This window comes from Micromonospora sp. NPDC047644, assembly GCF_040704315.1.
Taxonomy (GTDB): domain Bacteria; phylum Actinomycetota; class Actinomycetes; order Mycobacteriales; family Micromonosporaceae; genus Micromonospora.
Genome location: NZ_JBEYSY010000005.1, coordinates 312,658 through 370,328, shown reverse-complemented (window position 1 = coordinate 370,328; position 57,671 = coordinate 312,658). Strand labels below are relative to the sequence as shown.

The following is a 57,671-nucleotide window of genomic DNA, read 5'->3' as shown; positions in this document are numbered from 1 at the left end:
GCGACGGAAGGCAGGATGTCGGGGTGGACGAACACGACATGCTGCTCTCCCCCGCCGGTGTCGACGCGCTGCGCACCGCGCTGACCCGGACCGGTTTCACCAGCCACGGCATCGCCGAGCGGCTGGGCGCGCAGGCGACCGCAGCGGTCGCCCGCAACGACTACCGGGCCGCGCTGCGCGCCACCGAGGACGGCGACCCGCTCGGCACCCTGATCCGGGTGTTCATCTGCGACCAGACCGAGCCGGAGGGAGCGGTTGCCGCCGCGCTGACACCGCTGAGCCTGGCGGAGGCCCTCGCTGGCGGGCTGGTCGAGCGGTACGGCGACGGCCTGCATGCCGGCGTCGACCTGGAGCCGTACGGCGAGGACTGGTGGGTGCTCGCCGACGTGCCGGCCAGCGCCCGCCCGGGTCGCCCGTTGCACGCCGAGCACGTCCTCGGGATCGGGGGGGCCACCCACACGCTGATCGGCGCGACCGTGCGCCGACCGGTCGGCACCGCGCTGGACCTGGGCACCGGCTCCGGCGTCCAGGCCCTGCACCTGGGCACGCACGCCGACTCGGTGACCGCCACCGACCTGTCCGAGCGGGCGCTGCGCTTCGCCGCGACCACCGCCGCCCTCAACGGTCAGGACTGGGAGCTGCTCCGCGGCGACCTGGTCGCCCCGGTGGCCGGTCGGCGGTTCGACCTGGTGGTGAGCAACCCACCGTTCGTGGTCGGCCCGGGCACCACCACCCACGTGTACCGCGACTCCGGCCGGGTCGGTGACGCGATCGGCGCCGAGCTGGCCGCCGCCGCCCCGGGCCTGCTCACCGACGGCGGCACCATGCAGTACCTGGCCAACTGGGTGCACGTGGCCGGCGAGGAGTGGGACGAGCGGGTGGCCGGCTGGTTCGCCGGGACCGGCCTGGACGCCTGGGTGATCCAACGCGAGGTGGCCGACCCGATGGCATACGTCGACCTGTGGCTCACCGACGCCGCCGAGAGCGCCGACCCGCAGCGGATGGCCGCCTGGCTGGACTGGTTCGACGCGCACAAGGTGGAGGGCATCGGCTTCGGCATCGTGTCGCTGCGTCGTGGCGGGCATGCCGACCCGGTGGTCCGGGTGGAGGATCTGCGCCAGCAGGTGCAGCCGCCGCTGGGCGACCAGGTCGCCGCCTGGTTCGACCGCCAGGACTTCCTCCGGGTACGCGACACCGAAGCGTTGCTCGCCGAGCGCTACCGGGCCGCCGAGGGCCTCCAACTGCGGCAGGAGGCCACCATGGGCGACGAGGGCTGGGGGGTGGACCGCCAGGTCCTCGCGATGCCGCACGGCCTGCGCTGGACCGAGGAGATCGACCCGCTGGTCCTGGCGCTGGTCGGTGGCGCCGACGGCCGGCTGCCGCTGCGGGACCAGCTCGCCCTGCTCGCCGCCGCGCACGACGTCGAGCCCGACGAGATGGCCGAGGCCGCCGGCCCGATCGTGGCGCACCTGGTGGAGCGCGGCTTCATCGAGCCGGTGACCGCCTGATGCGGGCGGTGGTGCAGACCGTCGGGCGGGCCAGCGTGACGGTGGACGGCGAAGTGGTCGGTGCGATCGAGAACGGCCTGCTGGTGCTGCTCGGCGTGACCCACACCGACACCGCGGAGACGGTTCAGACGATGGCCCGCAAGGTGCACGAGGTACGCATCCTGGACGGGGAGCGGTCCGCCGCGGACACCGGCGCGCCGATCCTGGTGGTCAGCCAGTTCACCCTCTACGGCGACGCCCGCAAGGGCCGCCGACCGAGCTGGTCCGCCGCCGCCCCCGCCGAGGTCGCCGAGCCACTGGTGACAGCGGTGGTCGACGCCCTGCGGGAACGAGGAGCGAAGGTGGAGACCGGCCGCTTCCGCACCCACATGGTGGTGGAAAGCACCAACATAGGCCCCCAAACCCTCCTCCTGGACCTCTAACCCCACCCCACCCCACCTCACCCCACCCCGCCTCCGTTGATCATGAAGTTATTGCCCTTCACGTCGGCGTGTCGTGGCAATAACTTCATGATCAACGCGCAAAGAGGGGTAGTTCGGGTCAGGAAAAGAGGCCTCGGCGGGTCAGGGACTGGCGGAGCCAGTTGTCGAGTTCGGCGGTCCAGTCGGTGCGGTCGGCGGTGGCGTGGTCGACAGTGAACCGACCGAAGGCGTCCCGGCCCTCGGCGAAGACGCCGCCGCGCTTGTCGACCTCCAGCACCACCTGCATCTGCTGGGCGTCGGCGATGAAGGTGACCTCCAACTGGTTGATCGAGCGGGCGTACTGCGGCGCCGGGCTGAACTCGATCTCCTGGTAGAACGGCAATGTCTGGCGTACGCCGTAGATGTGCCCGCGTTCCACATCGGCGCGCGCGAACCGGAAGCCCAGCCGCAGCAGCGCGTCCAGCAGTCGCTCCTGCGCCGGCAGTGGGTGCACCGACACGGTGTCCAGGTCTCCCTTGTCGACCGCGCGGGCGACCTCCAGCTCGGTACGCAGGCCCATGGTCATCCCGTGCAGGTGCTGCCCGCACAGCTCGGTGACCGGTGTCTCCCACGGCACGTCGAAACGGAACGGGAGGTCGTAGCGCTGGCCCGGCTCCAGCCGGAACGCGCCGGTGACCTGCTGGCGGTGGAACTCCTGAGTGGTGTCGTAGTCGTTGTCGCCGCTCTCCACCTCCACCCGGGTGACCAGGCCGAGGGTGACGTGGTCGATGTCGACCTGGTGGTCACCGCCCAGCACCTGGATCCGGCCCTCCAACTGGCCGCCCGGGCGGCAGTTCGGGTCGGCCAGCACCGTCTGGACCGACGGACCACCGACGCCCATCGCCTTCATGAGCCGCTTGAAGACCACACCGTCCTCCAACTGTCTTTTCCGGCTGGCCGGAGGTGGCCGGCCGTCCGCAACGTAGCCGGGGCGGGCAACCACACACTCCGACGACACACCGCACCAGCGATCTGACGCGATTCCTGTCGGGTGCCCGATCGCCTCACTCCCGTTTTACGCCCCGCCCGCCAAGCTGTTGTCACACCGGCACCACTGGGCCGGGAACACGGCACCGACGTGGAAACGGGGAGAGACAGAGATGGTTCTGCAGATGACGGAACACCGGACGCGCCCGGCCACCACGACCGACACGGACGGGGCCCCCGAGGCCCTCGTCGACCTGGACGCCACCGACGAGCGCGGCATCTCGACCGACCTGGTCCGGGCCTACCTCAACGGAATCGGCCGGACGAAGCTGCTGACCGCCGCGCAGGAGGTCGACCTGGCCCGGCGCATCGAGGCCGGCCTGTTCGCCGACGAGAAGCTGGCCACCTGTACCCCGGTCTCCGCGGAGCTGCGAGCCGACCTGGAGCTGATCGTCGCCGAGGGTCGGGCGGCCAAGGACCACCTGCTGGAGGCCAACCTGCGGCTGGTGGTCAGCATCGCCAAGCGCTACACGGGGCGTGGCATGGCGTTTCTCGACCTGATCCAGGAGGGCAACCTCGGTCTTATCCGGGCCGTGGAGAAGTTCGACTACGCCAAGGGCTACAAGTTCTCCACGTACGCCACCTGGTGGATCCGACAGGCCATCACCCGCGCGATGGCCGACCAGGCCCGCACCATCCGCATCCCCGTGCACATGGTCGAGCAGGTCAACCGGATGGTCCGGGCCCGCCGCGAACTGGCGGTGACGCTGGGCCGCGAACCGACCGTCGCCGAGGTGGCCCGCGCACTGGAGGTCCCCGAGATCCAGGTCATCGAGCTGATCTCCTACGACCGTGAGCCGGTCAGCCTGGACCAGGCTGTCGGCGACGACGGTGAGAGCGCGCTCGGCGACTTCGTGGCCTCGGTGGACCCCCGCACCGAGCCAGGCGACGCCGCCGCCCAGGGCGAGCTGCGCAACGAGGTCAGCATCGTGCTCTCCACCCTGTCCCAGCGGGAACAGGCCGTCATCCGCCTCCGGTTCGGCCTGGACGACGGCCGTCAGCGCACCCTGGACGAGGTCGGTAGGGAGTTCGGCCTGTCCCGGGAGCGGATCCGGCAGATCGAGAAGGTGACGCTGCTGAAGCTGCGCGCCCCGGAGCGGGCCCAGCGCCTGGAGGCGTACGCCTGCTGACGCACCCGGTTCCCACGCAAGGCCCCGGCGGTTCGCCGGGGCCTTGCGTGCTGTCGGGGTGATTGACTGGGGATTCTGTCCGCCGGCCGACGATGCGGGGATAACGACGATGAACTGGACGCTGGAAGTGGTGATCGTGCCGGTCTCGGACGTGGACCGGGCGAAGAAGTTCTACGCCGAGCAGCTCGGCTTCACTGTGGACCACGACACCGTGATCAGCGACGACGCGCGCATCGTCCAGCTGACGCCGCCCGGCTCGGGCTGCTCGGTCGTGATCGGTAAGGGCGTCGTCCCGGAGATGCCGCCCGGCTCACTCAAGGGCCTGCAACTGGTGGTGCCCGACCTGAAACGGGCCCACGAGGAGCTGGTCGAGCGGGGTGTGGACGTCAGCGAGATCCAGGTGATCGGTCAGAACCCCCGGCCGGTGCCCGATCCACTGGACAATGTGGGTTTCGTCTTCTTCGCCGACCCGGACGGCAACACCTGGGGCGTCCAACAGATCTCCAGCCGCGCCTGACCGGGCACGCTCACAGGCGGCGAGGGCCGGTGTCCGGGCGGGCGACCACGCCACCCACCCCCACCTGCGCGTGCAGGATCGAGATGCCGTCCGGGCGGGCGAGCACCGGGTTGAGGGTCAGCGAGCGCACCCGGGGTTGTTCGTCGGCGAGCTGACCCACCCGGAGCAGCAGATCGGCCAGGGCCGCCCGGTCGACCGGCGCGGCCCCCCGGTGCCCGCGCAGCAGCGGTGCCGCCCGAGGCTCGTCGACCAGCTCGGCCGCGTCGGTGTCGGTCAGCGGCACCGCCCGCCAAGCCCGATCGCCGAGCAGCTCGGTGGCGACCCCGCCCAGGCCGAAGCCGACCACCGGCCCGAACGCGGGGTCTTCCACCACCTCCACCACGCAGGCCACGCCGGGCGCGACCATCGGCTGGACCAGCGCGTCCGCGCCGAAGCTCGCGGCCAGGTCGGTGTACGCCCGGCGCAGGGTCGGCTCGTCGGGCAGGTCCAGCCGGACGGCGCCGAGGTCGAGTCGGTGCCGCAGCCCGGGATCGGCCGCCTTGAGCGCAACCGGGAAGCCCAGCCGCGCCGCCGCGTCGACGGCAGCCTCGACCGAGTCGACGGACACCGAGGCCACCACGTCGATGCCGTACGCGGCCAGCAACGCACCCGGGTCGGTGCCGTCGGCGCGGAGCGCGGCCTGCGCGGCGGCGCGATCGACGTCGGGCAGTTCCGGGGCGACCCCGGGCGGGCGGCGGAGCCACTCGGCGTACCGGTGGGCGCGGGCGAGCGCGCGGACCGCCTCCTCCACGCCGCCGTACGCCGGCACCCCCGGTGGCAGCCGCCCGACCAGGAAGGTCGCCACCGTCGGCTTGCCCAACGCGAGGGCGGCCGGCAGCGCGGCGGTCACGTCGGCGTCCACCTCGGTCAGCTGGCCGGGAAGCGGCGGGGCGAAGACCACCACCAGGGAATCCACCCGTTCGTCGGCGGCCGTCTCGGCGAGCGCGGCGGCGAACTCGGCGGCACCGGCGCTCGGCCCGACGTCGCGGGGATAACCGTCGGCCACGCTCAGGCCGTGCCCGACGCAGGCGGTCGCGGCGAGACCGGTGAGGGCCGAGGAGTTGCCGACCACACCGACCCGGCCGCCGGCCGGCAACGGCTGGTTGGCCAGCAGCACACCTACGTCGAGCAGCTCCGGCACGGTGTCCACCCGAATCACCCCGGACTGGGCGAAGAGCGCCGCCACCGCCACCTCGTCCGGCCCGGCGGCGTCACCGACCCCGGGCGGACGGGCCGGCGAGGCGAGCGCGACCACCGGTTTGGCGCGGCCGATCCGCCGGGCCAGCCGGGCGAACTTACGCGGGTTCCCGAAGGTCTCCAGATAGAGCATGATCACGTCGGTGCCCGGGTCGTCCTGCCAGTACTGCAGGAGGTCGTTGCCGGAGACGTCGGCCCGGTTGCCGGCCGAGACGAAGCTGGACAGCCCGAGGCCCCGCCGGTCCGCCTCGGCGAGCAACGCCACCCCGAACGCACCGGACTGGCTGAAGATGCCGACCCGACCGGCCGGCGGCAACGACGGGGCGAGGGTGGCATTGAGGCGTACCGTCGGGTCGGTGTTGGCCACGCCCAGGCAGTTCGGGCCGACGACCCGCATCCCGGCCGCGTGCGCCGCGCGGACCAGCGCCCGCTGGGTGGCCGCGCCCTCGCCGCCGGCCTCGGCGAAGCCGGCCGAGATGACCACCAGGCCGTGCACCCCCGCGGCGGCGGCGTCGGCGACCACGGCGGTCGCCGCCTCCGGTGCGACCGCCACCACCGCCAGGTCCACCGGCGCTCCGGCGGCAACAGCCGACGGGTACGCGGGGAGGCCCGCCACTGTGGACGCGCTCGGATGCACCGGCACCACCGCACCGGTGAACCCGCCGTCGCGCAGGTGCCCGAGCACCGCCGCGCCGACGCCCTGGCCGGTGGCGCTGGCACCGTAGACGACGATGCCGCGCGGGGCGAGCAGCCGGGCGATCGAACGGGCCTCGGTACGGTGCTCCCGGCCGCGCTGCACCTCCAGGCTGGCCTCGGTGGGCGCGATGGGGAAGCTCAGGTGGACCACGCCGTCGGCGTACTCGCGCTGGACCTGGTAGCCGAAGTCGGCGAAGACCCGCAGCATCGTCCCGTTGGCCGGCAGCACCTCCGCGACGAAGCTCATGATGTCGTTGCGGCGGGCCGCGTCGGCCAGGTGCTCCATCAGCACCGAGCCGATCCCCCGGCCCTGGTAGGCGTCCTCCACGACGAAGGCCACCTCCGCCTCGGGGGCCTGTGGGCCGAGCCGCTCGTACCGGCCGACCGCGACGATCTGATCGGCGGCCAGCACCACGAACGCCTCCCGGTCGTGGTGGTCGACCGTGACGAAACGGATCAGGTCCCGTTCCGGGATGCGTGGGTACGGCGAGAAGTACCGCAGGTAACGGGTGCGCTCGGAGAACCGGCTGTGCATCGCCACGATGCCCGGCGCGTCGGCCGGGTCGATCGGTCGCAACTGGACCGTGCTGCCGTCGCTGAGCAGCACGTCGACCGGTTGGTCCAGACTCGTCACCGAACGGCCCGGCTCAGTCCCGTGGATCGTGCGGATCGAGCCCGAGCAGCGGGAAGACCGTCTTGCGGGTGGCCGCGATCGCCCGGTCCACCGCGTTCGGCTCGCCGGTCGGCTGCCACGGCTCGTACGACGGGTCGGCGTCGTCGGTCATCCGCAGCGGCACCTCCCGGCCCAGACGTCGGGAGGCGACCAGGTCCCGCCACGCGGGCGGGGTGAGCGTGGCCGGGTCGATCGGGTCACCGGTGGCCACCGCCAGCAGGTGACTCCACGCCCGGGGCACCACCTCGACGAGCGCGTACCCGCCGCCGCCGGTGGCCACCCACCGGCCGTCGCACAGCTCGTCGGCGAGCGCCCGCATCGCCAGGTAGGTGGCCCGCTGCCCGTCCACCGTCAGGTTGAGGTCGGCGAGCGGGTCGAGTCGGTGGCCGTCGGCGCCGCACTGGCTGACCAGCACCTGCGGCTTGAACGCGCGCAGCACCGACGGCACTGTCGCGTGGAACGCGCGCTGCCAGCCGCTGTCGTCCACACCGGGCGGCAACGGCATGTTGACGGCGGTGCCCTGCGCGCCCGGCCCACCCGTCTCGTCCGGGAAACCGGTTCCCGGGAAGAGCGCCAGCGGGGTCTCGTGCAGGCTGACCGTCAGCACCCGCGGGTCGTTCCAGAAGATGTCCTGCACACCGTCGCCGTGGTGCACGTCGACGTCCACGTACGCGATCCGCTGGGCGCCCAGGTCGAGCAGACGGGCGATGGCCACCGCGGGGTCGTTGTAGACGCAGAAGCCGGAGGCTCGGGCGGACATCGCGTGGTGCAGCCCACCGGCCACGTTCACCGCCCGCCGGGCGTCGCCGCGCCAGACCGCCTCGGCGGCGGCGACCGTCGCGCCGGCGATAAGCGCGCTGGACTCGTGCATACCGTCGAAGACCGGGTTGTCGGAGGTACCCAGCCCGTACCCGGCGAAGAGCGGGTCGCGCGGCGCGTTGCGCACCGCGGCGAGGTAGCCCGGCGCGTGCACCCGGGTGAGCAGGGCGTCGTCGGCGGGCTCCGGCTTGACCATCCGCACCCCGGGCCGATCCAGGATGCCCAGCTCGCGGGCGAGCGCGATGGTCAGCTCCACCCGGACCGGGTCGAGTGGATGGTCACCCATGTCGTAGGCGAGCAGCGACTCGTCCCACACCACCACAGTGTCGTCGGACATGAGCCCATCGTCGCACGAGGATCGGCGCGGGCCCACCGCACGCGCTGGTCAGCGGCCGGGTGTCGACCCGGAGGCGACCGGTCGGGCCGGGTCCGCCACCCAGTTGCTCCACGATCCAACGTAGAGCGCGGCGTCCGTGCGGCCGGCCAGGTGCAGCGCCAGCACCGCCTGGGCGGCGGTCACCCCCGAGCCGCAGTACGCCCCGACGGCCCGCCCTTCGGTCACCCCGGCGGCGGCGAACCGCTCACTCAGCACGTCGGCGGCCAGGAAACGGCCGTCCGGCCCGACGTACTCCCCGGCGGGCAGGTTCGCCGCTCCCGGCACGTGCCCGGCCACCGGGTCGATCGGCTCGACCTCGCCCCGGTAGCGAGGCGCCGCCCGTACGTCGAGGAGCACGGCGTCGTCCGCGGCGGCCAACGCGGCGGCCTGCCCGGCGTCGAGCACCGGAAGATCGCCGGGGCGCACCACGATGTCACCGGGAGGTGGGGCGGGCGCGTCGGTGGAGACGGGTCGGCCGGCGGCGACCCAGGCCGGGTAACCGCCGTGCAGCAGGCGCACCGGCCGGTGGCCGGCCCAGCGCAGCGTCCACCAGGCCCGCGCGGCGGCCATGCCGTCGCCACCGTCGTACACCACCACGGGGTGACCGGTGCGGACGCCGGCGGCCCGCAGCGCCGCCTGCAACGCTGCCCGGTCGGGCAACGGGTGCCGGCCGCCGACGCCCGGCACCCCACAGAGCGCGGTGTCCAGGTCGACGAAGACGGCCCCCGGCAGGTGACCGGCGCGGTAGTCGTCGTGGCCGGGCGGGCCGATGAGCCGCCAGCGGACGTCGAGCAGGGTGGGCGGGTCGACCTGGTCGAACTCGGCGGCGAGGCGGTCGACCTCGACCAACGGCTCGTGGGTACCGGACATGGCGACATCCAACACCATTCGGCGCGACGGCACGCGGTTCGGCGACGGTCGTCGGCCGTTCACCCGAGGTACCATCGTGCATCGGAGGGCCGCTGACCTTATGAAGTCTCACGACCTGGTCGACACGACCGAAATGTACCTGCGCACCATCCTCGAACTCGAAGAGGAGGGGGTGCCACCGCTGCGTGCCAGAATCGCCGAGCGGCTACGACAGAGCGGCCCCACAGTGAGCCAAACCGTCGCCCGGATGGAGCGCGACGGCCTGCTCACCGTCGAGGGTGACCGACACCTCACGCTCACCGCGCTGGGTCGCGGCACGGCCGTTTCCGTGATGCGCAAGCACCGCCTCGCCGAGCTGCTGCTGGTCAACGTCATCGGGATGCCCTACGAGGAGGCCCACGAGGAGGCCTGCCGCTGGGAGCACGTGATGAGCGACGCGGTGGAGAAGCGGGTCTACGACCTGCTCAACCGGCCGACCCGCTCCCCGTACGGCAACCCGATCCCGGGTCTGGAGGAGCTGGGCTCCCCCGAGGCGGAAGCGACCGAGGTCGCCGAGGGTGAGCGCAACCTGGCCTTCCCCGGCCTCTCCGGGCCGGTGGTGGTCCGCCGGATCTGCGAGAGCGTGCAGACCGACGGCGACGTGCTGCGTCAGCTGCACGCCGCCGGTGTCGACCCGGGCGCCACCGTGACAGTGGCTCAGGAGCGCGACGGGGTGTCGATCGACCGCTCCGGTGACCGGGTGCGGCTGCCCCGCGAGGTCGCCTCCCGGGTCTTCGTCGCCGCCAACTGACCACCCGGCCACCCGGGCGTCACAACGCCCGGGTGTCCACCTTCTTCGCCAACGCGGTCAGGCCACCGGTCAACTTCTCCGCCGCCGAGCGCTCACTGCCACGGGCCGTGGTCCAACTCACCGTGGCCAGCCTTCCGTCGCCGGCCAGCCAGCCCACCTCGGCGACCGGCCCGTGCCCGCTCGCCGCTGCGGTGGTCCGCTTGTACGCCTGCTGACCCAGCCCGGTGACCTTCGCCGCCTTGTCCGGCACCACGTCCGCGCCGAAGGTGGTCTTGTCGATCGTGGTCTCGGTCACGCTGAGCGTCAACTCCGGCAGGGTGGCACCCGCAGCCCGGACCACACAGGTGTGGGTGTCGCCCTGTGCGCTGGCCGCCGCCACGTCGAAGCGGACCTTCACCGCCTGCTCGATCACCGCGAAGTCCAGCAGACGGCAGGCGCCGCCCGAGGAGGCCGCCGCCACGTCCACCGCGATCGGCACCGGCGGCGGCACCGCCACCGGCTCCGCCTCGTCGGCGCACCCGCTCACCAGCAGCCCGGCCAGCCCGGCGACCATGATCCGCCCGCGCACGTTCCACCCTCTCGCCGACCGACGGCGGAAGGCGCCCGCCAGGTGTCCGTCGGACACCGTACGGGGTGGTCGGTGTCGGGCGAAAGCCCCCGCTGACGCCTATTCCGACGGTGGATCGTCCACGTACGGACAGTGCCGGCAGCCGCGCCCGCAGCACGTGCCACGACGGGCCAGGAAGCCGGCGCTGAGCACGAACAGCCCGCTCGTCGGGTCGAGGTAGCCAGCCTCACCGGCGGCCAACGCGGCGGTGTGCGCGGCGAGGATCCGGGCCCGGTCGGGGTGCTCCGGCGACAGCCGGGAGGGGTGCGGCTCGGTGAGCGGCCGGTCGGCCAGGGGTTTCCGCTCTTCGCTCACCGCAGCAGTCTAGGGACGGCGCGTTGTCGTCCTTCCGCTGGCCGGAATCCGGCGACATGCCCCCGGCGTGGTCGCGTTTCGTCGTACGGTCCGACGACGATCGGGGTCGACAACCATCGAATCCTACGGAGGAGACGCGATGCGGAAGATCGTTGTGCAGATGAGCCTGTCATTGGACGGGTTCTTCGAAGGCCCGGGTGGCGACATCAGTTGGCACCAGGTCGACGAGGAGTTGCACCAGCACTTCAACGACGTGATCGCCCCGATGGGCGGGTTCCTCAACGGCCGGGTCAGCTACGAGCTGATGGCCGCCTACTGGCCGACCGCCGATCAGGACCCGGCCGCCAGCGGCCCGGAGCGCGAGTTCGCCCGCATCTGGCGGGACATGCCGAAGGTCGTCTATTCGCGCACCCTCGACCACGCCGACTGGAACTCCACCATCGTGCGCGAGGTCGACGTCGAGCAGGTCCGCAAACTCACCGCCGAACCGGGCGGCGACCTGGCGCTCGGTGGGGCCGACCTGGCCGCGACGTTCGCCCGGCACGACCTGATCGACGAGTACCGGATCTACGTCAACCCGGTGCTCGTCGGTCGGGGTCGCCGACTCTTCCCCGACGCCGAGACTCCGACCGGTCTGCGGCTGGTGGAGAGCCGCGTCTTCGGCAACGGCGTGGTCCTGCTCCGCCACCAGCGGGTCCGCTGACCGATGATCAGCACCTTCGCCGGGATCGACGGGACCACCCTCGCGTACCGGACGATCGGGGTTGGAAACCCGCTCGTCTGCCTGCCGGGTGGGCCGATGCGCGACTCCGCGTACCTCGGTGACCTCGGCGGTCTGGGCGCACACCGGACGCTTGTTCTCCCCGATCCGCGGGGCACCGGCCGCTCGGAGGCCCCAGCGGACGTCTCGACCTACCGCTGCGACCGCATGGTCGACGATGTGGAGGCGCTACGCGCACACCTGGGCCTCGACCGGTTGGATCTGCTCGGGCACTCCGCCGGTGCCAACCTGGCTCTGGCATACCTGACCCGGCACCCCGACCGGGTGGGCCGACTCGCGCTCATCAACCCGAGCATCCGAGCGGTCGGGCTGGAGACGACGGCCGCGCAACGCCAGGAGGTCATCCAGACCCGGGCCGACGAGCCGTGGTTTCCAGCGGCGGCAGCGGCGTTGGAGTCGGTCCTCTCAGGTCAGGCCGACCCGGGCGCCCGGCAGGCAATCGCGCCGTTCTTCTACGGCCGGTGGGACGAGACGGCACGGGCGCATCAGGCGGCCGAGGATGGTCAGCGCAACGACGAGGCGGCGCGGGTCTTCAGCTCCGAAGGCGCCTTCGATCCGCCGGCCAGCCGTACGGCGCTCGCCGCACATCGAGGCCCGGTGCTACTGCTGGCCGGTGCGGTCGACCTGGCCGCGCCGCCGGGACTGGTGGCCCGGTTCGCCGAGCTGAGTCCGCGCGCCACGCTGGTCGTCCAGCCGGGCGCCGGGCACTACCCGTGGCTCGACGACGCCGAGGGGTTCACCGCGACGGTCGCGGCATTCCTCGCCGGCTCGGATGGTGCTTGAGTCTCCACCGGGGGGAGACGCGAGGGTGGGGGCATGAGCGGGGAGACGCGTCACACGATCGGCGAGCTGGCCCGACGGACCGGCCTGAGCGTCAAGACCATCCGGTACTACGCCGACAGCGGGATCGTGCCGCCGACCGATCGGAGCCCGGCCGGCTACCGGCGGTACGGCCCGGCGGCCGTGGCCCGGTTGGAACTGGTCCGGACGTTGCGTGACCTGGACCTGGACCTGGCCACCATCCGGCGGGTGGTGAACGAGGAGGTGCCCCTGCACGAGGTGGCCGCCGCGCACGCCGAGGCGTTGGCCGTGCAGATCCGGGTGCTGCGGCTGCGCCAGGCGGTGCTCACCGTCGCGGCGCGGCGCGGGTCGGGACCGGTCGAGGTGGACGAGCTGCACCGGCTGGCTCAGCTCACCACCCGCGAACGCGGGCAGTTGGTGGCGGACTTCCTGAACGGCGTCTTCGCCGGCCTCGGCGACCACACCGCGTACCCGGGTGTGATGGTCTCGTTGACACCGGAGCTTCCCGACGACCCGAGCATCGAACAGGTCGAGGCGTGGCTGGAGCTGGCCGAGTTGTGCCGGGACCGGGATTTCCGGGCCCGGATGCGGCGACTCGCGCGGCAGCACGCCGCCGACCACGACATCCCGGGGCTGCCCCGTCCGGACGCCGTCGCGGTGGTCCGGGACGCGGTGGCCCCCGCCCTCGCGGCCGGTCTCGACCCGACCAGCCCGGACGCCGGTCCGGTGGTCGCAGCCGTCACCAACCGGTACGCGAGCCTGCACGGTCACTCCGACGAGGCCGACCTGCGTCGGCGGTTGCTCGATCGGCTGGTGCCGGCCAACGACCCCCGCCGGGACCGCTACCTCGACCTGGTGGCGGTGCTCAACGGCTGGTCGACAGGCGATGCGACGACACCCGCGGTGGACTGGTTCATCCGGGCCCTGCGCCACCGGATGCCCGAGCCGGCCCGCTGAGCTGACCAGGTCGAACCAGCGGCCTGGCCGCCGGTCGGCGCGGTGCCGTCAGCCGAACCAGGTGAGCGCCTGACCGTGGCCTCTGGCCCAGGCCAGCGGCTTCCCGTCGAGCGCGAGAACGTTGTGCAGCGCGTCGCTCGGCGGGGCGGGCAGCCCGTCGTACCGGAGCACCGTCGGCGCCTCGATCGCCACCCAGTGCCCCGGCAACTCGCGCACCAACCGGACGAACGCGTCCCGGCGCGGGGACGGCACCTGATAGAGCACGGACGTGTGGAAGACCACCAGCGTCGCATCGGCCGGCGCTCGCGCGGCCAGCGCCGGCAGGTCGTCCACCAGGTCACCGCGGACCAACAACGGCGGGTCGGCCGCGGCCACCGCGGCCGCGGCGCGCAGCCGCGCCCGCCGATGAGCGTGTTCCGGCCAGATCAGGGCGTCCAACCAGGACACGTCGTCGGGGTCGGTCACGTCGAGCGGGTTGAGGTCGAGCCCGGCCCGCCACACCACCTGGGGTACGCCGCCCGGCGGCACCAACCCGTCGGCCACGCAGTCGAGCAGCGGCTCACCGGAGCCGACCTGATGGTCGCCGTAGCGGTACGCGTACCGGTCGGGGTAGAGGCCGAGACCGGCCGACGCACCGACCTCCAGCAGGGCGAGGGGCTGCGGTAACGCGGCGAGCACCGGCAGCAGGACCGCGCACCGGCCCGCCTCGTTCGTCTGGGTCGCCCGGGTGAGCACCTGCGTCTCGATGGCCGGCCAGTGCGTCACCACGTAGTCGTGGAACGCGGCCGGGTCGTCGACCGGACCACCGAGCCAGCGGACGACGCCGAACAGCAGATTCGGCTGCCGCTTGGCCGGCGGCAGCCCGTCGAGCAGGGTGAGCAGGTCGCCGTCGCTGGCGACCGCCTGCGACAGGCGCTCATACGTGGGCGACACCCCGCGCGCCTCGCGGCTGCCGAACTCGGCGTACGTCTCAGCGGTCGTCATGGCCTCATCGTCGCAGCCCATTGGTCGGTATTTCAGCCCCCGTTCCCGCACGCCGGCTCACCCGCCTCGTAGAGTGCTGCCGCGGCTGGACCCTTGAGCAGCAGCTCAGCGGGGTCGCGCAGGGGCAACGGGGAGGACTGTGTCGTGCGGGGTGACGGCGTCCGGGTACTGATCGTCGGCGGAGGTGTCGCCGGGCTGGCGACAGTGGCCGCGCTGCGCGGGTGGGGTGCCACTGTCGACGTGGTCGAGCGGGCATCCGGGCCGACCGACTCCGGCACCGGCATCTACCTGACCGGCAACGCCACCCGGATGCTCGACGTACTCGGTCTGCGGGAGCCGGTCGCCGACGTCTCCGTGGAGATCACCCGGCAGCGCAGCGCCAACCAGCGCGGGCGTCGCCTCTTCGACATCGACGTGGCCGCGCTGTGGCGGGGCGTCGGGCCGTGCGTGTCGCTGCCCCGGGCACAACTGCACCGGGCGCTGCTCGCCGGCGTCGGCGACACCCCGGTCCGCTGGGATCGCCAACCGGTCGCGCTCCTCGCGGAGGGCGACCAGGTCGCCGTCGAGTTCGACGACGGTGCCACCGAACGGTACGACCTGGTGCTCGGCGCGGACGGGGTGAACTCGACGGTCCGCCGGCTCGCCTTCGACGGTCAGGCGGCCCGCGACCTCGGCCAGTACGCGTACCGGTGGGTCGCTCCCCGCGTCGACGACGAGCCGGTCTGGTCGGTGCAGTTGGGGCGCGGCAGGCAGTTCCTGACCATTCCGATCAGCGCCGAGCAGACGTACTGCTACTACAACGACGGCCCGGTGGCCGGCCGGCCCGGCTGGCGCGACGAGCTGGCGGAGACGTTCACCGAGCCGGTGGCCACCATGCTCAAGGCCCTCGACTACGACGACAGCAGCCTGCACGCCGGGCCGAACCAGGAGGTCGTGCTCGACTCCTGGTCCCGGGGGCCGGTGCTGCTGATCGGCGACGCCGCCCACGCCACCTCACCGAACATGGCCCAGGGCGCGGCGATGGCGCTGGAGGACGGGGTCGTGCTCGCCTCGTCGTTGGCCACCGCCGGGTCCGTTGCCGAGGCCCTGCGCGGGTACGAGGCGCGGCGTCGCCCGCGTACCGACTGGGTGCTCGGCCAGACCCACCGCCGGGATAGGGCCACCGGGCTCCCGCCCGCGCTGCGCGACGTGGTGATGCGCCGCCTCGGCGAGCAGATGTTCCGCTCGAACTACGGCCCGCTGTTCGCCCAACCCTGACCGGCTCGCTCACGGCTGCTGGCCCGGCCGGTCGACGATGGCGACCCGCAGGAGCGCGGCAGCCGACTCCAGTGACTCCTTGCCGTTGCGAATCACCGAGTTGCGGGTGCCGAGGTAGACGTGGGAGTCCCGATCGAAGATGAGGTCCATGTTTCCACCGATCACCCCAGGCATCCGGATCGCCACCCCGTGCCGGCCGGCGGCGTCCACCACGTCGGCGGAGATGACTGTCGCCCCGGGCTGCCGGGCCAGCACCTCGTAGAGCGCCGCGAGCGCGCGGGGCGGCACGTAGCCGTGGAGCATCGACCAGGCCGTGGTGTACGCCATGCTCTCGTCCCCGTAGACGGCCTCCTCGTCGGCTCCCTCGGGCAGGTGCAGGTCGACCGGGTGCTCCCGAAGGTAGCGAAGCAGCTCGACCGGGTCGGTGGGCAGGTCGCCGTGGTACGCCGGCGACTGGAATGCGTCGAGCTCCTTCTCGGGATCGCCGGGATCGTCGATGCGGAGCTCGGTCAGCTCGCCCCACCCGTTCGGATCGGTCTCCGGTCGGTACCGTCCCTGCGTGTACGCGACTCCACCGGCCGACTGCCACAGTTGGTTGCGGATGGTCCGGTACGGACCGCTGTCCGGTAGGTCGCGGATCGTTGCCAGGGTTTCCGTGAAGACGTACTGGTCGGGTCGGGCGGTGAGCTCCGGCTGTTGCCGGGCCGCGTCGGCCGCCAGGTGGAAGATCTCCGACGCGCTGGCAGTCGGCGGCGGCTGATCGCCCAGCCGCATGGTCTGGACCGCCAACGCACCGGCCGTCAACGTCACCGCCAGCCCGAACGCTCCGGCGATGCGCCAACCGCGCAGGAACCGGGTACGGCGTCCGGCGGGACGGGCCGCCGACGCCTCCTCGGCCCGTTGGGCCACGTGCGCGGTCAGATCCCGGAGAAGCTGCTCCTCGAAACCCTGCGGCGACCGTTCGCTCTCGTTCATCGTCATCTCCGTCTCATCAGGCGAGGGTGGTGACCGGGCGGGCGAGCACGGCGCGGACGATGCGGCGGGCACGGTGCAGGCGCACCCGGGCGGCCACCGGTGACATCCCGAGCACTGCCGCCGCCTCCGCGACGCTGAGGCCGTCCACGGCGACGAGTTCGACAAGCGTCCGGGTGCCCTCGGGCAACTCGCTCAGCGCCCTGTGGGTGCGGCGGGCCGCCGACTCGGCGTCGATCCGCTCCTCGATACGGGCGATGTCGTCGGGGCCGAGGTCCCGCCGTCCGGCCAGCCGGCCGGTCACCCGCAGCCGTTGGGCCGCCCGACGCCGCTCGTCGCCGATGACATTGCGGGCCACCCCGTACAGCCAGCCGATCTGGCTACCCCGCTCCGGCCGGTAACCGGCCGCCGACTCGATCACCGCCAGGAACACGTCGGCGGTGAGGTCGGCGGCGAGATGCGGGTCGTCGACCCGCCGCGCCACGAACCGGCCCACCGCCTCCAGGTGCCGGCGGTAGAAGACCTCGAAGGCCACCGGATCGGCTCCGATGCCGGAAATGTCATCATCGGCTCGGCTCGGCTCAGTCACAGGCCGTCCTCCCTCGTAGCCTTCACACCCCTTCTTCGTCCGGCGGAGCACGAGTGTTACCGGACATCCGGCCGTAGGGTGACGGCGTGGTGCAGTGCACCACCGATCCCGCGCAGATCGAAGCCAACCCGACTGAGCCCGACCGGCTTCGTCGGCAGCGTCGCTTCGGGCGGCGGTGCTGGTCCAACTGGGCAGTTGCCCTGGCGATGGGGCATGATCGAGGCACCGGCGACTGGCGGCACGGGGATGGTCGAACCATCGGGGAGCCTCTCGCGGGCGTCGACCGCCTGGGCGCCTGCGTCGAGGAACAACCATGACCACGACCAGCCCATCCGCCGAGCACCACACCCCGTCGGGCGCGGCGCGGCTCCTGCCGGGTGCACCCGTCGCCGAAGCCGTCCTGGCCGAGACCGCCGCCGCAGCCGCCCAGCTGCGCAGCCGTGGGATCACACCGAGCCTCGCCACCATCCTCGTCGGCGACGACGACGCCAGCGCCGGTTACATCGCCATCAAGCAGCGCCAGGCCGCCGCGCTCGGGTTCGCCTCCCCACACGTGCATCTGCCGGCCACCACCACCCAGACCGAACTGCACCAGGCCATCGCCCGATTCAACACCGATCCGGACGTGCACGGGCTGCTGGTGCAGTACCCCGTGCCGGGGCATCTGGACTACGACGCGGCGTTGCAGACCATCGACCCGGACAAGGACGTCGACGGCATGCACCCACTGAACATGGGGCGTCTCGCCGTCGGCCTGCCCGGTCCCCTGCCGTGCACCCCCGCCGGCATCGAAGCTCTCCTGGCGTACTACGAGATCCCCGTCGCCGGCCGTGAGGTCGTCATCCTCGGCCGGGGTGCCACCCTGGGCCGGCCCCTGGCGATGCTGCTCGCCCAGAAGCGCCCCACCGCCAACGCCGCCGTCACCGTCGTCCACACCGGCGTGCCCGACTGGGACCGCTACACCCGCCGCGCCGACATCCTCGTGGCCGCCGCCGGCGTACCCGGGATCGTGAAGCCTGAGCACGTCAAGCCCGGCGCGGTCGTCATAGGCGCCGGCGTCCGCTACGACGGGCGGCGCCTCCTACCGGACGTGGACGAGGCGTGCGCCGAGGTCGCCGGCGCGATCACCCCCCGGGTCGGCGGCGTCGGCCCGACCACCGTCGCGATGCTGTTCCGCAACGCCGTCCGCGCCGCCGAACGAGCAAACCAGTAGCCCGGTCCGCCCGACTCGAAGATCAAGTGATGAAAAGTAGGTCCCAGGGCCATCTTCAGACCTACTTCTCATCACTTGATCGAGGCGGCCTCCTGCGGTTGGAGATCTCCTCCAGGTGCTGAAGCTGGTGCTGGCGGACCATCTCGTTCCAGACCTCCTGGTCGTAGTCCGGGTTCGGCGGGATCCACTTGTGCGAGTTGTCGCTGTAGTGGAACCGCTCATCGCCCCGCCGGATCAGACTCACCGGACCCAACCCAGGAAACGCCGGTGCAGCAGCCCGGCGGGCACCCAGGTCAGATCCTCGGCCGCCCAGACCAGGTAAGACCCCATGTAGAGGGCCAATGACACGGGAGCGCCCTCGAACTCGGCCCGCAGCTCCGTGCGCCGTGTCCGGCAGGGCCAGGGCGCGGCGCAGCCGCCGCAGGTCCACACCGGAAGGACCGGGCCGTGGGTGGTCACCGCAGGCCATCCAGGAAGCGCCGGGTGGCGACCCGGGCGTGCAGGCGCGTGGCCCACTCCGCCTGATAACAGGGGTACGGGGACAGCCGTGCCCACCACCAGCGGCAGCCCGCGCAGAGGCCATCGACGCCCGCTAAGTGCACGGACAGGATCCGTCCGACCTGATCCTTGATCACTCCTGCTCCTCCCCTGGCCAGTGGCCTCGCCGGATCGGGATGCGGTGCCGGGCACGGCAGGGCAGGTCAGCTCCACAGCGGCAGACCCACCGCCACCGTCGCCACGACCAGACCGGCCGATGCCGCCGAGCCAAGGTCAGCGCCACCGCCAGCAAGTAGTCGTCGTACGGCACCCGAGCCGGCATGAGACCTCCCGACGATCCTCCTTGATGCTCGATTGCCCGCTCATTTTGCGCGCGCATTTTTGGGTGGTCAACGACCACGGGTCATAACGCTTGGGGCGTGTCCGGCGATCCTGGGCGGCAGCGTTGGCGGCACAATGACCGCCATGGAGAGTCCGACCTTCGTTCGCTTCCAGCTCGGTGCACAGCTCCGCCGAGTCCGCGAAGACGCCAGCGTCACCGCCGAACAGGCTGCCGACGTCATCGAGGTCTCGGCGAGCACGCTCCGACGCATCGAGGCCGGGCGCGTTGGTATCAAGGCGCCCGCGCTCAACGCCCTGCTTGATCGATACGGAGTCACCGATGCCGAGCTGCGCGACACGCTCCTGTCGATGGCGAAGACAGGCAAACAGCGCGGCTGGTGGGCCAAGTACGGCGACCTTCCGTCGTCGTACCGGCAGTACATCGGCTTGGAGTCCGCAGCCGAGGAGGTCCAGAACTTCGAGACGTTGGTGGTCCCGGGGCTGCTCCAGACTGCGGATTACGCCCGAGCAATGACCAGCGAGGACGCCTTCGAGCCGTCGCCGGAGGCGGTGGAGCGACGGGTCGCGGTCCGGATGCAGCGTCAAGAGCTGATCGCATCCGGCAAGCTACGACTCGTCGCAGTGCTCGACGAGGCAGTCCTTCACCGTCAGATCGGCGGGGCGGCCATCATGGCCGATCAGCTCACCGCCCTGCTCGATGCCAGCAAGCGGTGGAACGTCACCGTCCAGGTGATCCCGTTCCGCGAGGGCGCGTACGCCTCAATGCTGACGAGCTTCCACATCCTCAACTTCGCGGACGGACCCAGCGTGGTCTACATCGAGGGCCTCACGGGCGACCTCTACGCCGAGGGCGAAGACGTGAGGCGTTGTACGGTGGTGTTCAACAGCCTGCGCGCTGCGGCCATGTCACCTACCGACTCGGCCGCCATGATCGAGGAGATCCGGAGCGCGAGGCGCGAGGCGTAGGAGATGTGCGGTGGACTCGCAGTGGCGCAAGAGCACCCGCAGCGGCAGCAACGGTGCCTGCGTCGAGGCCAGGCTCGTTGACCAAACCGTCGAGATCCGCGACAGCAAGGATCCCGCAGGTCCAAACCTTGGTTTCTCCGGTGAATGCTGGTCGCTCTTCCTTGCATTCCTGAGAGCCACCGGACCGATTGAGTAGTGCGTCCGCCTGCGCGGGCGTTACGAACTGGTACGAGTCAGTGTCAAGGTGCCCTGCCGGCCTCGGAAGTTGTAGTACCGGCCGACCAACGCGCTCGTCTCGGGGTCGAGGACAAGTTCGGCAGTGCCATCGTGGTCGTTCATATCCGACTCGGCCACCCCTGGCCGCGTCTGGTTGCGGTAGGTGTAGGTCAGGCGGGCGCGTCGGTGGCCGTCGGAGGACAACCCGGCGGCCACCGAGTACGACGAGGACGACATTGGTTCTAGCACGTCGAAGCGGATCGCGATCCTGGTCCACGTTTGGTCGATGCAGACGCGTACCGGCATCGTCGTCATGCGGTATGAAGAGACTAAGGTGCCCTCGTAGACGCCCTCAACCACCGGGACCTGGATCAAGCCGAGGCGGTGCAGCCATGACCACCGCCAGCCGACCGTGTCCAGTACTCGATAGAGCAATCCAAACGCCGCGGCGACCGTCGGCGGGCTGAATAGCCACGCCGGACCGATGCTGAGGGCCTGGAACGCTGCGTTCAATCCGATCGCCATCAGCACTGCGCACACAGCGATCATGCCCAGGGCACTTGTGCGGCTATCGCTGCTGCTGTAGACATGCATCACGGAATCTTTACAGCAATTCCCACAGCCGGTCGATGACCTGGACTGCATTGAACCGATCATGCCCGCCCGGGTCGTCAACGAAAAGGTGATGTATCTCGTCGCAGGACTTAAATGTGAGCAGGTCGCTCACTGTCTTCGTCTGCAGCCATGCGAGCACCTTGACCAGCCGCTGACTGTCGTCGGGGATGAACAGCGAGTTCGGCACGTTGTACGTCATACACTCTAAAAGGTACCCAGGCGCCGCGCTCTTGGCGACCAATCCCAGGTCGACCGCTTTGCGTCGAAGCCGCTTTATCTGCCGCACCGTCGGCTTGTAGCGCTCACCAACCACATAGTCCTGGTTCTTGCTCTGCCCGTTCTTCAAGTGCTCCCTGGGGTAGTTCACGATCCGAGGGCCTTCCAAAGGCAGGATCGAGATGCCCTCAATCAAGGACGGCGACCCGTAACTCGGGAACGACGTGTAGCGGCGTACCTGGTTGCACGGCACCACGTCCGCATCGACGTAGCCGTCGCGCCTGTCCACCCGCAGGCACTTATTCTTTGGGTGCACTCGATCGCCGCCGAAGTAGGCGACGAGCGCCTGCTCGACCCGCTTGCGGAGGTCGTGCGGGCCCTCTGACGACGGGCTGCCGCAACGCTGCTCGCGCGCCGCCTCGGCAGCGGTCAACTGGGTCGTGACCGGAAAGTACGTCGACTTGGACATAACCACGACGTCAACGTCGGAGTCCCCCCGCGTATTCGTGTGATTCGCGTACGAGCCCTGAAGAAAAACATCCGTGCTGTTCCGCAGGCCAGGATCGGTGTTGATCGCACGCTTTACCGCGTCGTACGTGCGCTTAGCCGCATCCTGTGCGCCCTGCTGCGTCCACTGCTGCCGCTCAGCATACGTAGTTGACATTGACCACCCCTTGACAATCCGCGAGCGATCCATGTCGTCGCTGTTGATCCAGTCGAATCTCCTGCGCGCTCGAATGGCAGCTTTGAACTCGCGAAGGGCCTTGTTCACTGAGCAACGGCGCGCCAAGATCCGCTACAACTAACCGCATCGATACCTCGAAAAAACTAAACGACCAATACCCGAATCAATTCATACCAGCTCCACGGCAACAACGCCATAAGCAAACGGTGGAAAAGTGGTCGCCGTTTCACGCTATTGGTGAAGAATTAGACCTCGGGATTGCTCACCAGATCTCCGTTCGCTCCCCGCCTTCCAAACCGAAGCGAGCGCGCCAGCCGACAGGTCGACCTGCAGTACCTCCGCAACGCAGGGATCCAAAGATTGACCTCGTTTGCGACCAATACGCCCATACTGCGGCAGCACCCACACCCGACCTTCTTCCGTGTTGCGACGAGCCCAGCATTGCAACCGTGTCATACCGCCTACAACGAATGCCTCCCACACAATAAGAAGTGGGAGGCATTCGTTGAATTGCCGAGTCAGAAATTTGTCAACGAGGCCCTAGCATTGAAGAAGTGCAGGAGACACGATGACTTCGTACGTCAGCTGCAGCCGCTGGTGGAGCCGCAGCCCTCGCAGACGTAGCAGCTACCGGCGGGGCGCATCTTCGTACCGCAGGTGAAGCAGAGCGGCGCGTCGGCGGCCTTGCCGATCACAGCCTCCAGCAGTTCGGTGCTGGAACCCACGCTCGGAGCCGGCTTGGCGGCGGCCACGTCGGCCATCTCCTGGGCCGGCTGGGCGAGCGCCTCCGGCTTTGCCGGGGTCTCCACCGGCGCGGACGACGCCATCGCGGTGAGGTCGGCACCGGTGACGGCGGCGGCGGCCTCCGCGTCGGCCTCGGCCCGCAGCTGGGCGGCCCGCTCCGACGCGGTGAAGATGCCCAGCTCGGCGCGGCGCTCGTAGGGCAGGAAGTCCAGTGCCAGGCGACGGAAGATGTAGTCCATCACCGAGGCTGCCATCCGCACGTCCGGGTCGTCGGTCATGCCGGCCGGCTCGAAGCGCATGTTGGTGAACTTGCTGACGAACGTCTCCAGCGGCACGCCGTACTGGAGGCCGATGCTGATGGCCACCGAGAAGGCGTCCATCACGCCGGCCAGGGTCGAGCCCTGCTTGGACATCTTCAGGAAGACCTCACCGAGGCCGTCGTCCGGGTAGGACGACGCGGTCAGGTAGCCCTCGGCACCACCGACGGAGAAGCTGACCGTCTCGGACGGGCGCTTCTTCGGCAGGCGCTTCCGCACCGGCCGGTACTCGATGACCTTCTCGACCGTGGCCGGCGCGGCGGTTGCGGTCTCGACGGCGGCGGGCTCGGTGGCCTTGTTGGACTTGGCCACCGACAGCGGCTGGCCGACCTTGCAGTTGTCCCGGTAGATCGCCAGCGCCTTGAGGCCGAGCTTCCAGCCCTCGAAGTAGATCTTCTCGACGTCCTCGACGGTGGCCGCCTCCGGCATGTTGACCGTCTTGGAGATCGCGCCGGAGACGAACGGCTGGATGGCCGACATCATCCGCACGTGACCCATCGGGGCGATGGTCCGCTCCCCCATGGCGCAGTCGAAGACCGGGTAGTGCTCCGGCTTGAGGCCGGGGGCGTCCACCACGTGGCCGTGGTCGGCGATGTGCTCGACGATCGCCTCGACCTGCTCCTCGGGGTAGCCGAGGCTGCGCAGGGCGCGCGGCACCGTCTGGTTGACGATCTGCATCGAGCCGCCGCCGACGAGCTTCTTGAACTTGACCAGCGCCAGGTCCGGCTCCACGCCGGTCGTGTCGCAGTCCATCATGAAGCCGATGGTGCCGGTCGGGGCGAGCACGCTGGCCTGCGCGTTGCGCCACCCATTCTTGTCGCCGATCTTGTTGCCCTGGGTCCACTGCTTGGTCGCCTCGCGGACGATCGCGGTGGCCACCGGGCTGGTCGGCTTGATCTCGTCGTTGGCCGCGGCGTGCTTGCGCATGACCCGCTTGTGCGGCTCCGCGTTGCGGGCGTAGCCGTCGTACGGGCCGACGACGCCGGCCAGCTCGGCGGAACGGCGGTAGGCGGTGCCGGTCATCAGCGACGTGATCGACGCGGCGACCGAGCGGCCCTGCTCCGAGTCGTACGGCAGGCCGGAGGCCATCAGCAGGGCGCCCAGGTTGGCGTAGCCGATGCCGAGCTGCCGGTAGGCGCGGGACGTCTCACCGATCTTCTCGGTCGGGAAGTCCGCGAAGCAGATCGAGATGTCCATCGCGGTGATGACGAACTCGACGGACTTGACGAACTTCTCCACCTCGAAGCCACCGTCGGCGCGGAGGAACTTCATCAGGTTGAGCGACGCCAGGTTGCACGAGGAGTTGTCCAGGTGCAGGTACTCCGAGCACGGGTTCGACGCGGTGATCCGCCCGGTCTCCGGGCAGGTGTGCCAGTCGTTGATCGTGTCGTCGTACTGCAGACCGGGGTCGGCGCACTCCCAGGCGGCCTGGGAGATGGAGCGGAACAGGTTCTTGGCGTCGACGGTCTCGATCACCGAGCCGTCCAGCCGGCCGCGCAGGTCGAAGCCCTTGCCGTTCTCGACCGCCGACATGAACTCGTCGGAGACCCGGACCGAGTTGTTGGCGTTCTGGTACTGCACGCTGACGATGTCGGAGCCGCCGAGGTCCATGTCGAACCCGGCGTCCCGCAGCGCGCGGATCTTGTCCTCCTCGCGCGCCTTCGTGACCACGAACTCCTGGATGTCCGGGTGGTCCACGTCGATGATGACCATCTTGGCCGCCCGGCGGGTCGCGCCGCCGGACTTGATGGTGCCGGCGGAGGCGTCCGCGCCGCGCATGAAGCTGACCGGGCCGGAGGCGTTGCCGCCGGAGGAGAGCAGCTCACGGGACGAACGGATGCGCGACAGGTTGACCCCGGAGCCGGAGCCGCCCTTGAAGATCAGCCCCTCCTCCTTGTACCAGTCGAGGATCGAGTCCATCGAGTCGTCGACGGCCAGGATGAAGCAGGCGCTGACCTGCTGCGGCGACGGCGTGCCGACGTTGAACCACACCGGCGAGTTGAAGCTGAACACCTGGTTCAGCAGCATCCAGGTCAGCTCGTGCGCGAAGATCTCGGCGTCGGCCGGGCTCGCGAAGTAGCCGTACTCCTCACCAGCGGTGCGGTAGGTGGTGACCACCCGGTCGATCAGCTGCCGGAGCGACCACTCGCGCTCCGGGGTCCCCACCGCTCCCCGGAAGTACTTGGTGGTGACGATGTTCGCGGCGTTGACGCTCCACGACTCCGGGAACTCCACCCCACGCTGCTCGAAGTTGATCGAGCCGTCCCGCCAGTTCGTCATCACGACGTCACGGCGCTCCCAGGAGAGCTCGTCGTACGGGTGGACCCCCTCGGTCGTCCACACCCGCTCGATCTTCAGCCCCGCGCCTGCCTTGTTTCGTGAACGGCTAGTTGTCACGCCGTCGCCCCCCTCGTCTGCGCGGTGCCCCACCGCGCGTCCCAATCTCTTTTAAAAGCCGTGAAGACTCAGTTGGTACGGCCGGCGGTTTCCACCGCATCGGCCCGGCCCTGCTCCCGGGCTCGCGCCGCGGCCCGCAACGTCTCGATCTCGCGCTCGAAGTCGGCGAGCGAGTCGAACGAGCGGTAGACGCTGGCGAACCGCAGGTAGGCGATCTCGTCCAGGTCGCGGAGCGGACCCAGGATCGCCAGGCCCACGTCGTGGCTGGGGATCTCGGCGGCCCCCTTGGCCCGGACCGACTCCTCCACCCGCTGCGCGAGCAGCGCGAGGGAGTCGTCGTCCACCGGCCGGCCCTGGCACGCCTTACGCACCCCGCCGATGATCTTCGTACGACTGAACGGCTCGGTCACCCCGCTGCGCTTGACGACAGCGAGGACCGCCTCCTCGACGGTGGTGAACCGCTTGCCGCACTCCGGGCAGGACCGCCGCCGTCGGATGAGCTGACCGTCGTCGGCCTCCCGCGAGTCGACCACCCGGGAGTCAGCGTGCCGGCAGTACGGACACCGCATCGCCCACCTCCTAATCGTGATCAACCGCGTCGTACCGGGCACACCCGGGCACGACTCACCACGGCGGTGTGATGCGCTCACAGCACCCGCCGTGGTGAACCTTACGGGAGTGCGGTCGGTAGTCAGACCCAACCTGTAGGCAACTTACGCCCGTGTCACTACTACATCTAGGGGTCGACCGTATGTCGCCGCGGAAGCCCGGTCAAGTTGGTCGGCGTGTCCGGCGCGTCACGGACCATCCGGTCATCAACGCACCGCACAACGCCCGAAGACCCAACGTCACGATGCCGCCCGGGTTACCGGCCAGCCGGCCGGACACCCCCGGAAAATGATGCAGGATCGAACACCAGTGCTACCTGACGTACCATTTATCAGAACATCCGTACGACCGGAGCGCTTTTTCACCCCGACACGCCGGTGAGAGGTCGTACAGATGTTTGAAAATGACTGATCTCACCTATACGGTCATGAACAACGTGGCACCACCGCACGCACCACGAGCCGACGAGGCACCCAGCGCCGACCAGGGAGGACGGACGTGACCGAGGACCGGGCCAGCCGGCCGAAGAGCCCGCAGCAGATCACCGAGGCGGGCCCCCCGGCCACCCGACGCCGCAGCGCCGCGCGCAGCCGGACGGGTCAGCCCGCCGTGCGCCCGGTCACCCCGGTGGTCAGCGCCTTCCCCGACCCGGCGACGGTCGACCTGACCGCCCGCCAACGGCGCATCCTGGAGTTCATCCGCACGTGGGTGGAACGCCACGGCTACCCGCCGAGCGTCCGCGAGATCGGCGAGGCGGTCGGCCTGGTGTCGCCGTCCAGCGTCGCCTACCAGCTCAAGGAGCTGGAGAAGAAGGGCTTCCTGCGCCGCGACCCGAACCGGCCGCGCGCAGTGGACGTACGGGCCCCCAGCGAGGCGATCGACGACGAGCTGTCGAGGGCGCAGCGGCCCACCCCGGCGTACGTGCCCATGCTCGGCCGGATCGCCGCCGGTGGGCCGATCCTCGCCGAGCAGGCCGTGGAGGACATCTTCCCGCTCCCCCGCGAGCTGGTGGGTGAGGGCGAGGTCTTCATGCTCCAGGTCAAGGGCGACTCGATGCTCGACGCGGCGATCTGCGACGGCGACTGGGTGGTGGTCCGGCAGCAGCCGACCGCCGACTCCGGCGAGATCGTGGCCGCCATGCTCGACGGCGAGGCGACAGTGAAGACCTACCGGCGGCGCGACGGGCACGTCTGGCTGATGCCGCAGAACCCCGCCTTCGACCCGATCCCCGGCGATGACGCCACCATCATGGGCCGGGTCGTGGCGGTGCTCCGCCGGATCTGACCGATCGGCGGGTGGGTGCCACCGGCGCTCACCCGCATCGCTCGTCAGGCAAGCCGAGGGCTACAGCGCCCGATCAGTAACGGTCGCCACGGGGGCCGCGACCGCCCCCGGGATACTGCCCGTACGGGTCGACGGGCGCGTCCTCGTCACGCCGCCGGCTGGGCCGCTGGCCCCGGTAGTCGGGCTCCTGCCCACCGCGCCGGGGCGGCTCCGCGCGACCGGGCTGACCGCCGTCACCGCCGCCGTACACGCCACCGCCGCCCTGCGGACGGCCACCGCCGCCACCCTGCGGACGGCCACCGCCGCCACCCTGCGGACGGCCACCGCCACTACCCTGCGGACGGCCGCCACCGCCACCCTGCGGGCGACCACCGCCACCAGCCGGCGGACGACCGCCACTGCCAGCGGGCGGACGACCACCACCGCCGGCCGGGGGCCGACCGCCGCCGCCGTAAACGCCAGCACCGCCGCCGTCCGGTCGGGGCGCACCATAGCCACCGTCAGCCGAGGCCGGCCGGCTACCGCCGTACACCGCGCCACCCGCCGGGGCTGCGCCACCGCGACCGGCGCCACCTGCCGGGGCCGGGCCACCGCGGCCAGCGCCACCGCCGTAGACCGCGCCGCCGGCCGGCGCTCCGCCCCCGTACACACCACCTCTGCGGTCGTCGTCGGCCGGGAACCCGTCGACGGCACGGCCCGCACGCGGGCCGAACGGCTCATCGTCCGGCTCCGACGGGTCGGACGCGTCAGCGGTCGGCGGCCGACGGCGGGCGCGAACGATGCCGAAGATTCCGGCGGCGACCAACACCAGGCCGATCAGCCCGACCGCCCCCACCAGGTACGTGATGTCGTCGAGGCTCAGCCCGTCGGTCCAGGACTTCGAGGCGGCCGGTCTGGCACCGTCCTCGGCGGCCAGTGGCGCGGCCGTCGACGTCGACGGGGTGTAGCCGAGGATGTCGATCGGCTCGTCCTCGCTGAACCGGCCCGCATCGGAGACGGTGACGAACGACTTTCCGTCCGGGGTGTAGCTGATGGCCTCGCCGAACGGGTCGGCCAGCGGCGTCACCCGCGGCTTGCCGGTGGTGAGCGCACCCACGATGTCGCCACCGGTCACGTCGAACTCGAAGGCGTCGGCGTACGTGCGCAGAACCACCCGGGAGCCGTCCGGTGCCCGGGACGCGCCGGTGATGGCGACCCGGCCGAACGTGTTGAGGGTGTTCTCCGTCTGGGTCTTCGGCAGCGTGAGCTCGCCGGCCTTACGCATCGGCACCGGCTCGGTGTCGCCGCTCTTGAGGGCCGCCGACGGCGTGTAGATCTCGGCCTTGCCGCTGGTCACCTTGGTGATGATCAGCGGTTTCCCGTCGTCGCCGATGAGCAGCGCCTCAGCGTCGTGCGGTTTGCCCTCGGGGTAGGAGAGCCGGTGCAGCGTCGGCTGCTTGGCGCCGGTGACCGGCATCGACCAGAGCGCGACGCGACTGCGGCGCTCCTTCGCGTCGGGGTTGTCACCGGTGTCGGCGATCCAGAGGGTCTTGCCGTCCTTGGACAGGGCGAGATCCTCGGTGTCGAACGGACCCTGCCCCGAGTAGCGGACCGGCTCCTTCGAGATCTTGCACTTGCTGTCGAGGAAGAAGACCCGCTTGCGCTCCGCGACCTCGGTGCCGTCGTTGATGACGATGTAGCCACTCTTGGTGGCGACCAGCCCGGACAGCTCCCGTAGGCGCTCGTCGGTGATCGTGCACCGCTTCTGGCCGGCCTTGGCGGCGGGCGGCCCGGACGACCCAGGGGCGGGAGCCGCTGCGGCGACTCCGGCGAGCGCCACGGTTGCCCCGAGCAGGCCGAGGGCAACCGTGACCGAGGAAACAACGCGGCGCATTCGGCCAGTGTCGCATGCCGCGCGTTTCCGGTGGATGACGCCGGGGCCGCTCAGGATCGGCTGCCGGCCGCCTGCCCCTGCCGCTCCACGTCGAAGGCTGTCAGCTCCGCCGCCAGCTCCGCGCCGACGCGGACGTGCAGCAGGGTGCCCTCCGGCAGGTGCGACGTGCTGAGCACCTCACCCGTGCGGTGTGCCCGAGCTACCAGGTCACCCCGGTCGTACGGCAGCACGGCCCGGACCTCGACGGCCGGACTCGGCAGCCGCTCCTCGATCGCCGCGCGCAGCTCGTCCATGCCCCGCCCGGAGTGCGCGGACACGAAGATCGCGTCCGGCCAGAGCCGCTTGAGCCGCAGCAGAGTGTCCTCGTCCGCGGCGTCGGTCTTGTTGACCACCAACAGCTCGGGGAGCCGGTCCGCGCTGACCTCGGCGAGCACCGTGTGGACCGCCCGGACCTGCTCCTCCGGATCCGGGTGGGTGCCGTCCACGACGTGCACCACCAGATCCGCCTCCGCGACCTCCTCCAGCGTCGAGCGGAACGCCTCGACGATCTGGTGCGGAAGGTGTCGGACGAAGCCGACGGTGTCGGAGAGGGTGTAGAGCCGCCCGTCCGAGGCGGTGGCCTTGCGGGTCGTCGGGTCCAGCGTGGCGAACAGCGCGTTCTCCACCAGCACGCCCGCGCCGGTCAACCGGTTGAGCAGGCTGGACTTGCCGGCGTTGGTGTAGCCGGCGATGGCGACCGCGGGAACGGCGTTGCGGGAACGGCGGGAACGCTTGGTCACGCGTACCGTCTTCATGCTCTTGATCTCGCGACGCAGCCGGGAGATGCGGTGCCGGATGCGCCGCCGGTCGGTCTCCAGCTTGGTCTCACCGGGACCACGGACACCCACACCGCCGCCGGCGCCACCACCCCGGCCCGAACCACCGGTCTGCCGGGAGAGCGTCTCACCCCAACCGCGCAGTCGGGGCAGCAGGTATTCGAGCTGGGCCAGCTCGACCTGCGCCTTGCCTTCCTTGCTCTTGGCGTGCTGGGCGAAGATGTCGAGGATCAGCGCGGTGCGGTCGACAACCTTGACCTTGGTGCGCTGCTCCAGGTTGCGCAGCTGCGACGGGGACAGCTCACCGTCACAGATGACCGTGTCGGCGCCGGTGGAGAGCACCACCGCGCCAAGATCGTCGACCTTGCCGCGGCCGATGTACGTGGCCGGGTCGGGTCGGGTACGCCGTTGGATGAGCCCTTCGAGCACCTGCGAACCGGCGGTTTCGGCCAGCGCGGCGAGCTCGGTCAGCGAGTTTTCCGCGTCGGTGACAGTGCCTTCGGTCCAGACGCCAACCAGGACGACCCGCTCCAGCCGCAGCTGGCGGTATTCCACCTCGGTGACGTCGGTGAGCTCGGTTGACAGGCCCGGGACGCGTCGGAGGGACTGCCGCTCCGACAGCTCCATCTCGCCGGTGGTGACGTCGTCGAGCTCGTCCTCGACGGGGACAAAGCTCTCCTGGTCTCGCAAGCGGTTCTCCTGTCCGTTTTGATAAGTAGAATGTAATCCTGACATGACACAACGCCGAACGCACCTGCTATATGCCCATGGTGAAGGTCGCCAAAAGTGGGGGCGAATGCTGGTCGGCCGCGACAACCCGGTAGAAATGCGGGCGGCGGCCGACCGGCCGCACAGCCGTTACGGAGGGATCCCGTGGCCATCACCCGACTGCCCAGCGCCGGATTTTCGATCACGATCCGGATCGCCGTGACCGCGGACGCCTCCTCGATCGGCCGGCTCACCACCTCCGTCGGCGAGGCCGGGGCGATCGTCACGGCGCTGGACGTGGTGGACTCGGACCCGACCCACGTGATCGTCGACCTGACCTGCGACACCGCCGACGCCGGTCACGCCGACCAGGTGGTCGAGGCGCTGACCGCGCTGGACGGCGTGGACGTGCGCAAGGTGTCCGACCGGACCTTCCTGCTGCACCTGGGCGGCAAGATCGAGGTGACCTCCAAGGTCGCGCTGCGCAACCGTGACGAGCTGTCCCGCGCGTACACCCCGGGGGTGGCCCGGGTCTGCATGGCGATCGCCGAGAACCCGGCCGACGCCCGGCGGCTGACCATCAAGCGCAACACCGTCGCGGTGGTCAGCGACGGCTCGGCCGTGCTCGGCCTGGGCAACCTCGGCCCGGCCGCGTCGCTGCCGGTGATGGAGGGCAAGGCCGCGCTGTTCAAGCGCTTCGGCGGGGTGGACGCCTGGCCGGTGGTGCTGGACACCCAGGACACCGACGAGATCGTGCAGATCGTCAAGGCGATCGCGCCGGCCTACGGCGGCATCAACCTGGAGGACATCGCCGCGCCGCGCTGCTTCGAGATCGAGGCCCGGCTGCGCGAGGCGCTGGACATCCCGGTCTTCCACGACGACCAGCACGGCACCGCGATCTGCGTGCTGGCCGCGCTGACCAACGCGCTGCGCGTGGTGGGCAAGCAACTCGCGGACGTCAAGGTGGTCGTCTCCGGAGCCGGCGCGGCCGGCACCGCGATCATGAAGCTGCTGCTGCGCCAGGGCGTCGGCGACATCATCGCGTACGACCGGGAGGGCGCCCTGCACCGCGGGCTGACCGGGCTCAACTCGGCGTGGCAGTGGCTGGCGGAGAACACCAACAAGGAGAACTACTCCGGGGACCTGCCCGGAGCGATCCAGGGCGCCGACGTGTTCATCGGGGTCAGCGCGCCGAACCTGCTCAGCGGCGACGACATCGCCCAGATGGCGAAGGACTCGATCGTCTTCGCGCTGGCCAACCCCGACCCGGAGGTCGACCCGCGGGAGGCGCGCAAGCACGCCGCGGTGGTCGCCACCGGCCGCTCGGACCAGCCGAACCAGATCAACAACGTCCTCGCGTTCCCCGGGGTGTTCCGCGGCATGTTGGACGCGCACGCCGAGGAGTTCACCGAGGAGATGGCCATCGCCGCCGCCCGCGCCATCGCGGACGTGGTCGGCGAAGAGAAGATCAACCCGACGGTGATCGTGCCGAGCGTCTTCGACTCCCGGGTCGCCCCGGCGGTCGCCGCCGCCGTCCGCGCCGCCGCGCACAACCCCAGCCCGCTCCCGGCCGCCGACCCCGGCCCCGCCGACCTCCCCGAGATCGCCGCCAACGCCAGCGCCACCCCGTAACCCCAACCCCGCCCAAACCCCACCCCGCCCGGCCCGCACCCGCCCCCGAACCGTCCGTTGATCATGAAGTTATTGCCCCGACACGCCGAGCCGAGTGGCAATAACTTCATGATCAACGGGGCGACTCCGGGGGGGCGGGGGGGGCGGGGGCGAACCCGGGGGGGGTTAGGTGGGGAGGGTTAGCTTGCCGGTGGCTACCAGGACGGCGGGGCCGGAGAGCCAGCAGGAGGTCTCGGTGACGGTCACCGTCAGGCGGCCGCCGGGCACGTCGACGGCGACCACGCCGGTGTCCCGGCCGGCGTCGCGCAGGGCCACCGCGCCCACCGCGCAGGCGCCGGTGCCGCAGGAGAGGGTCTCGGCGCTGCCGCGCTCGTACACCCGCATCAGGCTGTGCTCGTCGGTGCCGTCGACCGGGTCGCCCGCCACGATGAACTCGACGTTCACCCCGCTCGGGAAGACCGCCGGGTCGAACCCAGGCGCCACGGTCAGGTCCAGCGCCGACAGCTCCACGCCGGCCGGCAGGACGCAGACCAGGTGCGGGTTGCCGACGTCCACCACCGCGCCGGTCAGGGTCAGCCCGCCGAGGGTGGCCGCCGACTCGTCGTACACCTGGGGTCTGCGCATCTCGACGGACACGGCGTCGCCCTCGACCAGCGCGCGCACGACGCCGGCCCGGGTGGCCACCGGCAACGCCGCGCCGGCGGGCGTGGCCAACCCGGTGTCGAGCAGGTAGCGAACGAAGACCCGAGCGCCGTTGCCGCACATCTCGGCGAACGAGCCGTCGGCGTTCCAGTAGTCCATGAACCACTCGGCCTCGCCGGCCAGACCCGCGCCGTCGGGATGCTTGGCCGCGCGAACCACCCGCAGCACACCGTCCGCGCCGATGCCCCGCCGCCGGTCGCAGAGCGCCGCGACCAGCTCCGGGGTCAGGTCGAGCTGACCGTCCGGGTCGGGAAGGAGGACGAAGTCGTTGCCGGTGCCGTGGCCCTTGGTGAACTCCACACCCATCATTATCGCGTCTCAGCCGGCACCAGACGCAGGGCGGCCCCGATCAGGTCCGGTTCCGTCGAGTCCAGCCACTGGATCCGCGGGTCGCGGCGGAACCAGGACCGTTGCCGGCGGACGAAACGCCGGGTCGCCCGGACCGTCTCGTCGTGCGCCTGCGCCTCGGTCAGCTCACCGGCGAGCATCCGCAGCACCTGCTGGTAGCCGAGCGCCCGACTCGCCGTCCGCCCCTCGGGCAGCCCCCGCCCGACCAGCTCACGTGTCTCGGTCACCAGGCCGTCGGCCCACATCCGGTCGACCCGCAGCGCGATCCGCTCGTCCAGCAGACCGGTGTCCAGGTCGACGCCGAGCTGCACCGACGGGTAGTACGGCGTGGGCTGCGGCAGCGAGGCGGTGAACGGCGCGCCGGTCAGCTCGATCACCTCCAGGGCCCGCACGATCCGCCGGCCGTTGGCCGGCAGGATGCTCTCGGCGGCGACCGGGTCGGCGGCGCGCAGCCGCGCGTACAGCGGGGCCGGGCCGACCTCGGCCAACTCGCGTTCCAACCGCTCCCGCAGCGTCGCGTCCGTGCCGGGGAACTCGAAGCGCTCCAGCACCGCCCGCACATACAGCCCGGAGCCACCGACCAGCAGCGGCACCCGCCCCCGCGACAGGATGTTGTCCACCGCCGCGCGGGCCAGCCGCTGGTACTCCGCGACGCTCGCCGGCTCGGTGACCTCCCAGACGTCCAGCAGGTGATGCGGCACCCCGTCCCGCTCGGCGAGGGTCAGCTTCGCCGTGCCGATATCCATGCCCCGGTAGAGCTGCATCGAGTCGGCGTTGACCACCTCCCCGTCCAGGGCATGGGCCAACGCGATGCTCAGCGCGGACTTGCCGGCCGCGGTCGGGCCGACCACAGCGACGACCAGGCCGGTCACGCCCGCTCCCAGGACGCCACGAAGTACGCCACCCCGTAGGGAGCGGCGTCGTGCAGCAACTCGCCACGCCACCCACCACCGGCCGCGCGGGCCGCGCCCGCCAGCACCTGCCAGGGGGCCCGACCGGCGGCCTTCAGCTCCGTCGACACCACCGGGTCCAGGTCGAGCAGGGCGTCCAGGTCCGCGTCGGCCAGCGCTCGGGCAACCCCCTGGTCGTACGGGAGGGCACGCGCGTCGTCGTACCCGGGTGCTTTCTCCCCGCGGCAGGCCGACCCGTCCCCGAGCACCAGCGACGCCACCCGGTCACCGGCGGCACCGACCTGATCAGCGAGCGCGGCCAGCTCGGCCGGACCGGCGTCGGCGGCCACCTGCACGGCCGTCACCGGTGGTCGAGTGTCGTGACGGGCCAGCAACCAGGCGCCGATGGTCAGGCTCAACGGCAGCACCGCGCCCCGGTCCGGTTGGCCCACCACCATCGGCACGTACAGGTCGACACCCCACGGCTGGAGGGAACCGGTCGCCGGGGTGCGGATCGGCCCGGTCACCGGACCGGTGCCGACCAGCACCACAATGTCCGGATCGGTGACCAACAGCCGGCGTACGGCGGTGTCACAGGCCGCCCGCAGAGCGTCCAACTCCGGGGCCGCGGAGCCCGCCACCTCGGGCACGAGCAGGGGCGGATGCGGGCAGACGGCGGCGGCGACCAGTGGCACCCGTCCACCGTAGCGGGAATCCCCGGTGCGTCTCCGCGCCGATCCGGTCATTCGGCCCCTAGGACACCGTATGGTCACGGTCGGCGATAGGCGCTCGACGCGGACCGGGTCAGACCTGTGACAATGCCGGAAGCAACTTGGCTGCGCCGTGGCGGCGACGGGGGATCGATCCCTCGACGCCGGGAGAACGAGGATGGGCACATGAGCGACTGGACTGCCTTCGGACGGGTGGACGCGGACGGCACCGTGTACGTCAAGACCACCGAGGGAGAGCGGGTGGTCGGATCCTGGCAGGCGGGAGCACCGGAGGAGGGCCTGGCACACTTCGCTCGACGCTTCGCCGACCTGGTGACCGAGGTGGACCTGACCGAGGCGCGACTCAAGTCGGGTGCGGCGGACGCCGGGCACTCCCTGAGCACGATCCGGCGGATCCGGGCCACGCTGCCCGAGGCCAACGTGGTCGGCGACATCGACGCGCTCGCCACCCGCCTGGACAAGCTGGCCACCCTCGCCGAGGAGAAGGCCGGCGAAGCGCGCGCCGCCCGGGACGCCGCCCGAGGCGAGGCCCTGGCCCGCAAGACGGCGCTGGTCGAGGAAGCCGAGAAGCTGGCCGCCGAATCCACCGGGTGGAAGACCGCCGGCGACCGGCTCAAGGAGATCCTCGACGAGTGGAAGACCATCCGCGGGGTCGACAAGAAGGCCGACGGTGAGCTGTGGAAGCGGTTCGCCGCCGCCCGGGACGGCTTCACCCGCCGCCGCGGCGCCCACTTCGCCTCCCTCGACTCGCAGCGCAAGCAGGCCCAGACCGCCAAGGAGGAGTTGGTCGCCGAAGCGGAGAAGCTCGCGGACTCCACCGACTGGGCCGCCACCGCGAACCAGCTCAAGGACCTGATGACCCAGTGGAAGGCCGCCCCGCGCGCCTCCAAGGAGGCCGAGCAGAAGCTCTGGGAACGGTTCCGGGGTGCGCAGGACGCCTTCTTCAGCCGGCGCAGCGAGGTCTTCTCCGCACGGGACAACGAGCAGCGCGGCAACCTGGAGCGCAAGCAGGCCCTGCTCGCCGAGGCCGAGGCGCTGGACATCGACGCCGACCCGAAGGGCGCCCAGGCCAAGCTGCGCGACATCCAGGCCCAGTGGCACGAGGCCGGCCGGGTGCCCCGCGAGGCGGCCGCCGGGCTGGAGCGTCGACTGCGTGTCATCGACGACAAGGTCCGTGACGTGATGGACTCGGCGTGGCGCCGCACCACCAAGGAGGACAACCCGCTGCTCGCCCAGATGCGGGCGCAGGTGGCGGAGGCCGAGGACCGGCTGGCCCGGGCGCAGAGCGCCGGGGACGCCCGCCGGATCAAGGAGGCTGAGCAGGCCCTCGCCTCCAAGCGGCAGTTCCTCCAACTCGCCGAGCAGGCCGGCTGAGCTGACGACGTCCGGAGCCCCCGGTCCCCTGACGGGACCGGGGGCTCCCGCGTGTCCGGCCTCCGCACCCCCGAACCCCTCCTCCGCGCCCGCGCCACCGCCAGCGGGCCACCGCCAGCGGGCCAAGATCCGCACATTTTCTCGGATGGTGCTGCCTCGGCCAGGCGGGAGACAGCAACATCCCTGATGTTGCGCGGATCTTGACGATCAGCAGGGGTCCTTGGAGACCGGGAGCGGGGTTTGGGGCATCCGCGCCCAGAGCGGGGTTTGGGGCGTGCGCGCTCGTCAAGGTCATGCTCGATCCAGGATGTAGTGGCCACCTGGCGCCGGGAGGCCACTACATCCATGTTGGAGCACGATCATGCGCTGGGGAGCGCGTTGTGGCGGATTCTGGGCGCTCAGTGCAGTGCCACGCCGACGGGACCCGGGCGGGCCGGTGCCGGCGGCGGAACGGACGGGCTGGCGGGGTGGGTCGGCGCGGCACCGGGGCGGGGCCGTCGGGCAGGTTGACGCATTGACGTGGGCTGATCAGAATGAGCAGCGGAGTCAGGTAGGGCCACCGGCGCAAGGGCGACGAAGGCGGAGCATCCGCCGTTGAGGGTCGCCGGTGAGCTTCCGCGAGTGGCCACGTCCGCGTGACATGGGCCGTCGCGTGCTGTCCGCGTACCCCTGAGGGACCGTGACGGGCGGACGGCCGCCCGCCGGCGTCGTTGCTTGACGGCGTCGGATCTCCGAAGTGGAGCGTGAATTGTTCCGTCCCAAGGCTCTCGGTGGCGCGCTCACCGCGCTCGTCACCGTCGCGGCTGGCGTGTTCCTCGCCGCCGCCGTCAGCACCAGCCCGGCCGTTGCCGCCGGCACCGGTACGGGTTATCTGCATACCAGTGGCAACCAGATCGTGGACAGCACCGGTGCGACGGTCCGGTTGACCGGCATCAACTGGTTCGGCATGGAGACCGACAACAAGACCTTCCACGGGCTGTGGTCGAACAACCCGTGGCGGGGGCAGCTCGACACGATGGCCCGGTTGGGTTACAACACGTTGCGGGTGCCGTACTCCAATGACGCGCTGAAGCCGGGTGCGACCGCCAGTGGGATCAACGACTTCGTCAACCCGGACCTGATCGGGTTGTCGCCGTTGCAGATCCTGGACAAGGTGATCGACTACGCCGGCAGCAAGGGCATGCGGATCATCCTGGACCGGCACCGGCCGACGGCGGCCGGGCAGTCGCCACTGTGGTACACGGCGACGGTGTCCGAGGCGACCTGGATCAACGACTGGAAGATGCTCGCCCAGCGGTACGCGGGCAACCCGACGGTGATCGGCGCCGACCTGCACAACGAGCCGCACGCGGAGGGCACCAACCCGGCGGCCACCGGCGCGTGCTGGGGCTGTGGCGACACCACCCGGGACTGGCGGCTCGCCGCCGAGCGGGCCGGGAACGCCATCCTCGGTGTCCAGCCCAACTGGTTGATCTTCGTGGAGGGGGTGAGCTGCCCGAGTGGTGGCCTCTCCAACGTCTGGGACGGCGACACCAGCAACGACGAGGACTGCGGTTGGTGGGGCGGCAACCTGTCGAAGGCGGGCCAGTTCCCGGTCCGGCTGAGTGTGACGAACCGGTTGGTCTACTCGCCGCACGAGTACGCCACCTCGGTGTACCGGCAGACCTGGTTCGACGCCCCGGACTACCCGGCGAACATGCCGGCCATCTGGGACAAGTACTTCGGTTACCTCTACAAGCAGAACATCGCGCCGATCATGATGGGCGAGTTCGGCAGCACCCTCGTCGACCCGAAGGACAAGGTGTGGCTGGAGAAGCTGATGGCGTACACCGGGACCGGGGTGACCGGGATGTCCTTCACCTACTGGTCGTGGAACCCCAACTCGGGTGACACCGGCGGTATCGCGCTGGACGACTGGACCAATGTCAACACCGCCAAGCAGGCGATCCTCCAGCCGTACCTGATCCCACCGACCGGTGGCGGCACCAGCGGTCCGCCGACCGGCGGGCCAACGGACCCGCCGACCGGTGCCTGCACGGCCACCTACCGGCAGGTCAACGCCTGGCAGGGCGGCTTCCAGGGCGAGTTGACGGTGAAGAACACCGGCTCGGGCGCAGTGAACCCGTGGTCGGTCACCTGGAGTTGGCCGTCCGGGGTGACGTTGGGCAGTGGCTGGAACGCCACTGTCACGCAGTCCGGTACGACGGTGACCGCGGCGGCTCCGAGCCACGCTCCGTCCCTGCCGGCGGGCGGGTCGGTCACCGTAGGCTTCACCGCCAACGGCACCGCGAGCGCGCCGGGCGCCGTGAAGCTCAACGGCACCGGCTGCTGATCCAGCGAAACAGGCGGCGCGCCACGGCCGGGACGGCAGGTGCGCCAAGGCCGGGACGGCTGGTGCGCCACGGCCGGGACGGCAGGTGCGCCAAGGCCGGGACGGCTGGTGCGCCAAGGCCGGGACGGCTGGTGCGCGCCGCATCGGCCGTCCCGGCCATTTACATTCAGATTCTTCTATGTTTTTATCGGGAAAGCGCTTGCCTCTTCCTTGGTGGGTGCGAGCGCGGGAGCCGCTCTCCTTCACGAACCTGCACCGGCGGGCCCGAGGACCACTGGTCCCGGCCGAGATTCGCCGCCCACGGGCATGGGCGTCGCGACACCTCCGCCCGCCTCATCGAAAGGAAGCAGCATGCGCACAGGACGGCGTCGAATGACGCTGATCGCCACCACTGCCGCGGCCACCGCCACCCTGGTCACCGCCGGGCTCCTGACCTCCGTGTCCGCCCAGGCGGCCGCCGGTTGCCAGGTGGCCTACTCGGTCGCCAGCCAGTGGCCGGGCGGATTCACCGGCAACGTCACGGTCACCAACCTCGGCGACCCGGTCTCCGGGTGGACGCTGCGCTGGTCGTACGGGGCTGGTCAGCAGACGAGCCAGGCGTGGGGCGCCACCGTCACGCAGAGCGGCAGCCAGGTCTCCGCGACGAACGTCGACTACAACGGCAGCCTGGCGACGAACGCCAGCGCCTCGTTCGGCTTCAACGCGAGCTGGAACAATTCCAGCAACCCGGCTCCGAGCAGCTTCAGCCTGAACAACGTCGCCTGCACCGGCAGCACCACACCGACCACCCCACCGCCGACCACCCCACCGCCGACCAACCCGCCACCGACGAGCACTCCCCCGCCCGGCCAGCAGCCGTCGGCGCTGGTCGGCTGGGCCACCCAGAACGGCGGCACCACCGGCGGCGGCAGCGCCGCCACGACCACCGTCAGCAACGCCTCGGGCCTGACCAGCGCGCTGAACGCCACCGGCGCCGCAGTCATCCGGGTGACCGGGACGATCACCTGCTCGGGGATGCTGCGGGTGCGGTCCAACAAGACCATCATCGGCAACTACGGGGCGACGATCGTCGGCTGCGGATTCAACATCAACGGTGACCGCAACGTGATCATCCGCAACCTGACCTTCCGCAACTGGGACGACGACGCGATCAACGTGCAGGAGTCGGCCACCAACATCTGGATCGACCACAACAGTTTCAGCAACGGGTACGACGGCGCCGTCGACATCAAGCGCGGTTCGGACTTCGTCACCGTCTCGTGGAACCGGGTCTTCAGCCACGACAAGACCATGCTGCTCGGTCACAGCGACGACAACGCCAGCCAGGACGTCGGTCACCTGCGGGTGAGCTACCACCACAACTGGTTCGACGGCAGCAACCAGCGCAACCCCCGGGTGCGCTTCGGCAACCCCGTGCACGTCTACAACAACTACTACCGGGCCAACGGCGGCTACGGCGTCGCGTCCACCGAGAACGCCGGCGTGCTCGTCGAGGGCAACTACTTCGAGAACGTCGACGACCCGTACCACCGTGGTGAGGGCGACTCCGGGCCCGGCAGCCTGGTCGCCCGCAACAACCACTTCGTCAACTCGCCCACCGGTCAGGCCGGCGGCAGCGTGGCCAGCATCCCGTACTCGTACCAGCTGGACACCGCGAGCAACGTCAAGTCCATCGTGACGGCGGGCGCCGGCGCCGGCAAGATCACCGTCTGACCGCGAAGGGGCCCCTCGGCCAGGGGCCCCTCCGCGCGGTCAGTGGGCGGCGCAGCCAGCGGCGGGGGCAGCCACGACCGGCGGTGCGCCGATCGTCGGCAGACCGAGCAACACCCCAGGGGTACGCGGGGAGCGCCCCGCCTCGGCCGCGTCACCGGCCCGGGTGCGACGGTGCGCCGACGGCGCGCCGTCGGCGTTCAGGTGGTGCGGCGCGGCGTACGTGACAGTGGTGTGCACGATGTCGCCGGGCCGGATCTGACCGGCGAGGGACTCCCCGTCGGCGGTCTCGGTCGCGAAGTGCACCAGTCGACCGTCGCGGGCCCGACCGGACATCCGACCGGTCCGCTCGTCCTTCCGGCCCTCGCCGACCGCGACCAGCACCTCGACGGTCTCACCGACGAGGCGCTTGTTCTCCGCCCAGGTGATCTCCTCGACGCAGGCGATCAACCGCTCGTAGCGCTCCTGCACCACCTGCTTGGGTAGCTGGTCGTCCATCGTCGCGGCGGGGGTGCCGGGCCGCTTCGAGTACTGGAAGGTGAAGGCCGAGGAGAACCGGGCCTCCCGGACCACGTCCAGGGTGCGCTGGAAGTCGGCCTCGGTCTCACCGGGGAAGCCGACGATGATGTCGGTGGTGATCGCCGCGTCCGGCATCGCCGTGCGGACCTTCTCGATGATCCCCAGGTAGCGCTCGGAGCGGTAGGACCGGCGCATCGCCTTCAGCACGTCGTCGGAGCCGGACTGCAACGGCATGTGCAGCGAGTGGCAGACGTTCGGCGTCTCGGCCATCGCGGCGATCACGTCGTCGGTGAAGTCCTTCGGGTGCGGGCTGGTGAACCGCACCCGCTCCAACCCGTCGATGTCGCCGCAGGCCCGCAGCAGCTTGCCGAACGCGTACCGGTCGCCGAACTCCACGCCGTAGGAGTTGACGTTCTGCCCGAGCAGGGTCACCTCCAGCACGCCCTCGTCGACCAGGGCGCGCACCTCGGAGAGGATGTCGCCGGGGCGACGGTCCTTCTCCTTGCCGCGCAGCGCCGGCACGATGCAGAACGTGCAGGTGTTGTTGCAGCCCACCGAGATCGACACCCAACCGGCGTACGTGGACTCGCGGCGGGTGGGAAGCGTGGACGGGAAGACGTCGAGGGACTCCAGGATCTCCACCTCGGCGGCGGCGTTGTGCCGGGCCCGCTCCAGCAGCACCGGCAGCGCGCCGATGTTGTGGGTGCCGAAGACCACGTCCACCCAGGGGGCCTTGCGGACGATGTCGCCCCGGTCCTTCTGGGCCAGGCAGCCGCCGACGGCGATCTGCATCCCGGGGTGCTTGTCCTTCACCGGGCGCAGCCGACCGAGGTTGCCGTAGAGCCGGTTGTCCGCGTTCTCCCGCACCGCGCAGGTGTTGAAGACCACGATGTCCGGGGTGTCGTCGCCAGCGGGTGCACGCTCGTATCCCGCCTGCTCAAGCAGGCCGGAGATGCGCTCGGAGTCGTGCACGTTCATCTGGCAGCCGTACGTGACGACGTTGTAGGTCCTAGCCACCCTGTTGGTGCCCCTTCCCCTCGGGCTACCAGGGTAGCGGCCCGGCCCGGGGGGCCTTCCGACCGGCGTTGTCCGGTCCTGCGGCGTCGACCCGGCGGCCCCTGGCAAGGGTTAACGGCGGACAGTACGCTGCGGCACAGAACGTGACCCCGGGCGATTCGGGGTCTTCGTATTCAGGGCCGCTGCGCGGCTCCGCTCAGCCGGGCAGCGCAGGACGACCCGCGGGAGGCCACACGTGACGCGACAAGATGCGGCACAACGCACCGTCATAGCCCCGGACGGACGGCACCTCGCCGTGGAGACCTCCGGCGCGGCGGACGGCCTCCCGGTCTTCCTGCTGCACGGCACCCCGGGCAGCCGCAGCGGGCCCCGACCCCGCGGCATCGTCGTCAGCCGGCTCGGCGTGCAACTCGTCTGCTACGACCGGCCCGGGTACGGCGACTCCGACCGGCACGAAGGTCGTCTGGTGGCCGACGCGGCGGCCGACGTGGCGGCGATCGCCGACGACCTCGGCATCGAGCGGTTCGCGGTGGTGGGCCGCTCCGGTGGTGGGCCGCACGCCCTGGCCTGTGCCGCGCTGCTGCCGGACCGGGTCACCCGGGCCGCCGTACTGGTGGGGCTCGCCCCGGCGGGCGCGCCCGACCTGGACTGGTACGCCGGGATGGCGGAATCGAACGTGGCGGACTACGGGCAGGCCGACGACGACCTGGCCGCGCTCACGCTCAACCTGAAGGTCCGCGCGGACGAGGGCCGGCGGGACCCGATGACGCTGCTGGACTTCCTCCGCCCCCATCTGCCCGACGAGGACATCCGGGTCGTCGACGACGTCGCGATCCGCCGATTGCTGACCGACATGTACTCCGAGGCGCTGCGCCACGGCCCCGAGGGTTGGATCGACGACGTGCTGGCGATCCGGCGTGGCTGGGGGTTCGACCTGGGCACCATCCGCGCGGAGGTCCGGCTCTGGCACGGCGAGCAGGACCGCTTCTCCCCGGTGGAGCACTCGCACTGGCTCGCCTCGCGGATCGCGCGCGCCGAGGTGCAGGTGCAGCCTGGCACCGCGCACTTCGGGGCGGTGGAGATCCTCCCGCAGACCCTGAACTGGCTGACCACACCGGACCTCGCGACCAGCCCAGGGCTCTGACCGTCCGGCCGCGACCGGTGGGCCGCCCCGGCCGGCCGCCCGCCGAACACCCCGCTCAGATGGTGTGTGGGTCGATCACCCGGACCACGAACCTCCGTTCGCGCAGGGTCTGCACCGTCGGGTGCTCCGGGCCGATCACCTCGGCCAGCCGGTTCACCACGACGCCGATGTCCTCGGCGCTGCTGTCGCCGGCCCGCTTCGCTACCAGGGCGAGATCACCGAGGCAGCGCAGCGTGTCGGGGTGGTCCGCGCCGATCACCGTGGCCAGCCGGCTGGCGGTCTCCCGCAGCCGGTCCCGCGCCAGCTCCCCGTCACCCTCCTCGGCGAGGCACACCGCCTGGTTGACCTCCGCCGCGAGGGTGTGCGGGTGGTCCGGCCCGAGCACCTTGCGCAACTCGCCGACCGCCCGGGCCGCCGAGGCGAGGGCGTCCGACCTGCGTCCGAGCGCCCGCTGCGCCGCCGAGATGTTGCTCACCGTCGCCAGAGCGTGCGGGTGCTCCGGGCCGAGCTGGAGCTGCTCCTCGAACGCCACCCGCACGGCGTTCATCTCGGTCAGCGCCCGGGCCGCGTCGCCGACGGCCAACAGGTTCGCCGCCCTGCTCGATCGGCACGCCACCGTGTCCGGGTTGTCCGGCCCGAAGCGTTCGTCGAGTTCGCGGTAGGCCGCTTCGAACATCGGCGCCGCCTCGCTCCCCCGGCCGCAGCTGCGCAGGGACACCGCCAGATTGACCTGCGCCGCCAGAGTCTTGCCGTCATCCGGCCCGAGCACCTCGCAGTGCGTCTCGTACACAGCGCGCAGCAGGGCGGCCGACCTCTCGTACTCGCCAGCTTCCCGCAGGTCGCTGCCCAGCCGCACGGCGGAGACGAGGGTGTAGGGATGGGTGGGGCCGAGCACCAGCCGCCGCCGCTGGTGCACCTCCTCGTCCCAGCGACGGGCCGACCGGTAGTCACCGACCAGTCGGTACGAGACAGCGAGGTTGTTGGCGGCGCTCAACGTGCGGGGATGGTCCTCGCCGAACACCTGGAGCCAGGAGGCGTAGGTGGACCGGTCCCGTTCCAGGGCCTCGGCGTAGCGGCCGAGCGCCCGCAGGTCACCGCCGAGGCTGCCGGCGGTCATCAGACTGTGCGGGTGCAGCGGGCCCAGCAGCCGACGTTGCTCGGCCAGCACCGCCTCGTCCAGGTCCCGGGCCTCGTCGAACCGGCCCAGGCAGCGCCAGATGTTCGCCCGGTTGAAGCGCAGATGCAGCAGTTGGCGGCTGAGCGCCGATGCCTCGACCTCGTCGTGCGTGTCCCCGAGTCGGGCGCTCCAGGTGTCGTCCACCTCCTGGCTGAACACGTCGGCCTGGTCCAGACCGCCGCGCTGCCACAGATAACGGACCCGGTCGATCAGCAGCTGACACACCGACTCGTCCAGGCAGGTCATCGCTGCGGAGACCTCCAGGTGCGGCCAGAGCATGCGCAGCCGGGTCCAGGCGCTCGGGTCGTCCACGTCGCCACGGGGCCGGGACGCGGCCAGCACCAGGTGCACCTGGTGTCGGGCGGCGGTGATCTCGTCGTCGGTCATCCGGTCGCGGACCACCGCCTGCAACAGCCGGTGCACCTGGACCCGACCGCCCTGGACGTCGAGTTTGAGCAAGGCCAGGCGGTTGATCTGCTGCACCAGGGCACCGCGCACCAGCCGCTCGGAAACGGACGGGTCGAACGGCACGAGAGCAGCCGCCATCTCGTCGCTGTAGATGAGGTCGAGGGCGATCTCGGGAGCCATCACCGAGCAGAGCTGCAACAACCGGTACGCGGCGGGCGCCTGCTCGAGCAGCCGGTTCAGCGACAGGTCCCAGGTCGCCTCCACGGAGAGGGCGCTGGGGCCGTGTCGCTCGATCTGCCGCAGGTAGTCGGCGACCGACGTGCCGGTGTCGGCGAGCCAGGCCCCCGCCGCGGCCACCGCGATCGGCAGGTCGCCGAGCGCCTCGGCCACCCGGTCGGCCTCCTCTGCGCTGATCGTGGACACCCGCTGGGCGAGGTGCGCCACGCTCTCGGTGCGATCGAAGACGTCCACCTGAATCGGGTTCGCCCGGTCACCCCAGGCGCGGTTGCGGGAGGTCAGCAGCACGTGCCCGGGGCCCTGCGGCAGGAAGGGCTCGATCTGGTCGAGCTCTTCGGCGTTGTCCAGCACCACGAGCCACCGCTCGTACGGCTCGCCACGGCCGAGTACCTGGAGCACCGAGCGGACCGTGTCGGGCAGGGTGGGCCCGGTGAGGATGCCGAGACGAGCGGCGAGGTCGACGAGGGCGGTGTCGACGAACTGCGGCGGGTCCGCCACGATCCACCAGACCACGTCGTACGCGGCCTTGAACCGGTGCACGTATTCCAACGCCACCTGCGTCTTGCCGACGCCGCCCATGCCCTGCAGGGCGACCGGCAGCACCACCGCGCTACCCCCGCTCTGCAACTGCGCGCGCAGCAGCGTCAGGTCGACCTCCCGGCCGGTGAACCGGGCGTTCCGGTTCGGAGCATTGAAGATCAACGGCTCGGTGCCGGGATAGCGGGCACTTACACCCGCCGGGCCGTCCGCCGACGACGGCACCGGCCGGCCGACCAGCCGCAAAACCCGCTCCACGGCGGTCGCGGCGCTCACGTTGACCAGGTTGGTGCAGCTTTGCGATGGGAACTCGGCCAACGGGCGCAGGTCGGCGACGTACACGGCCAGGGCCGCGGAGCCGGTGCTCGTGGTCCGGTCGGGCATACCAGCGGACGGCGTCGCCACGTACGCCGGCGAGACCACCGTCAGTGTGCGCGGGGCCGGCGTGCCGGCGGACCCGACGGCCGTCCCGGGCTCTACCACTCGCAGCCCGGCCGAGCTGAGCACCCGCTCCAGCCACTCGGCCCAGATGGCGTCCTCCGGCGCGTACCGGAGCACGATCTGGTCGTCGATAGCCTCGGTGCGTCGGCGGAAACGGGCCTTACCCCGCTCCCGCACCGACTCGTCCATCACCGGCAGCGCGGTCACCGCGCCGTCGGTGAGGATCCCGGTCAACGTCTCGAACGCGGCCAGCAGCGACGTCGGTGAGCCCGGCGGGTCGCCGAACGTCGCGAGGATCTCCTCGTACGCGTAGAACGGTCGATACGGGACCTCCACCGCGGCCCAGTAACGCCGCCGCTCCGCTTCGGTCATGCCGGCCGGCAACCCGGCGAACCGGCGCATGGCCAGCAGACGGCCCGCCTCGGCCCGCTCCTGCTCGGCCTGGTCGACCCGCATCGGCACCGGCAGCACTCGGATGTCGCGCCGCCGATACCGGTCGCGGACCGAGTGCGCCACCCGGGCCGCGCCGTCGATGCCCTGGTCGCTGAGGGTGAAGCAGTCGACAAGGGTGTCCGGCAGGTGCAGGGAGCAGACGTCGGCGACGTCGCTCAACCCCGTCCGGCTGTCGATCAGGGCGAAGTCGTACTGGCGCTTCATGTCCGCCCGCACCGCCTCGAAGAACTGCGCGCCGCCCAGCCGGTTGTAGAAGTTGTCCCAGTCCATCCCGCTCACCGAGACGGCGTAGTCGCTGTTCTGCCGGCCGGCGGAGAGGAAGTCGAGACCACCGCCGTCGGGAAAGTTCCAGCGCAGCGAGAACGCGTGCCGTCCGACCCGCGCGTACTGCTCCATCCAGCGGTCCGGTCGGTCGTCGACCCGGGTGGTCTCCCACTCGTAGTCACGAATCATGTCGATCACACCGCTGGTGCCCTGGATCGCCTCGGCGTCGAGGAACGGATGGAAGAAGCGGTGCAGACCGGGTGACTCGAGGTCCCAGTCGGCGACGAGCACCCGCCGGCCGCTGGCGGCCAGGATCCAGGCCACGTTGGCCAGCGCCATCGTCCGACCCGTTCCCCCCTTGTACGAGTAGAAGGTGACGACCTGGCCTTTGCGATCGTTGTTCATCGATCCTCACCGAAGGGATGCGGTGGGGCCGGATCATCAGACCGCGACGCGGGGTCGGTCGGGACGGTCGGGACGGCGATGGGCAGGCCGTCACGCAAGCTCGGCACCGGCTCCGGCTGTGGTTCGAAGGGAACGACCGGGCCGTACCTGAGGAACTGCCGGCGTGCCTCGGTGACCAGCGCGGGCATCAGGTCGACGAACTCCGGCATGCTGCCCGCGCGCTTCACCTGGGGCAGACCGGCGTCGTGCAGCAACTCGGTCACCTCGGTGGCCCAGCGGGTGGCGTTCTGGCTGTCGTCGTCGTCGGTGACCACCAACGGCACGACCCACTGCCGCAGACCGTGCAGCATGCGGGCGAGCACCGCGGCCGCGGCCGGCACCGCCGCGATCCACGGGTCGACAAGCAGCACGGCCGGCCGCCGGTCGAGCAACGCGGAGGCCTGCGCGAAGTCCTCGGTACGGGCCGAGAGCCCGAGCCGCTCGGCGGTGCTGGCCGCGTACTCGGCGGCGGGTAGCTGCTGGCGCCCCCCGTACGGCCGCCAGAGCCGGCCGCTGGAGGCGTAGCCGGCGGGGTCGCGATCGGTCGGCAGTCGGTCCCGGGTCGGAGCCAGGACGGCCACCACGAAGTCCGGGTCGGTCGGCGCCGGGCGGACGACCTCGTCCAGGCCGGGCGCCCTGGACGGGCCGATCGGTCGTCGCTCGGCGGTGTGGACGATCCGGCTCGCCAGGCGGCTCAGCAGCAGCTCGTACTGCGCTCGGTACACGGACAGCATGCAGAACGCGCGCAGGCCGTCGGCAGCGTATGCCGGGACGTCCCGACCCAGGTCCAGGGCATCGTCCAACTCCGGATGGGCCTCCCACGGCGGGAACGGGATCCACAGCACCGGAGTGAGGTGGCCGGCGGTGACCTGGGCCGGCCCGGCGGCGGCCAACCGGGCGCGGAAGGACTCCCGCTCCCCCAGCGCCCACGGGCGACTGAAGTAGCCGGGTGAGTAGAGCGGGACGAAGACCTCGGCGTCAGCGAGCGCCTCGGCGAGGGCCGCCTTCCAGTCGGCGCCCAACGGGATCTGCTGGTCGAAGAAGCCGATCCGCATGCCGGCGACAGGTCGAGCCTGACGCCGCACCTCGTCGGTCAGGTCGGCGAAGAACTGGCCGACCCAGACGTCGGCACCGGCACGGGCGCCCGGCGGCGGGGCGGAGTGGGCGTAGCTCAGGAAGAAGTACGTCCCACGCGCTCCCGGTCGGCGCCGGTCCGGCGGCGGGCTCACTCCTGCTCCTCGGCGAATTTGTTGCGCAGCTCGTCCACGCTCTCCGGCACCCAGGGCTCGACCAGGTACGAGCGGTGGATGGCCACGATCCGCTGCGCGAGCCGCCAGACGACCGCCCGGTACACGTTCTCCCACCGCATGGTCAGCAAGCCATGGACCCCCTCCCGCTGGTGGTGCACCGCGATGTCGGGATCCGGCAACGCGGTCGCGGAGAAGCGCTGGACGTCGCGGAGCACCCGAGGCAGTACCACGCCGTTCGTCGGCAACCAGGCGACGGGCACGATCGCCGTCTCGTGGGGCGAGGCCGAGCTGCGCCGCGGGGTGATTCGTCGGCGGGAGAACGCGTCCCACTCGCGGCCACACGAGGCACTGCCGAGCAGCGCCCTGGACACCAGCGGAACGAAGACCTGGCAGGTGCCGGCGGCGTGGAGCAGCTCTGGGCTCCAGCGATCCCCGTCCTCGATGGAGGTGTCCAGGAAGCCGGCGTTCATCCCGGTCACCGGGCCAACCAGTTCGCTGACGTGGACGGAGAGGTCTTCGAAGAAGCGGGAGACGTACTCGGCGGGTTCGCCGGTCGCGCGGGCGACCAGCGCTCGTGAACAGCTGACGAAAAAGAGTGGGGCGGGTGCGCTGAAGGGTGCGTCCACAGTGCTCACCGTCGCCCCTCCGCCTTCCACCGCGGTCGGAACATCAGCGTAGTCCCCGCCTCACCGTTGAGCTGCCAACCGGTTCGTGGCGAACCAGGCAGTCGCGAAGTCGACAGTGGATCGTGCTGGCAGCAGGCGGGCCTCGGCCCGCCCCACCCGACCGTGGCGCACCAACGGCGTTCCGTCGAGCGCGGCACCAACCGCCGGGAAGTCCTGGTCGTCCAGGTCGGGAGCCCGGAAGTCGAGTCGAACCCGCCGCCCGTCGACACGCCGGAAGCAGTGGTAGTCACGCTCGGGCGGCGGCACCGGCAGGCGGTACTCCGCCAGGTGCAGTGTGCTGCACGCCTCGTAGCCGAGGCCGAGCAGCAGGATCTGCCCGTCCGCCGCGTAGAGCTCACCGATCGGTGAGCGCTCCCCGAGGTGGCAGGTGAGGTCGTGGCCGTCGGTGAGCTGCCGGGCCTGAGGGCCGAGCGCGGCGAACGAGGTCTGCGGATGGTCGCTGCGCACGGCACCGGGGGCACACCGGACGTACTCGGCGAGCGCCCCCATCCGCTGCGACGGCGTGGTCCGGCGGTCCCAGCCCGGCAGCGCCGCTTCGTACCGCTGGCGCTGCGCCGGGCCCATGCCGGCGACGGCCGCCAGGTGGGCCCGGGAGGTGGTCGAGTTGCCGTCGGTCTGGGTGGGCACCAGCAGCGTGCCGGCCGGGCCGAGGACGTCGCGCAGCGCGCCGGCGAGGGTCGCCGGGCCGTGCTCCAGCGGACCCACCCGTCGCAGAGCGCAGTGCACCAGCAGGCAGGTCCCTGGGTCGACGCCCAACGTCCGCAGGTCGTCGGCGAGGCGACGGCGCCCCAGTGTGGACGGCAGGCGCTCAGCCGGCCCCGACACGGGTCTCCTCCAAGGCGTGGCGCAGCCGGCCCACGAACCGCTCACCCGCCGCGGTGAGCGACCGGCTGGCCAGCAGCGCGTCCGCACCGTCGCGGGTCCACGCCAGGAAGTGGGCGGCGTGCGCCCACGCGTCGCCGCCGTCGGTGACCGCCCGGGACTGCCAGACCTGGGTGACCGCGAGGTGGGCGTAGACGCCCTGGAGGACGCCCTCCGGTGGCCTCGGGTCGGGGCGCCAGGGCACCCGGATCCGGGCATCCCGGCCGGGTTCGACCAGGTCGTACAGGTCGAGCACCGCACCCAGCTTCGCGTGCTGCCACTCGTGCACGAGCAGCACCGCCATCGTCTCCGGGTCGGGGTGGGGTGTGACGGCGACCGCGCCGAACGCGTGCCGGGCGGTGGCGCTGCGCAGGGGTCGCGCCGGGTCGGGCGCCAGGGGCACGACGGCACGCAGGCCGCCGTCGAGCGCCGCCGCGTGCGCCGGCACGTCCCGGTGCACGACCCGCCAGGCCTGCGCCAGGGTACGCCCCAACGCCCGCGCCGCCGGAGCGTCCAGGCGGGACTGGACCGGTTGGCCGTAGCAGTCGCGGTACGGATCACCGTCCTCGATGAGCAGCCGGCCACCGGGCACCGACACGCCGCGCGTCGGTTGCCAGCCGGGCGACGGTGGTGCCGTCGGATCGAGCAGCACCATCTGCTCGACCGACCCACTGCGGATCCGGAACTCGCCAGGCCGTGTGGTCACCTCGGCGCTCCCACTGAGGCCGGGCAGCACCAGGCTGCCGAGCGTGGGCACCGTGACCGTGTCGCCCCACACCGGGACCCGCACCGCAGCAGCGACGCCTGCCCGCAGGGCCGCTGCGAGAGCGAAGGCCGGCAGAGGGTCGCTCGGCGCGCTGGGGCCGGTCAGGGCCGATGTGTCGAGGCGATGCACCAGCGCGGGCCGGGCGAAGGGGTGCGCCAGGACCGCCCGTACCGCCTCCGGCGCCGCCTGGTCGAGGTGAACGAGCAACTCCCAGGCGGCGATGGCGCCGGACCGGCCGCGGCAGGCCGCCAGCAGCGCCCGGGTGAGTGAGAGTTGGGTGGCGGCGAGCAGCCCGAGCGTCTCCGCCGACCCGTACCCGCTGGCCAGGTCGTCGAGCACCCCGTCAACGGGCGAAGTGGTGGACTCTGCGCGCGACGGCGGTGAGTCGGCCTGCCGCTGCTGCGGCACGGGTGCGGTGGGCGGCGGGTGGGCGTCCACGGTGTGGATCAGGCGCAGCAGGTCGGCGCAGTACACCGAGGGGTTGTCGAAACCGGAGCCGGTCCGCCACCGGTGCGCGTACAGGCCGCCGCCGCACCGGTCGACCACCGGGCAGGCCCGGCAGGTCGCGCAGAGCCCGGCCACGCCGTCCTGCCGGACGGCTACCCCGGGGTGCCGCGTGACCTCGTCCACCGAGTGGTCGAACACGTCGAACCCGGTGCCGGCCGCGCCGTGGTACGCGGTCTTCAGTGAGTCGACCTGCTCCCAGGTCCCGTCCGCCTCGACGACCAACACGTCGGCTGGTGCGAGGCCGAACGCCTCGGTGCCGCCGCCACCCGGGCGCAGCGCCTCGAACATCCGGATCGACATCGGCCGACCGTCGTCCACCCACCGGCGGTGGATCCGCCCCAGCCAGTCCGCGTACGGGGTCGGCTCCGGGCCGGGCCGCTGCGGCGGATGGTCCCACGTGGCGTGGGGAAGCAACAGGTCGACCCGAGGTGGGCTCTCGGCCAGCAGCGCCTCGTACACCCGGTCGGGATCGTTGCGGACGTCGATCGTGCAGAGGATGCCGGCGTAGCTGGCGCGGTGCTCCGGTCGACGGAGCAGGGCCAACGCCCGGCGGACCTGCTCGTGGCTGCTTCCGCCGTGGGCGAAGACCCGATGGCGGTCGTTGGCGGCCCGGTCGCCGTCGAGGGACACGCCGACCCGCACCTCGTACTCGACGAACAGCCGGCACAGCTCCTCGTCGAGCAGCACGCCGTTGGTCTGCATGCGCAGGTCGAGTCGCGTCCAGGGGGTGATCGCCGCGCGCAGTTCGGCCAGCACCTCCCGTAGTCCCGCGGCCCCCAGCAGCAACGGCTCACCGCCGTGCAGCACCACGTGCGCGACCGGCAACGCGTGCTCGCGGGCGTGCTCGGCGATCCGCCGCGCGACGGCCCGAACCGTGGCCAGCGGCATCCGCACCGGGCGACCACGCCAGGTCTGGTCGGCGTGCTGGTAGACATAGCAGTGGTCGCAGCTCAGGTCACACCGGCTGTGCACCTTCAGCACGAACTGGCTGATCCGCCGGCAGGGGCCGCCCACCCCTAGTGGGTCGCACCGGCAGACCATCGGTCAGATGGACGAGTTGAAGGCGGCGACGGCCACGGTGCCCGACGGCGCGGAGTCGTCGGCGACGACCCGCCTGCGCACCGCCTCGATCAGATCGGCGTGCTCGACGGCGATCCGATCCAGGGGGGTGTGCAGGCTACGGGTGAGATCGTCCAGGTCGGGACGGGACGGGCGGGTGGGGGCATGGTCCACAATGAGTCTCCGGGGGCCCGGGGCGCTGGAAGCGCGAGCGGCGGATGTGGCTCGAACAGCTCTGGTCCGTGATCAGGATAGACAAATATCGACCCAGTGTCACCGTCGGTACCATCGCCCGTACGGCGAGTGGCAGCCCTCGGGACGCGGAGGAGGAACTCACATGTGCCGGAGCATCAAGACGCTGCGTGAGCCGTTCACCCCGCAGGTGACCGACGCGGACGTCGAGGCGGCAGCGTTGCAGTACGTCCGGAAGATCTCGGGCTTCCGGGCGCCCGCCGCGCACAACGCCGCCGCGTTCGACGCCGCGGTGGCCACCGTGGCCGAGGCGACGCGCGTCCTGCTCGACCAACTGGTGGTGCGGGGCACCACCGACCGGTCGGCCACCACCGCCGGCTGATCGCCGCTGACCGGCACGGCACCCGGCCGGGCCTGACCCCTGGACGAGGTCAGGCCGCGGCGAGCACTGGTGCGACAGTGTCGGGTGCCCAGCGCGAGCGGTGACACTGCGACCAGCCGCGACAACCCGGGTCACCCAGCGAGCAGAGCCGCAGCCTGCTGAGCACCTCGCCGTCCTCGGTGTCCCGCACGTCGAAGTGCACCGGACGGACCGTGCCGTCCGGAGCGACGAGCAGGTGCCGGCCCGCGTCGAGCGTGTCGTCGCGCAACAGGCAGTTGCGGCCCAGCAATCGGGCCAGTGCGGCGATGCTCGCGTGCTCGGAGAGCTGCTCGGGCACCCCGTAGCAGTCCACCACCGTCGCGAATTCGCCCGGCGCCTGCCAGACGTCACACACCACCGCGTACGCCGGCAGCCGCGCCGGGTCGGCCACCGCCAGCGGCATCACCACCCGACCAAGCGCCTCCGCCAACGCCGGGTAGACCTCCACGGGTTGAGCCCCGTCGATTCTCCAGTTCCACAGCTCGGTCATTCCGCCTCCTCGCTGCGTTCGTCCCCACCGGCCTCCGGATCGGGCCTTACCCACGATGGTGGGGGGCATTTGACCCCAGCCGGGGGCAAGTTACCGGTCTGTGACCATTCCGGGCAAAATTTCCCTGAGCGGCATTGCTCGGAGTAGCGGGAAGGTGACAGTTTATCGGGTATGGTGCGCCATCCGCACCACCGCCACCGCGTGTCCCGCAGCGGGTCGACCGCGTGTCCGGCGGGTCGACCGCCCCGGTCAGCGCAGGACGACCAGGTGGTCCCCGCGGGGCAGCAGCTCGCCCACCACCGGAGCGCCGGGCACCTCGCCGGCGACCAGCAGGCCGCCGGAGGTCTGCGCGTCGGCCAGCAGCAGCCGCTCCGCCTCGTCCGCCGCGCCGAAGTCGGTCCACCGGGTCACCCACTCCAGGTTGCGCCGGCTGCCGCCGCTGACGAACCCGTCGCGCAGTGCCTCCCGCGCGCCGGCCAGGTAGGGCACTCGGGCGGTGTCGATGGCCACCGTGACCTGGCTGGCCCGGGCCAGCTTCGAGGCGTGCCCGAGCAGCCCGAACCCGGTCACGTCGGTGCCGCACCGGATGCCGGCGGCGACCGCCGCACGGGCGGCCTCCCGGTTGAGCACGCTCATCGTGGCCACCGCCTCCGGGAAGCTCTCCCCCGTCGCCTTGTGCCGGGTGTTCAGCACACCCACCCCGAGCGGCTTGGTCAGCGACAACGGCACCCCGGCCCGGCCGGCGTCGAGAGTGATCAGCTCCTCCGGGCGAACCGTGCCGGTGACCGCGAGACCGTACTTCGGGCCGTCGTCGTCCACGCTGTGCCCGCCGGCCAGGTGACAGCCCGCCTCCCGCGCCACGTCCTGGCCGCCGCGCAGCACCTCACGAGCCAACTCCAGCGGCAGCACGTCGCGCGGCCAGCAGAGCAGGTTGAGCGCCACCAGCGGGGTGCCGCCCATCGCGTACACGTCGGAGAGCGCGTTGGCCGCAGCGATCCGACCCCAGTCGTACGCGTCGTCGACGACCGGGGTGAAGAAGTCGGCGGTGCTGACCACGCCGGTCCGCTCGTCCAGGCGCACCACCGCCGCGTCGTCGCCGTGGTCCAACCCGACCAGCAACTCGGCGGTGCCGGTTGCCGGGCCGAGACCGGCCACCATGATCTCCAGCTCGCCCGGCGGGATCTTGCAGGCGCAGCCACCGCCGCGGGCGTACTCGGTCAACCGTACGGGTTCGGTCATCCACCCATGATCGCGACAAGGCGCCACGATCGCCACCGCGACCACCCATCCGGTGACCAAAATCGGACGCCTGAGAACGATCGTGACCGGTGTTACCGCTCCGTGACCCGCTGGGTTGCGTTCTGCCACATCAGGCCGCCTACAGTGGCCGCACCGGGGGTCAACCGACCCCGATCCGGGAGACGACAGGGGACGGTGGACGACGTGACGACGGGCGAACCGCTCATCGTGCTGGACGCGGTCAACAAGTGGTTCGGGCCGCTGCACGTGCTGGACGACGTCTCACTGTCGGTGGGTCGGGGCGAGGTGGTCGTGGTGATCGGCCCGTCCGGCTCCGGCAAGTCGACGCTGTGCCGCACGATCAACCGACTGGAACCGATCAACTCGGGCACCATCACCTTCGACGGTCAGCCGCTGCCGGCCGAGGGCAAGCCCCTCGCGAAGCTGCGCAGCGAGGTGGGCATGGTCTTCCAGTCGTTCAACCTCTTCGCGCACAAGACCATCCTGGAGAACGTCACCCTCGGCCCGATCAAGGTCCGCAAGGAGAAGCCCTCCGCCGCCCGCGAGCGCGGCCTGGCCCTGCTCGACCGGGTCGGCATCGCCAACCAGGCGGATAAGTTCCCGGCCCAGCTCTCCGGCGGTCAGCAGCAGCGGGTGGCCATCGCCCGGGCGCTGGCCATGCAGCCCAAGGCGATGCTCTTCGACGAGCCGACCAGCGCCCTGGACCCGGAGATGGTCGGTGAGGTCCTCGACGTGATGACCTCGCTGGCCAGCGACGGCATGACGATGGTCGTGGTGACCCACGAGATGGGCTTCGCCCGGCACGCGGCGAACCGGGTCATCTTCATGGCTGACGGGCAACTGGTCGAGGACGCCCCACCGGCGGAGTTCTTCGCGAACCCGCGCAGCGAGCGGGCCCGAGACTTCCTCTCCAAGATCCTCACGCACTAGGCGTCCGTAGTGGAGCGCGCCGTACTCGGTGGGCTCCGTTGAAGAAGGAGAAGAGTATGCGTATCAAGCGCGTTGCGGCAGTCGCCGCGGTCGCCGCTCTGGCGCTCGGCCTCACCGCCTGTGGTGGCGACGACGGCGGGGAGGGCACCGGCGCGGGCAGCAAGTCCTTCGCCGCCGGCACCACCATGGAGAAGCTGAACAAGGCCCAGAAGATCAAGATCGGCACCAAGTTCGACCAGCCGGGCTTCGGCCTGAAGGGCCTCTCGGGCAAGCCGGAGGGCTTCGACGTCGAGATCGCCAAGATCATCGTCAAGGAGCTCGGCATCCCCGAGGACAAGATCGAGTGGGTCGAGGCCCCCTCCAAGGTCCGCGAGGACGTGATCGTCAACGGCACCGTCGACCTGGTCGCCGCGACCTACACGATCAACGACAAGCGCAAGGAGCGGATCGCCTTCGCAGGCCCGTACTACGAGGCCGGCCAGAACATCATGGTCAAGAAGGACGACACCAGCATCACCGGTCCGGACTCCTTCAAGGACGGCACCAAGAAGGTCTGCTCGGTCACCGGCTCCACGCCGTTCGAGGAGATCAAGAAGTACGTCAAGGACGTCGGCACCCAGCTGGTGCCCTTCGACACGTACGACAAGTGCCGCGACGCCCTCAAGAGCGGCCAGGTCGACGCCGTCACCACTGACAACGTGATCCTGCTCGGCTACATCGCCAAGGACGAGGCGTCGTTCAAGCTGGCCGGCAGCAACTTCACCAAGGAGCCGTACGGCATCGGGGTGAAGAAGGAGGACGCGGACTTCCGGAGCTTCATCAACGACACGCTGGACAAGGCGGTCGGCGACGGCAGCTGGAAGAAGGCCTGGGACGACACCGCCGGCAAGTTCGGCGCGGAACTGGGCTCGGCACCGACCGTCAACCGCTACTGATCTGATCCTTCGATCTGGAGGGTGGGGAGGAACACCGACCCGTGAACGTGCTCATCGACAAGTTCGACGTCTTTGCGGGTGGTTTCTGGCTCACCCTCCAGATCTGCATCCTCGCCGCGATCGGTGCCCTCGTCCTGGGCGCCATCGTGGCGGTGCTGCGCATCTCACCGGTGCCGCCGCTGCGCGCGCTCGGCACCGGCTACGTGAACGTCTTCCGCAACATGCCGCTGACCGTGGTGATGTTCTTCGCCGCGTTCGGCCTGCCGGCGCTCGGCTCCAACGCGGACTTCCTCCGCATCCCGGTGCTCGACTCGCTGTTCACCCGGCTCGGCACCGACCTTCCGTATTTTCGCTTCGCCCTGATCGCCCTGGTGCTCTACACCGCGGCGTTCGTCTGCGAGGCGTTACGGTCCGGGGTCAACGCGGTGCCCGCCGGCCAGGCGGAGGCGGCGCGGTCACTGGGCCTGACCTTCGGGCAGAACCTGCGCTACGTGGTGCTGCCGCAGTCCTGGAAGGCCTCGATCGTCCCGCTCGGTTCCGTGATCATCGCGATGATCAAGAATTCGGCGCTCGCCGGCTTCTTCGGGGTCGCTGGTGACCTGTCCGCCACGGCCGATCAGCTCACCGGAGCCGAGGGCTACGCCTTCGTCCCGGTCGCCATCGGCATCTCGATCGGCTACCTGATCATGACCGTGCCGCTCGGCGCTCTGCTGGACCGGATCGAGAAGCGACAGGCGGTGGCCCGATGAGTCAGCAGACCAGCGTCCTCTACGACGTCCCCGGCCCCCGGCAACGGCGGATCACCCTGATCAGCAGCATCGTCGCCGGCGTGGTCCTGCTCGTCGGGGCGTACCTCCTGATCTACCGGCCCCTGGACGAGAACGGCCAGCTCTCGATGGAGCTGTGGGGCCCGCTGATCGACCCCTCCAACGAGAACTTCTCCCAGGTGTGGGAGCGGATCGGCCTCGGTTTCAAGAACACCCTGCTCGCGGCGGCCCTGGCCATCGTGGCGTCACTGGTGGTCGGCACGCTGCTCGCCGTGCTGCGGATCCAGCTCAAGAGTCTGATCCGACGGCGCTTCACCGACGTGGCGACGCCGATGGCGTACCTGCTGCGCGGGCTGAGCAGGG

At 71.0% G+C, this 57,671-nt stretch carries 53 protein-coding genes (1 of these 53 running past the window's edge); 23 read left to right on the top strand and 30 right to left on the bottom strand.

Annotated elements, in window-relative coordinates:
• The first annotated feature begins 23 nt into the window (after positions 1 to 23).
• A complete protein-coding gene (locus tag AB0877_RS11160; protein WP_366608418.1) occupies positions 24 to 1,508 on the top strand; it encodes a methyltransferase in 1,485 nt (494 codons plus the stop codon).
• The gene (gene dtd / locus AB0877_RS11155; RefSeq protein WP_366608417.1) at positions 1,508 to 1,930 is read left to right on the top strand and encodes a D-aminoacyl-tRNA deacylase; all 423 of its coding nucleotides are present in this window, start codon (positions 1,508 to 1,510) and stop codon (positions 1,928 to 1,930) included. Before AB0877_RS11160 ends, dtd begins: the two co-directional genes overlap by 1 nt.
• 118 nt (positions 1,931 to 2,048) lie before the next feature.
• Here the strand turns inward: dtd and AB0877_RS11150 are convergent, their stop codons facing one another.
• Positions 2,049 to 2,837, bottom strand: a complete 789-nt coding sequence (locus AB0877_RS11150) for a sporulation protein (RefSeq protein ID WP_366608433.1) — start codon at positions 2,835 to 2,837, stop codon at positions 2,049 to 2,051.
• 244 nt (positions 2,838 to 3,081) lie between these two features.
• On the opposite strand from AB0877_RS11150, the gene sigB reads away from it, so the two are divergent.
• Positions 3,082 to 4,086 carry an RNA polymerase sigma factor SigB gene (gene sigB / locus AB0877_RS11145; protein ID WP_357263486.1) on the top strand — a complete coding sequence of 335 codons (1,005 nt, stop codon included), beginning with the start codon at positions 3,082 to 3,084 and terminating at the stop codon, positions 4,084 to 4,086.
• 109 nt (positions 4,087 to 4,195) lie between these two features.
• A complete protein-coding gene (locus AB0877_RS11140; protein ID WP_366608416.1) occupies positions 4,196 to 4,603 on the top strand; it encodes a VOC family protein in 408 nt (135 codons plus the stop codon).
• 10 nt (positions 4,604 to 4,613) lie between these two features.
• Here the strand turns inward: AB0877_RS11140 and AB0877_RS11135 are convergent, their stop codons facing one another.
• The 3 genes from AB0877_RS11135 to AB0877_RS11125 are packed head-to-tail and all read right to left on the bottom strand — an operon-like array spanning position 4,614 to position 9,273.
• The gene (locus tag AB0877_RS11135; RefSeq protein WP_366608415.1) at positions 4,614 to 7,169 is read right to left on the bottom strand and encodes a GNAT family N-acetyltransferase; all 2,556 of its coding nucleotides are present in this window, start codon (positions 7,167 to 7,169) and stop codon (positions 4,614 to 4,616) included.
• A 13-nt stretch (positions 7,170 to 7,182) separates the two neighbouring features.
• Positions 7,183 to 8,364 (bottom strand): acetoin utilization protein AcuC, encoded by a 1,182-nt coding sequence (locus tag AB0877_RS11130; RefSeq protein ID WP_366608414.1) that lies wholly within the window; start codon positions 8,362 to 8,364, stop codon positions 7,183 to 7,185.
• Between the two features lie 48 nt (positions 8,365 to 8,412).
• A complete protein-coding gene (locus AB0877_RS11125) occupies positions 8,413 to 9,273 on the bottom strand; it encodes a sulfurtransferase (protein WP_366608413.1) in 861 nt (286 codons plus the stop codon).
• A gap of 100 nt (positions 9,274 to 9,373) precedes the next feature.
• On the opposite strand from AB0877_RS11125, the gene AB0877_RS11120 reads away from it, so the two are divergent.
• Positions 9,374 to 10,063 (top strand): metal-dependent transcriptional regulator, encoded by a 690-nt coding sequence (locus tag AB0877_RS11120; RefSeq protein ID WP_145784915.1) that lies wholly within the window; start codon positions 9,374 to 9,376, stop codon positions 10,061 to 10,063.
• 19 nt (positions 10,064 to 10,082) lie between these two features.
• Here the strand turns inward: AB0877_RS11120 and AB0877_RS11115 are convergent, their stop codons facing one another.
• Together AB0877_RS11115 and AB0877_RS11110 are read right to left on the bottom strand one after the other, a co-directional pair.
• Positions 10,083 to 10,631, bottom strand: coding sequence for a hypothetical protein (locus AB0877_RS11115; protein ID WP_366608412.1), 549 nt, complete (start codon positions 10,629 to 10,631; stop codon positions 10,083 to 10,085).
• 99 nt (positions 10,632 to 10,730) lie between these two features.
• On the bottom strand, positions 10,731 to 10,985 hold the full coding sequence (locus AB0877_RS11110; RefSeq protein WP_366608411.1) for a DUF5522 domain-containing protein: 255 nt from the start codon (positions 10,983 to 10,985) through the stop codon (positions 10,731 to 10,733).
• Positions 10,986 to 11,124: 139 nt separating this feature from the next.
• Here AB0877_RS11110 and AB0877_RS11105 point away from each other — a divergent pair, with 139 nt between their 5' ends.
• The 3 genes from AB0877_RS11105 to AB0877_RS11095 are packed head-to-tail and all read left to right on the top strand — an operon-like array spanning position 11,125 to position 13,524.
• Positions 11,125 to 11,688: a dihydrofolate reductase family protein gene (locus AB0877_RS11105; protein WP_366608410.1), complete on the top strand. Its 564-nt coding sequence runs from the start codon at positions 11,125 to 11,127 to the stop codon at positions 11,686 to 11,688.
• Positions 11,689 to 11,691: 3 nt separating this feature from the next.
• The gene (locus tag AB0877_RS11100) at positions 11,692 to 12,549 is read left to right on the top strand and encodes an alpha/beta hydrolase (protein ID WP_366608409.1); all 858 of its coding nucleotides are present in this window, start codon (positions 11,692 to 11,694) and stop codon (positions 12,547 to 12,549) included.
• Positions 12,550 to 12,582: 33 nt separating this feature from the next.
• Entirely contained in the window at positions 12,583 to 13,524 is a 942-nt protein-coding gene (locus AB0877_RS11095) for a MerR family transcriptional regulator (RefSeq protein WP_366608408.1), read from the top strand.
• 48 nt (positions 13,525 to 13,572) lie between these two features.
• Here AB0877_RS11095 and AB0877_RS11090 read toward each other — a convergent pair whose 3' ends face one another.
• Entirely contained in the window at positions 13,573 to 14,508 is a 936-nt protein-coding gene (locus AB0877_RS11090; protein WP_366608407.1) for a DUF2332 domain-containing protein, read from the bottom strand.
• Between the two features lie 144 nt (positions 14,509 to 14,652).
• Between AB0877_RS11090 and AB0877_RS11085 the strand changes: the two genes are divergently transcribed.
• Positions 14,653 to 15,765, top strand: coding sequence for an FAD-dependent monooxygenase (locus tag AB0877_RS11085; RefSeq protein WP_366608406.1), 1,113 nt, complete (start codon positions 14,653 to 14,655; stop codon positions 15,763 to 15,765).
• Positions 15,766 to 15,774: 9 nt separating this feature from the next.
• Here the strand turns inward: AB0877_RS11085 and AB0877_RS11080 are convergent, their stop codons facing one another.
• A complete protein-coding gene (locus AB0877_RS11080; protein ID WP_366608405.1) occupies positions 15,775 to 16,746 on the bottom strand; it encodes a CU044_5270 family protein in 972 nt (323 codons plus the stop codon).
• A 10-nt stretch (positions 16,747 to 16,756) separates the two neighbouring features.
• On the bottom strand, positions 16,757 to 17,326 hold the full coding sequence (locus AB0877_RS11075) for a sigma-70 family RNA polymerase sigma factor (RefSeq protein ID WP_366608404.1): 570 nt from the start codon (positions 17,324 to 17,326) through the stop codon (positions 16,757 to 16,759).
• 313 nt (positions 17,327 to 17,639) lie between these two features.
• On the opposite strand from AB0877_RS11075, the gene AB0877_RS11070 reads away from it, so the two are divergent.
• Positions 17,640 to 18,539 (top strand): bifunctional 5,10-methylenetetrahydrofolate dehydrogenase/5,10-methenyltetrahydrofolate cyclohydrolase, encoded by a 900-nt coding sequence (locus AB0877_RS11070; protein WP_366608403.1) that lies wholly within the window; start codon positions 17,640 to 17,642, stop codon positions 18,537 to 18,539.
• Positions 18,540 to 18,600: 61 nt separating this feature from the next.
• Here AB0877_RS11070 and AB0877_RS11065 read toward each other — a convergent pair whose 3' ends face one another.
• The 3 genes from AB0877_RS11065 to AB0877_RS11055 are packed head-to-tail and all read right to left on the bottom strand — an operon-like array spanning position 18,601 to position 19,174.
• Positions 18,601 to 18,783, bottom strand: coding sequence for a hypothetical protein (locus AB0877_RS11065; RefSeq protein WP_366608402.1), 183 nt, complete (start codon positions 18,781 to 18,783; stop codon positions 18,601 to 18,603).
• Positions 18,780 to 18,998, bottom strand: a complete 219-nt coding sequence (locus tag AB0877_RS11060) for a hypothetical protein (protein ID WP_110563345.1) — start codon at positions 18,996 to 18,998, stop codon at positions 18,780 to 18,782. Before AB0877_RS11060 ends, AB0877_RS11065 begins: the two co-directional genes overlap by 4 nt.
• Complete coding sequence (locus AB0877_RS11055; protein WP_366608401.1) at positions 18,995 to 19,174, bottom strand: hypothetical protein; 180 nt, start codon at positions 19,172 to 19,174, stop codon at positions 18,995 to 18,997. The genes AB0877_RS11060 and AB0877_RS11055 overlap by 4 nt, the downstream gene beginning before the upstream one ends.
• Positions 19,175 to 19,502: 328 nt before the next feature.
• On the opposite strand from AB0877_RS11055, the gene AB0877_RS11050 reads away from it, so the two are divergent.
• Both AB0877_RS11050 and AB0877_RS11045 read left to right on the top strand, forming a co-directional pair.
• A complete protein-coding gene (locus AB0877_RS11050) occupies positions 19,503 to 20,345 on the top strand; it encodes a helix-turn-helix transcriptional regulator (RefSeq protein ID WP_366608400.1) in 843 nt (280 codons plus the stop codon).
• 10 nt (positions 20,346 to 20,355) lie between these two features.
• Entirely contained in the window at positions 20,356 to 20,541 is a 186-nt protein-coding gene (locus AB0877_RS11045; protein WP_366608399.1) for a DUF397 domain-containing protein, read from the top strand.
• A 20-nt stretch (positions 20,542 to 20,561) separates the two neighbouring features.
• Here AB0877_RS11045 and AB0877_RS11040 read toward each other — a convergent pair whose 3' ends face one another.
• The 4 genes from AB0877_RS11040 to nrdR form a co-directional block, all read right to left on the bottom strand.
• Positions 20,562 to 21,155, bottom strand: a complete 594-nt coding sequence (locus AB0877_RS11040) for a hypothetical protein (protein ID WP_366608398.1) — start codon at positions 21,153 to 21,155, stop codon at positions 20,562 to 20,564.
• 10 nt (positions 21,156 to 21,165) lie between these two features.
• On the bottom strand, positions 21,166 to 22,164 hold the full coding sequence (locus AB0877_RS11035; protein WP_366608397.1) for a nucleotidyltransferase: 999 nt from the start codon (positions 22,162 to 22,164) through the stop codon (positions 21,166 to 21,168).
• Positions 22,165 to 22,658: 494 nt separating this feature from the next.
• Positions 22,659 to 25,568 carry a vitamin B12-dependent ribonucleotide reductase gene (locus AB0877_RS11030; protein ID WP_366608396.1) on the bottom strand — a complete coding sequence of 970 codons (2,910 nt, stop codon included), beginning with the start codon at positions 25,566 to 25,568 and terminating at the stop codon, positions 22,659 to 22,661.
• Positions 25,569 to 25,603: 35 nt separating this feature from the next.
• Positions 25,604 to 26,104 (bottom strand): transcriptional regulator NrdR, encoded by a 501-nt coding sequence (gene nrdR, locus AB0877_RS11025; protein WP_366608395.1) that lies wholly within the window; start codon positions 26,102 to 26,104, stop codon positions 25,604 to 25,606.
• Between the two features lie 538 nt (positions 26,105 to 26,642).
• On the opposite strand from nrdR, the gene lexA reads away from it, so the two are divergent.
• Positions 26,643 to 27,428, top strand: a complete 786-nt coding sequence (lexA, locus tag AB0877_RS11020; RefSeq protein ID WP_091400540.1) for a transcriptional repressor LexA — start codon at positions 26,643 to 26,645, stop codon at positions 27,426 to 27,428.
• Between the two features lie 73 nt (positions 27,429 to 27,501).
• Here the strand turns inward: lexA and AB0877_RS11015 are convergent, their stop codons facing one another.
• Positions 27,502 to 29,301 (bottom strand): hypothetical protein, encoded by a 1,800-nt coding sequence (locus AB0877_RS11015; protein WP_366608394.1) that lies wholly within the window; start codon positions 29,299 to 29,301, stop codon positions 27,502 to 27,504.
• A gap of 50 nt (positions 29,302 to 29,351) precedes the next feature.
• Positions 29,352 to 30,806: a GTPase HflX gene (gene hflX, locus AB0877_RS11010; RefSeq protein WP_366608393.1), complete on the bottom strand. Its 1,455-nt coding sequence runs from the start codon at positions 30,804 to 30,806 to the stop codon at positions 29,352 to 29,354.
• A 183-nt stretch (positions 30,807 to 30,989) separates the two neighbouring features.
• Here hflX and AB0877_RS11005 point away from each other — a divergent pair, with 183 nt between their 5' ends.
• A complete protein-coding gene (locus AB0877_RS11005; protein ID WP_366608392.1) occupies positions 30,990 to 32,456 on the top strand; it encodes an NAD-dependent malic enzyme in 1,467 nt (488 codons plus the stop codon).
• A 165-nt stretch (positions 32,457 to 32,621) separates the two neighbouring features.
• Here AB0877_RS11005 and dapF read toward each other — a convergent pair whose 3' ends face one another.
• From dapF to AB0877_RS10990, 3 genes are read right to left on the bottom strand one after another with little or no spacing between them, the layout of a single operon-like run.
• Positions 32,622 to 33,458 carry a diaminopimelate epimerase gene (gene dapF / locus AB0877_RS11000; RefSeq protein ID WP_366608391.1) on the bottom strand — a complete coding sequence of 279 codons (837 nt, stop codon included), beginning with the start codon at positions 33,456 to 33,458 and terminating at the stop codon, positions 32,622 to 32,624.
• 8 nt (positions 33,459 to 33,466) lie between these two features.
• Entirely contained in the window at positions 33,467 to 34,378 is a 912-nt protein-coding gene (gene miaA / locus AB0877_RS10995) for a tRNA (adenosine(37)-N6)-dimethylallyltransferase MiaA (protein WP_366608390.1), read from the bottom strand.
• Positions 34,375 to 35,142, bottom strand: a complete 768-nt coding sequence (locus AB0877_RS10990) for a hypothetical protein (protein ID WP_366608389.1) — start codon at positions 35,140 to 35,142, stop codon at positions 34,375 to 34,377. Before AB0877_RS10990 ends, miaA begins: the two co-directional genes overlap by 4 nt.
• A 150-nt stretch (positions 35,143 to 35,292) precedes the next feature.
• Between AB0877_RS10990 and AB0877_RS10985 the strand changes: the two genes are divergently transcribed.
• The 3 genes from AB0877_RS10985 (at position 35,293) to AB0877_RS10975 (ending at position 40,546) form a co-directional block, all read left to right on the top strand.
• Entirely contained in the window at positions 35,293 to 36,501 is a 1,209-nt protein-coding gene (locus AB0877_RS10985) for a DUF349 domain-containing protein (RefSeq protein ID WP_366608388.1), read from the top strand.
• A gap of 748 nt (positions 36,502 to 37,249) precedes the next feature.
• The gene (locus tag AB0877_RS10980; RefSeq protein ID WP_366608432.1) at positions 37,250 to 38,833 is read left to right on the top strand and encodes a cellulase family glycosylhydrolase; all 1,584 of its coding nucleotides are present in this window, start codon (positions 37,250 to 37,252) and stop codon (positions 38,831 to 38,833) included.
• Between the two features lie 351 nt (positions 38,834 to 39,184).
• Positions 39,185 to 40,546: a cellulose binding domain-containing protein gene (locus AB0877_RS10975; RefSeq protein ID WP_366608387.1), complete on the top strand. Its 1,362-nt coding sequence runs from the start codon at positions 39,185 to 39,187 to the stop codon at positions 40,544 to 40,546.
• A gap of 39 nt (positions 40,547 to 40,585) precedes the next feature.
• On the opposite strand, the gene miaB is transcribed toward AB0877_RS10975, so the two are convergent.
• Complete coding sequence (gene miaB, locus AB0877_RS10970; protein WP_366608386.1) at positions 40,586 to 42,079, bottom strand: tRNA (N6-isopentenyl adenosine(37)-C2)-methylthiotransferase MiaB; 1,494 nt, start codon at positions 42,077 to 42,079, stop codon at positions 40,586 to 40,588.
• Positions 42,080 to 42,314: 235 nt separating this feature from the next.
• Between miaB and AB0877_RS10965 the strand changes: the two genes are divergently transcribed.
• Positions 42,315 to 43,223 (top strand): alpha/beta hydrolase, encoded by a 909-nt coding sequence (locus tag AB0877_RS10965; RefSeq protein WP_366608385.1) that lies wholly within the window; start codon positions 42,315 to 42,317, stop codon positions 43,221 to 43,223.
• Positions 43,224 to 43,278: 55 nt separating this feature from the next.
• Here the strand turns inward: AB0877_RS10965 and fxsT are convergent, their stop codons facing one another.
• From fxsT to AB0877_RS10935, 6 genes are read right to left on the bottom strand one after another with little or no spacing between them, the layout of a single operon-like run.
• Complete coding sequence (fxsT, locus tag AB0877_RS10960; protein ID WP_366608384.1) at positions 43,279 to 47,145, bottom strand: FxSxx-COOH system tetratricopeptide repeat protein; 3,867 nt, start codon at positions 47,143 to 47,145, stop codon at positions 43,279 to 43,281.
• Positions 47,142 to 48,413 (bottom strand): TIR-like protein FxsC, encoded by a 1,272-nt coding sequence (locus AB0877_RS10955; RefSeq protein ID WP_366608383.1) that lies wholly within the window; start codon positions 48,411 to 48,413, stop codon positions 47,142 to 47,144. The genes fxsT and AB0877_RS10955 overlap by 4 nt, the downstream gene beginning before the upstream one ends.
• On the bottom strand, positions 48,410 to 49,069 hold the full coding sequence (locus AB0877_RS10950) for a TIR-like protein FxsC (RefSeq protein WP_366608382.1): 660 nt from the start codon (positions 49,067 to 49,069) through the stop codon (positions 48,410 to 48,412). The genes AB0877_RS10955 and AB0877_RS10950 overlap by 4 nt, the downstream gene beginning before the upstream one ends.
• A 51-nt stretch (positions 49,070 to 49,120) precedes the next feature.
• On the bottom strand, positions 49,121 to 49,945 hold the full coding sequence (locus AB0877_RS10945; protein WP_366608381.1) for an AAC(3) family N-acetyltransferase: 825 nt from the start codon (positions 49,943 to 49,945) through the stop codon (positions 49,121 to 49,123).
• On the bottom strand, positions 49,929 to 52,268 hold the full coding sequence (locus tag AB0877_RS10940) for an FxsB family cyclophane-forming radical SAM/SPASM peptide maturase (protein ID WP_366608380.1): 2,340 nt from the start codon (positions 52,266 to 52,268) through the stop codon (positions 49,929 to 49,931). The genes AB0877_RS10945 and AB0877_RS10940 overlap by 17 nt, the downstream gene beginning before the upstream one ends.
• Positions 52,269 to 52,298: 30 nt before the next feature.
• Positions 52,299 to 52,487, bottom strand: coding sequence for a hypothetical protein (locus tag AB0877_RS10935; protein WP_366608379.1), 189 nt, complete (start codon positions 52,485 to 52,487; stop codon positions 52,299 to 52,301).
• A gap of 163 nt (positions 52,488 to 52,650) precedes the next feature.
• Between AB0877_RS10935 and AB0877_RS10930 the strand changes: the two genes are divergently transcribed.
• Positions 52,651 to 52,887: a DUF2277 family protein gene (locus AB0877_RS10930; protein ID WP_366608378.1), complete on the top strand. Its 237-nt coding sequence runs from the start codon at positions 52,651 to 52,653 to the stop codon at positions 52,885 to 52,887.
• Positions 52,888 to 52,936: 49 nt separating this feature from the next.
• On the opposite strand, the gene AB0877_RS10925 is transcribed toward AB0877_RS10930, so the two are convergent.
• Both AB0877_RS10925 and selD read right to left on the bottom strand, forming a co-directional pair.
• A complete protein-coding gene (locus tag AB0877_RS10925) occupies positions 52,937 to 53,416 on the bottom strand; it encodes a hypothetical protein (protein WP_355009925.1) in 480 nt (159 codons plus the stop codon).
• Between the two features lie 249 nt (positions 53,417 to 53,665).
• Entirely contained in the window at positions 53,666 to 54,655 is a 990-nt protein-coding gene (gene selD, locus AB0877_RS10920; protein WP_366608377.1) for a selenide, water dikinase SelD, read from the bottom strand.
• A gap of 195 nt (positions 54,656 to 54,850) precedes the next feature.
• Here selD and AB0877_RS10915 point away from each other — a divergent pair, with 195 nt between their 5' ends.
• The 4 genes in view from AB0877_RS10915 to AB0877_RS10900 are tightly spaced (at most 56 nt apart) and all read left to right on the top strand, a layout consistent with a single transcriptional unit that may run on beyond the window.
• On the top strand, positions 54,851 to 55,606 hold the full coding sequence (locus AB0877_RS10915) for an amino acid ABC transporter ATP-binding protein (protein ID WP_366608376.1): 756 nt from the start codon (positions 54,851 to 54,853) through the stop codon (positions 55,604 to 55,606).
• Positions 55,607 to 55,662: 56 nt separating this feature from the next.
• Entirely contained in the window at positions 55,663 to 56,541 is an 879-nt protein-coding gene (locus tag AB0877_RS10910; RefSeq protein WP_366608375.1) for a glutamate ABC transporter substrate-binding protein, read from the top strand.
• 41 nt (positions 56,542 to 56,582) lie between these two features.
• Positions 56,583 to 57,290 (top strand): amino acid ABC transporter permease, encoded by a 708-nt coding sequence (locus AB0877_RS10905; RefSeq protein ID WP_112586661.1) that lies wholly within the window; start codon positions 56,583 to 56,585, stop codon positions 57,288 to 57,290.
• Positions 57,287 to 57,671, top strand: the 5' end (the start) of a protein-coding gene (locus AB0877_RS10900) for an amino acid ABC transporter permease (RefSeq protein ID WP_366608374.1). 602 nt of this gene lie beyond the right edge of the window; 385 of the gene's 987 nt are visible here — the first part of the coding sequence; it begins with the start codon at positions 57,287 to 57,289; the stop codon falls past the right edge of the window. The genes AB0877_RS10905 and AB0877_RS10900 overlap by 4 nt, the downstream gene beginning before the upstream one ends.

Coding starts and splice junctions, on each gene's coding strand:
- AB0877_RS10910 (WP_366608375.1), top strand. CDS start 55,663: ATGCGTATCAAGCGCGTTGCGGCAGTCGCCGCGGTCGCCGCTCTGGCG.
- AB0877_RS11080 (WP_366608405.1), bottom strand. CDS start 16,746: ATGACGATGAACGAGAGCGAACGGTCGCCGCAGGGTTTCGAGGAGCAG.
- AB0877_RS11050 (WP_366608400.1), top strand. CDS start 19,503: ATGGAGAGTCCGACCTTCGTTCGCTTCCAGCTCGGTGCACAGCTCCGC.
- dtd (WP_366608417.1), top strand. CDS start 1,508: ATGCGGGCGGTGGTGCAGACCGTCGGGCGGGCCAGCGTGACGGTGGAC.
- AB0877_RS11125 (WP_366608413.1), bottom strand. CDS start 9,273: ATGTCCGGTACCCACGAGCCGTTGGTCGAGGTCGACCGCCTCGCCGCC.
- sigB (WP_357263486.1), top strand. CDS start 3,082: ATGACGGAACACCGGACGCGCCCGGCCACCACGACCGACACGGACGGG.
- AB0877_RS10930 (WP_366608378.1), top strand. CDS start 52,651: ATGTGCCGGAGCATCAAGACGCTGCGTGAGCCGTTCACCCCGCAGGTG.
- AB0877_RS10990 (WP_366608389.1), bottom strand. CDS start 35,142: ATGACCGGATCGGCGCGGAGACGCACCGGGGATTCCCGCTACGGTGGA.
- fxsT (WP_366608384.1), bottom strand. CDS start 47,145: ATGAACAACGATCGCAAAGGCCAGGTCGTCACCTTCTACTCGTACAAG.
- AB0877_RS11105 (WP_366608410.1), top strand. CDS start 11,125: ATGCGGAAGATCGTTGTGCAGATGAGCCTGTCATTGGACGGGTTCTTC.
- selD (WP_366608377.1), bottom strand. CDS start 54,655: ATGACCGAACCCGTACGGTTGACCGAGTACGCCCGCGGCGGTGGCTGC.
- AB0877_RS11100 (WP_366608409.1), top strand. CDS start 11,692: ATGATCAGCACCTTCGCCGGGATCGACGGGACCACCCTCGCGTACCGG.
- AB0877_RS11040 (WP_366608398.1), bottom strand. CDS start 21,155: ATGCATGTCTACAGCAGCAGCGATAGCCGCACAAGTGCCCTGGGCATG.
- AB0877_RS11070 (WP_366608403.1), top strand. CDS start 17,640: ATGACCACGACCAGCCCATCCGCCGAGCACCACACCCCGTCGGGCGCG.
- AB0877_RS11130 (WP_366608414.1), bottom strand. CDS start 8,364: ATGTCCGACGACACTGTGGTGGTGTGGGACGAGTCGCTGCTCGCCTAC.
- nrdR (WP_366608395.1), bottom strand. CDS start 26,104: ATGCGGTGTCCGTACTGCCGGCACGCTGACTCCCGGGTGGTCGACTCG.
- AB0877_RS10985 (WP_366608388.1), top strand. CDS start 35,293: ATGAGCGACTGGACTGCCTTCGGACGGGTGGACGCGGACGGCACCGTG.
- AB0877_RS11090 (WP_366608407.1), bottom strand. CDS start 14,508: ATGACGACCGCTGAGACGTACGCCGAGTTCGGCAGCCGCGAGGCGCGC.
- AB0877_RS11095 (WP_366608408.1), top strand. CDS start 12,583: ATGAGCGGGGAGACGCGTCACACGATCGGCGAGCTGGCCCGACGGACC.
- AB0877_RS11120 (WP_145784915.1), top strand. CDS start 9,374: ATGAAGTCTCACGACCTGGTCGACACGACCGAAATGTACCTGCGCACC.
- AB0877_RS11140 (WP_366608416.1), top strand. CDS start 4,196: ATGAACTGGACGCTGGAAGTGGTGATCGTGCCGGTCTCGGACGTGGAC.
- AB0877_RS10975 (WP_366608387.1), top strand. CDS start 39,185: ATGCGCACAGGACGGCGTCGAATGACGCTGATCGCCACCACTGCCGCG.
- AB0877_RS11015 (WP_366608394.1), bottom strand. CDS start 29,301: ATGCGCCGCGTTGTTTCCTCGGTCACGGTTGCCCTCGGCCTGCTCGGG.
- AB0877_RS10925 (WP_355009925.1), bottom strand. CDS start 53,416: ATGACCGAGCTGTGGAACTGGAGAATCGACGGGGCTCAACCCGTGGAG.